Genomic DNA, 56,734 nt, shown 5'->3' with positions numbered 1-56,734 from the left:
TCACCTTGGGCACGGGACAGGCCATGTTGACGTCTATGAGGGCGAGACGCGGCCCCAGGCGCTCGGCCACCTCGAGGGCGGCCTCGCGGAACTGCTCGGGCTTCGACCCGAAAAGCTGCACAGCGACATCGGGCTCCCCCTCGGCGGGCAGGACGAGGTCCCAGGTCTTCTGGCCGCCGAAGTGTATGCCGGCGACCGAGACCATCTCGGTGTAGGCGAGGGAGGCCCCGCCCGCCCTCGCCATGAGGCGGTAGGCGCCGTCGGTGACGCCGGCCATGGGCGCCATGAGGAAGGGGTTCTGCGCCAGACGCACCCGCACGTCCGCCCGCGGCACGGGACGGGCGTCAGGAAGCCTGAGCCCGGCTGGCGTGGCGAGGCCCTCGAGGATCCGAAGCGTCCCCTGGCCCCTGGCCGCGGACGTCACTCGTCGTCCACCTTGAGCACGGCGAGGAACGCCTCCTGCGGCACCTCGACCGAGCCGATGGACTTCATGCGCTTCTTGCCCTCCTTCTGCTTCTCGAGGAGCTTGCGCTTGCGCGAGATGTCGCCGCCGTAGCACTTTGCCAGGACGTCCTTGCGCACGGCACGCACGGTGGAGCGGCTGATGATCTTGTTGCCGATGGCACCCTGGATGGGCACCTCGAACTGCTGCCGCGGGATTATCTCCTTCAGGCGGTCGCAGAGGCCACGCGCCAGGGCGTAGGCCTTGTCGCGGTGCACGATGAACGAGAGCGCATCCACCTCGTCGCCCGCGAGCAGGATGTCGAGCTTCACGAGCGGTGACTCGCGATAGTCCGCGAACTCGTAGTCAAGTGACGCATAGCCCTTGGTGCGGCTCTTGAGCTGGTCGAAGAAGTCCAGGATGAGCTCAGCGAGGGGGATGTCGAAGTGCATCTCGACGGACTTCTCGCTGAGGTAGACCATGTCCCTCGTGACCCCGCGGTGGTCTATGGCGAGCTGCATGACCGCTCCCATGTACTCGGGGGGCACGATGACCTTGGCGTTGAGGTAGGGCTCCTCGATGCGGTCTATGCGCGTGACGTCCGGCAGGTCCTGGGGGCTCGTGAGCTCGACCATCTCGCCGTCGGTCGTGAACACGTGGTAGTTGACGGAGGGTGAGGTAGCTATGAGGTCGAGCCCGAACTCGCGCTCCAGGCGCTCCTTCACAACCTCCATGTGCAGGAGTCCCAGGAAGCCCACCCGGAAGCCGAAGCCCAGGGCCACGCTGGTCTCGGGGGACCAGACGAGCGAGGGGTCGTTCACCTGGAGCTTCTCAAGGGCGTCGCGGAGGTTCTCGTACTGCTTGTTGTCTATGGGGAAGAGCCCCGTGTAGACCATGGGCTTCGCCTCGTGGTAGCCCGGGCAGGGCTCGGCGCAGGGCCTGGCCTCCTCGGTGATGGTGTCGCCGGTCTTGACCAGCCCGGGCTCCTTGAGGCCCGTCACCACGTAGCCCACCTCGCCCACCCCAAGCCGGTCGAGCGGGGTCTCGAGCGGGCGCTTGACGCCGACGCCGTCGCAGGTGAAGGAGTCGCCAAGGGCCATCATCTTGAGCTGCTGGCCCTTGCGCACCGACCCGTCGAAGACGCGCACGGTGGCGATGACACCGCGATACTCGTCGAAGTAGGAGTCCAGGATGAGCGCCTTGAGCGGGCCGTCCGGGTCGCCCTTGGGGGGAGAGACGAGGTACACGATGGCCTCGAGCAGCTCATGGATGCCCTCTCCGGTCTTGCCCGAGACGAGCACGCTGTCCTCCGCGGGAATGGCGAGTTCGTCCTCGATCTCGTCCTTGACCTCCTCGGGATGGGCCGAAGGGAGGTCGATCTTGTTGATCGCGGGGACGATGTCCAGGTTGGCGTTCATGGCGAGGCTTGCGTTCGAGACGGTCTGCGCCTCGACCCCCTGCGTGGCGTCCACCACGAGGACAGCCCCCTCGCAGGCGGCGAGCGAGCGCGAGACCTCATAGGTGAAGTCCACGTGACCAGGCGTGTCGATGAGGTTGAACTGGTAGGTCCCCCCGTCGTCCGCCTCGTACATGACGCGGACGGCATTGGACTTGATGGTGATCCCGCGCTCCCGCTCGATGTCCATGGAGTCGAGCATCTGGGAGGCGAGGTCCCTCTGCTCGACCGTGTGGGTGAACTCGAGGATGCGGTCCGAGATGGTCGACTTGCCGTGGTCGATGTGAGCGACGATCGAGAAGTTGCGGATATGTGAGGTATCGTTGGTAGTCATGCGGATGATATTATCCCAAAGGCTGGTGGAGTGCTATACTGCGCTGGTTGACCTCGCCGTGTCAGGTGTCGGATCCCCCACGTCCTTCACCTCATTAAGTTCAGAGGCCTCAGGGATAAGTACTGAAAGGAACCGCACGTGGCTAACATCAAGTCTCAGAAGAAGCGCATCATCACCGCCGAGAAGGCCCGCGTCCGCAACAAGGCGGTCCGCTCCGAGCTGAAGACCGCCGTCAAGAAGGTTCGCGCTGCCGTCGAGGAGGGTGACGCCACCGTCGCCCAGGACGCCGCCAACAAGGCCAGTCGTCTCCTCGACAAGGCTGCCTCCAAGGGCATCATCCACAAGAACCAGGCCGCCGACCGCAAGAGCGGCGTCCAGAAGCTGGTCAACACCCTGAAGTAGGCCGCTTCCCCTCAAATCGTCGTAACGTCAACGGGCCCGGAGCTGAGTTCCGGGCCCGTCTAATTTATGTCGGCGGACCAAACCTGCCGAGCTGCCCCCTCAAGACATGTCGGGCTCCATCCCGAAAGCGCGACCGGGTCGCGTGGGGGCCTAGGGACGCCCATGGACGACGGTCGCCCGCATGAGCTTTTCCCAGGCGGCCAGGTTCGCCTCGTAGTTCTCCTCGTCGAGCGCCACGCGCCTGGAGAAGCGGGAGAACTCCCTGGCAACCTGGCCAAACGGGAGGTGAAAGCGCCTCTCCATCCTTGGGGCGAGGTATCTTAGCTCGTCGCTCACCCTCCGCGCCCTGGAGTCGAAGTCGTCCCGCCCCGCAAGCCACATCAGCAGCGGCTTGTAGCGGATCCACCCGAGGCAGGCCTTGTAGAACCTCTCCACGACCCTCGGATCCGTGGCCTCGATGCGCCCCAGGCGCAGGGGGAGGTTCCCCTGCAGGAGGCCCGAATACCGCATGAAGCCGTCGTGGAAGGTGTAGACCGGCACGCGCGCGACCTTCTGGTCACCCAACGCTGCCGCAAAGAAGGCGTCCTCTCCCCTCGCCCCGCTCGGATTGAAGAACGGGACCGTGCGTGTGCGATCCGTCAGCCCGATGCCGAGGTTCGACCCAGAGATCGGGAGCCCGTCCGTCCTCCCGCGCTCGAGGGCCGTCACCCTTGGCTCCGCGAGCGCCCCGTCATCCGCGTAGGTCACCCCACCGTTCCTCATCACGGCCGACATGCCGTCCCAGTTGAGGATGTCGTTGCTGACGGCGTCGGCGAAGACTCTGAAGTCGTCCTCCGTGAAGTCGTCCGCGAAGCCCATGTGGGGTATGGGCGAGACGTAGCCGCAGTGGTACCCGTTGGTCACGTCAAACGTGCCGAGCGCCTTGACGTGCTCTCGGAAGACGTCTTGGCCGCACCAGTACGCGAGCCCATCCCGACTCGTCACGGCAAGGGGGTACTCGTCGTCATCCAGGAAGAGGAGCGCATCCATGCCCCTGCGTATGGCCTCGTACAGGACCACGTTCCTCTTGCCCGCATAGCCCCTGCCGAAGAGCTGCCGTGCCTCCCTCTCCTCCAAGGCCCCTCCGCCACAAAGGTCCTCGCACATGCCTCGCACTGACTCGAGCCCAATGAAGGAGACTGACCGGAACGTGTCCCTGATCTCGTCCTGGAGGTTGACGTAGTCGTCCACGCTCGTGTGGTTGTACTCCAGGTCGTAGGCGACGATCAGGTGAATGCCTACGGGGTGTTCCCTGATCAGGCCCCTCCAGTGGCAGGCAAAGGTCTTCAGAACGTTACGAAAGCTCTTCCGACCAGTCACGAAACCGATGGCGATGTCTCTCATCGGGTTAGTCCAACCTCCAGTCCTCGACGTGGCAACCAACAAGCGCGCGGCTACGCGGGATGTGCGCGTTGACTCCGGGGCGCGGCCGCCTCGCGAACCTCAATGGCAGCAGCCGCCCTCGTGGTCGTGCCCTCCGCAATCGCCCTCGTGGCTGCCGCAACCATGGCCGTGCTCGTGGTCGTGATGGTTGCAGGTGGCAGACTCGAGCTTCACGAGCCGTCCGGAAAGGTACGCGTCCACCGCCGCGTCCGCATCGCCCTCCTGCCCGGGGTACACCTCTATGCCCGCGCGGGCCAGGGCAGCCTGGGCCCCACCGCCGATGCCGCCACAGACGAGGAGGTCGACCCCTCCCTCGGAGAGCAGCCCCGCCAGAGCGCCGTGGCCCACGCCGTTGGACCCCAGCACCCGGGACGAGGTGACCTTGCCTCCCTCGACCTCGTACACCTTGAACTGCTCCGTCCTCCCGAAGTGCTGGAAGACCTTCCCGTCCTCATAGGTGACCGCAATCCTCATGGTTCGCTCTCCCTTCTCAAGCGCCCAGGACCCGTCCCGGGCGTCCATGCCGGGGCGGAGGCGGACGTTTCCGCCCCCCACCACCAGCTCCCCGCCATTCACGAGGAAGTCCGCGACCTTCTTCCGCGCCCGGTCATAGATGCTGGCGACGGTGGAGCGGGCCACGCCCATGCGCGACGCCGCCCCCTGCTGGTCCAGCCCCAAGAGGTCGATGAGCCGAATGGCCTCGAGCTCGTCGAGGGCCAGCTCGAGCACGCGCTCGTGCGCGACCCCGTCCGGTGCGAAGCGGAGGTACTCGGGCACCAGGCCCACCTCCCTGACCTTGGGTCGCCTTCCCAGCATGGGACCTCCTACTTAATGGCAAATGTCAGCAAGTAGTATAGGGCTTCTTGGGATGATATGTTGGAATATGTCAAAAGATTTAGAGAGGGCAGGTCAGCACGGGAGGCTCCCGTGACGCGAGGGAGCCGCGCCACAGACGTCCAGGATGAGGGAGCTGACGCAGCTGCGTGGGTCGGCGCCGCCCTTCAGGGCGGCATCCGCGCCCCCACAGAGCACAAGCGCGCGCTCCAGCTCCCCATCGCCAAACGAGCCGGCCCACCTCTGGTGGTTCTTGAGCTGCCAATCCTGCTTCGCGCGGGGCTTCGCTGGCCTCTTCGACCCCTTGCGCCTCACCGCGGGAGTCGCCGCGATCGAGTCATAGGCGAGGAGTTCGCCGCCCAGGCCCGCGATGGCGCCACGACGCATGAGCGAGCGGGCGCAGACGAGCTCCCGCAGGCGCGCGGCGAGGAGCGAGACGAGCCTGACCTCGGAGTTCGCGGGCATGAGCGCGTACACCGAGAGGGCCCTTCCGGCGTCCCTGTCGCAGACGGCGTCAAGGAAGTCCCAGGGCTTCACCTCCGCCGTCCGGGCGACGTGCTCCACCACGTCCGCGCGCGTGATGGAGCCGCTTGCCCGGCAGAGCTCGCTCAGGGTCTTGAGCTGGCCGTCTATCAGGGCAATCGACTCGCCAACGCGGTCGACGAGCTCGCGGGCGGCGGACTCGTCGATCGACATCCCCCGGCGCTGGGCGAGCCGGCGGACCTCCGCCGGGAGCTGCCAGGCCTTCTTTCCGCCGCAGTCGATCACGGCGTCCCTGCCCACCGCCGCCACGGCCTTGTAGAGGCGGGTGGTCCTTGCGAGGGCCTCGGCCACCAGGCAGAGGACGCAGCCGGGATTGGGGTTCTGGAGGTACCCGACGATCGCCTCCGAGCAGGGCTTGGCAAGCTTGTCCGCCCCGTGGATGATGACGAGGCGCTGGCCAGGGCCGACGGGCAGCGTGTTGAGGGAGGCGAGGAGCTCACCCGGCTCGCTCACGGCAGCCGACTCCCGCTCGTCGAGGTTGAAGGCCGCGAGTCCGTCGTCGAGGCGCGCGCGGAGCCTTTCGATGACGCGCCCGGCCTTGACGGAGTTGCTGCCCACCGCCAGATATGCGGGGAGAAGAGCCCCCGATGCCTTTCCTGCCAAGACGACCCCCTTCTGCATGTCAGACCACTATGACACATGGCGACCATGGTGGTCGCCCTCTTCCATGCGGACGCATGACCGGACGAGGGCCAATGCGACCAGGCCCGACCAAAGGAGGGGCTCGACCCCTCCCCAATCCGGAAGTCCCACGGCGGCAAGGGGAAGGGCGGAGAGTGCGCCCACCAGAGCGGAAAGCAGGTCGAAGCAGCATCGGGACACGTCCAGGGGGAGTCGGGCCCAGGGCAGCAGACCCTCGAGCAGGAGCCCGGGGAGACCTGTGGCGAGCCCGAGGGTGAAGGGGACGACCGCCAGGAGGTTTGAGAGGGGGGCGACCAGCGAGAGCGTCCCGAACGCAGAGCTGCACAGGGGCAGGGTCGAGACCTGGGCGACGAGGCTGGCCGACGCGAGGTCGAGGGTGACGGACGAGAGCTTGGAAAGCGGCCGGGGCAGGCGACGGCGCCCCATGCCCCATGGGGGCGCAAGACGTCCCAGGGCCCGGCGCAGGGCCTGGGACGTCGGCCAGGAAAGGAGGCAGAGCCCCGCAACTGAGACGAGCGAGAGCAGGAAGCCCAGGCTCCCGGAGAGCGAGGGGTCGAGGAGCGCCATCACCAACCCGACGAGGCAGAGGGACGACAGCGCATGTCCGCGCCTTCCCAGGAGCTCCGAGCCAGAGGCCGAGGCGGACATGAGAAGTGCCCTCACGGCGGACGGTGGCGCGCCACAGAGCAGCACGAGCGCCATCCCCAGGGAGAGGGAGGCCGCGAGACGGGGCGCAAGCGGCATGTCGAGGCGGAGGAGGAGCGTGCAGGCGATGGAGGTGGCGATGGCCAGATGGCTGCCGGAGACCGCCAGGAGGTGCGACAGCCCGCAGCGGGAGAGCCTCTCGCCCATGCCCCTCTCGCGCGCCAGCGCGGGACTGCCGAGGGCGACGCCCGCGATCCATGCCGCCGAGTCGGTGGGTTGGGCGAAAAGCCCCTCCAACCTGTCCGAGCGCCAGGCCCTGAGCCGACCCAAGGGGCCCGGCTGCCAGGACCTGGAGGAGATGGACACGATCCGCAGGCTCCCAACGGCCCCCTGCATCCTGGAGCTCGCGCCAAAGCCGTCCTGGTCGAGGGGCGACCAGCGCGTGCTGCAGCGAAGCAGCTCCCCCATCCAAACCCTCTGGGGCGAGCGCAGCCAGACGCGGCAGCTCCTGCCCGAAGGCAGCTTCACGCTCGCACGACAAGAGTGGCTCCCCCGCCTGCACACGGAGTCCGACTCCACGAGCAGGGTGCAGCTCGACCCCGCGACGCGACCGAGCTCCGCCTCGCAGAGCCCCATCCCCCGGGCAAGGAGGCCCGAGAGCGCCCAGGCGAGGGACGTGGACAGGGCCAGGGTGAGGATGACGCCTGCGACGGGCAGGCGCAGTCCGTCCCCAACAGTGGCCGACGAGGCGGCCAAGACGACCATCGCGCATGACGCGACGACGAGCGCAGTGACGTGGGAGGGAGGCGGGGGCGGCAGGCGGCCACCCAGCACGGCGCGCTCGACGAGGACGCACGCAACCAGCAGGTGGGCGCTCGTGGGAATCTGCGGGCGCGGCATCCCCTCCCCCGCCCGCGCCCTAGACGCAGGCATGGTCCCTGATCCTCTCGAGCTTCTTCTGCCCTATGCCCGACACGCGCGCGAGGTCGTCCACGCTCGCGAAGTCGCCATGAGCCTCTCGGTCCTCGACGATGGCCCTGGCTGTCGCGGAGCCCACGCCCGGAAGCGACTGAAGCGCGGCCACGTCCGCCGTGTTGAGGTTCACGAGCTGGCCCTCGGTGCGACCACCGGTCGGAATGACGGACGCGGTCCCGACCGACCCAGCGGCCTCGCCCTCGTGGGGAACGTGTATCTTCTCGCCATCCCTCACCTCGGCCGCGAGGTTGAGGCTCGTGCAGTCGGCGTCGTCGAGAAGCCCCCCGGCTGCCTCCACGGCATCGTTGGCGCGCGGGCTGCGCTTCCTCAGCTCGACGAGCCCCGGACGCGCGACGGCCCCGTCAACGTGCACCAGCACCGCAGCCGGTTCGGGCGCCTCCTGAACTGCGGCGCCTCCCTCGGCGGCCTCCTCCGGGTCTGCCCCAGGCACGCCCTCGGCCGCGACGTCAACCGTGGCGGCCTCTCCCTGGGACGCCCGCCCTCCCATACCCCAGGCGCCGACGCCTGCCGCGAGGAGACAGGCGAGCGCGCACGCCGCGATCGTACCTCGCGACGGCGCGAGCCCCAACCTCGCGATCGACCCGCCCTTCCTTCCGCCGCCAAATCCCCTTTGTGCCAAAGAGACCACCCCCGCCCCCATCTTGGAGGCGGGGGCGGGGCGAAGCGGCGGGAAATAAAACTGGGCTTGCAGCTGGCTGGCGGCATACTTGCAGGCAGCTGCAAGCATCTAGGGCGTCAGCTGGGGTTTCTATGCGTTCCGGTCAGGCTCGATCGGGGCCAGGCTCGAGTGCCTCGCCCTGAGGCCCCTGGGAGGCCTGTAGGACGGGCACTGGTCGAAGTCGACGTACTCGGCCTTCTCGACCAGCTCGTCGATCATGGCGTCGTGGTCGAAGGAGTCCCAGGCGGCATGAACCTCGTCCATGCGGGCGTGGGTCTCGGGACGGCGCGGCATGAAGAGGGTGCAGCAGTCGTCGGCGGACTGGCTGCTTATGTCGTAAGTCCCGATCTCCTCGGCGCGGCGCATTATCTCCTGCTTGTCGGAACCGATGAGGGGGCGCAGGACGGGCAGGCCCACCATCTCGTTGACCGCGGCGATGTTGTCGAGCGTCTGCGAGGCGACCTGGCCTAGGGACTCGCCCGTCACGAGCGCCTTGGCACCCTCGAGCCGCGCGATGCGCTCGGACACGGCGAACATGACGCGCCGGTAGGTGATGATGCGCAGGCCCTGGGGCACCGCGAGCGAGATCTCCCTCTGGCGCTCCCCGAAGGGCACGACGTACATCCTCCCCACCATGCCGGAGGGCTCGAGCGCATGGACGATGTCCTGGGAGAGCCATTCGCTGGTGTCCGCGGTCATGGGACGGCCCGAGAAGTGCACGGGGACGCAGACGGCGCCCCGGCGGCCCACCATCCAGGTCGCGACGGGAGAGTCGAAGCCGCTCGAGAGCAGGGTGACCACCTTGCCCGCCGTGCCGACGGGAAGCCCCCCCACGCCCGGCATGGAGGCCGCATAGACATAGACGCAGCCCTGCACCACGTAGACGTAGACGGTCACGTCGGGATGGTGCACGTCCACCCTCTTGTCGGGGAACTCGTCGCAGAGGACGGAGCCGACGAGACGGTTGAGCTCGAGCGTGTGGAGCTCATAGGTGGTCGACGAGCGGCGCGCGTGCACCTTGAAGCTCTGGAAGTCCCCCGCCTCATGCAGCGCCCTCACCGCCGCCGCGCTGAACTCGTCGCTGTCGAGCGCGCAGACGTAGGCGAGCGAGACGCGCGCCACGCCAGGAACGCGGGAGACGGCCCTCGCCACCTCCTCGTCGGCGTCGCGACCCTCGAGCGAGACCAGGATGTGGCCGGAGATGCGCCTGACGGAACCGACGGGCCAGTCCCTGAGGGCGCGGCGCAGGTTCCTCACGAGCTGGTTCTCGAAGGTCGAGCGGTTCTTCCCCTTGAGGCCGATCTCGTGGTAATGGACGAAGCAGACTCTTCTCGGCATGCGCTTAGAGGTTGTGCTCGACCTGGGCGTTGGAGCCCTTGATCTGGTTGTCGAACTCGTCCTTGACGAAGCTCAGGGTGCCGTCCTCGATCTCGGACATGGCGATGGAGACGGGGTCCTCCCCGGAGATGACGGGCGTGATGTCGTCGAACTCCTGGATGGCCGTCACGCGCAGGTGCTGGCCGCGCACCATGTTGTTGATGTCGCAGGCGCGCTTGGACGCGACGGCGCAGAGGAGGAAGGGGTTCTGCTCGGTCTGGTCGAGCAGGGTGTCGATCTCGGGCTTAGTCACTGCCATCTTGGGAGTTCCCTCCGTTTTTCTCGAATGAATCGATCGTGTCCGCGAGGCGGGCCGCCGCTGCCTCGAGCTCGTCGTTGACGACGCGCGCATCGTACTCGTGCGCGCGCGTCATCTCGAGCCTGGCGTTGGAGAGTCGCAGCCCTATGGAGGCCTCGTCCTCGGTGCCACGGGCGCGGAGCCTCTGCTCGAGGAGCTCCATGGAGGGGGGCTCGATGAAGACGAGCACGGCATCAGGATAGATGCGCCGCACGTTGAAGGCTCCCTGTGGGTCTATCTCGAGCACCACCGAGCTTCCGCGGGCGAGACGGTCGTCCACCTCGCTTCTCAGCGTCCCATAGCGATGCCCGTGGACGTTCGCCCACTCGAGGAAGGCGCCCTCCGCGACGAGGCGCGAGAACTCGTCCTCGCCGAGGAAGTGGTACGAGACGCCGTCCACCTCGCCGGGGCGTGGGTTCCTCGTGGTAGCCGAGACCGTCAGGCCCAGGTCGGGACGCTGCCTCAGCACCTGCGAGAGCAGCGTACCCTTCCCCGCTCCTGACGGTCCGGAAATGACGAAGAGTCGTGGGGTCCTAGGCACTACTTGGAGAGCACCTCGATGAGCTGCTCACGCTGGCGAGCACCCAAGCCCTTGACGCGACGGGTGGCGGAGATGCCCAGCTCGTCCATTATCTTGGTGGCCTTGGCCTTGCCGTAGCCGGGAAGGGACTCGATGAGGGCGGAGACCTTCAGGCGGCTGGCGATGGGATCCTCGGAGTTAAGAACCTCCTCGAGGGTGATGTCACCCCTCTTGATCTTGTCGCGGAGCTCAGCGCGCTCGTGGCGAGCGGCAGCGGCCTTCTCGAGTGCGGCCTTGCGCTGCTCGTCGGTAAGCTGAGGTAGTGCCATGGTTCCTCCAAACATCGGAAAAATACGTCGTGATCCATACGTCACGGCAAGTACGAGCCGTCGGCGCAAGCCCATAGTTTGCCAATTGACTAGGTATTTTACAAGTCTACAACTGCAGCTTTGTTCTTCAAGGCCATTCTTCTACACAAAATGGCCCCGAATCGACCGCAACCGAAGGGCGCCTAGCCCTCGCAGAGCTCGGAAACGATGGACTCGAAGGTGGCCACGGGGTCTCCCGCCTGCGTGACGGGACGGCCCACCACGAGCTTCGAGGCGCCGGCCGCAATCGCCGCGGCGGGCGTGGCGACGCGCCTCTGGTCGCCCAGCGCGGCGCCCGCCGGCCGCACGCCCGGGGTGACGATCAGGGCGTCGGGGCCGAGGAGGGCGCGCATCGACGCCGCCTCCTGGGGAGAGCAGACGATGCCGTCCGACCCCGCGCCGACGGCGAGCGAGGCGAGCCGGGAGACCTCGTCCGAAAGATCGCGGTCGATGCCGACCGAGCTCAGCGCCTCCTTGTCCATGCTGGTGAGGACCGAGATGGCGACGAGGCGGGTCCTGTCTCTCCCGCACTCCTCGGCGGCCCTCTCCACGCCCGCCCTGGCCTGGCTCACCATCTGCGCGGACCCCAGCGCGTGGATCGAGAGCATGTCGGCCCCACTGAGCGAGGCGGAGCGCGCGGCCCCGAAGACCTGGAAGGGGATGTCATGCAGCTTGAGGTCCAGGAAGACCCTGAGCCCCCTCTCCCCCATCTCGCGGACGATGGAGGGCCCCTCGGCATAGAAGAGCGTCATGCCCACCTTGACCCAGCGGGCCCTGCCCTCGAGCTGGCCGGCAAGCCGCAGGGCCTCCTTGCGGTCGCAGTCCAGTGCGACGATGACGCTCTCGCGCGCCTCTGACTCGCTTAGCATTCCACGGCTCCAATCAGGTCGTTGACGTCCGCGACCCCCTGGTCGCGGACCCAGTCGGTCAGCTCCGCCAGGATCCTGGGCGCAGAGCTTGGGTCGGTGAGGTTTGCGGTCCCCACGGCGACGCTCGTGGCACCCGCCAGGATGAGCTCCGCGGCATCCTCGCCCGTTCGCACGCCCCCGATGCCCACGAGGGGGAGGCCCACGGCCTTGTGGGCCTCCCACACCATGCGCACGGCTATGGGGTGTATGGCGGCGCCGGACATGCCTGCCGTGGGCCGCGAGAGGCGGCTCCTGCGGCTGCGGACGTCTATCGCCATCGCGGGGATCGTGTTGATGAGCGAGAGCGCGTCCGCGCCCTCCGCCTCGAGCGCGCGGGCGATCTCGGACACGTCATGGGGGGCCATCTTCACCACCAGGGGAAGCTTCGTGCGGTCGCGTACGGCCCTCATGACCTCGGCGGCGGCCTGTGGCGTGGCGCCCATGGCCGCACCCCCCTGGCTCACGTTGGGGCAGCTGATGTTTATCTCGAGCCCTGAGGCGAAGGGAGCCAGCTCGTCATAGAGCTCCACGGCGCGGGCGTACTCGCCGAGCGAGTGACCAGCGACCTGACAGATGACCTGGCAGCCGCGGTCGCGCAGGCCCTGGAGGTACTCCCCGGCCTGTTCGACGAAGGCGGGGATGCCCGGGTTCTGGAGCCCCACCGAGTTCAGGATGCCCGAGTCGACCTCCGCCAGGCGCGGCGCGGGGTTGCCGTCCCAGGGGACGGCGGAGCAGCCCTTCGTCGTTATGGCGCCGAGCAGTGACACGTCAAAGAATCCCTCGAACTGCCAGCCGTAGCCAAAGGTCCCCGAGGCGGTGTTGACGGGGTTCTTCATCCTGATCCCGCCAAGGTCGACGGCCATCCTGGGTTCGCTCACCATGCCAGCTCCTCCGCGTCGAAGACGGGCCCGTCGCTGCAGCAGGAGCGGTAGCCCCCTGCCGCCATGGTCACGTTGCAGCTGTTGCAGGCGCCGAACCCGCAGCCCATCATCCGCTCCGTCGAGACCTGGCAGGCGATGCCCGCCGAGCGCGCGAGCCTTGCCACGCCGGCCATCATGGGCTGTGGCCCGCAGCTCATGACGAGGCCGTAGTCCCTCTCCCCCAGAAGGCGGGACATGGCGTCGGTCGTGAAGCCCTTGATGCCCCGGCTCCCGTCGTCAGTGGTGACGAGCACCGTCCCGGCGCCAAGGGACGAGAGCCGCTCCTCTCCCCAGAGCCTGGAGGCGGTCTGCGCGCCCAGGACGGCGTCGAAGGGGACCCCTGCCCCGGCGAGCATGCCCGCGGCGGCGACTATGGGAGGGGCGCCCACGCCGCCCGCGACGAGGAGGACGCGGACGGGCACGGGCTCCGGCAGCCTCCAGCCATGGCCGCTTGGCCCCACGGCCGTCGAGCGCTGCCCGGGAGCCATGTGCGAAAGGCGCTCCGTCCCCTCGCCCACCACCGCATAGACCAGATCGACCGTCCCTGCGACGGCGTCGGCCGAAGCGAACGAGAGGGGGATCCTCAGGGGGTGGCTGGGGTCCCCCGGAACCTCGAGGTTCATGAACTGGCCGGGCCGAATGGAGCCCGCCAGGGCGGGCGCGCGCAGGACGAGCCGCCAGGTGGAGGTAGCGACCTCCTCGTTCGAGACGACCTCGAACTCGTGCAGCCCCACGCCAGAGCTAGGAATCAACTCGCTACTCCCCGCTACGAGGGGAGGCGCCCCGAGGGACGCCTCCTGTCCGACAGAGGCCCAGGCTAGGCGACGACGCCATCGACCAGGGTGCGGCGACCGTCCACGAAGACGTCCGTGGCGGCACCGACGAGGGTCTGCCCCAGGAAGGCGGAGTTCTTCGAGAGCCCCTGGAGGTAGTCCTCGTCCACCTTGACCTCGAGCTCGGGGTCGACCAGCGTGAGGTCCGCGCGCGACCCCGCCTCGACGCGGACGGGGCGCAGCCTGAGGATGCGGCGCGGGTTGACCGCCATGACCTCGACCAGGCGATCCCAGCTCATGCGGCCCGTGCGCACAAGGTGAGTAAGCATGAGGGGAAGCGAGGTCTCGAGCCCGACGGTGCCAAAGAAGGCTATCTCCCACTCGCAGTCCTTCTCGTGCTGGGCGTGGGGGGCATGGTCGGTCACGACGCAGTCGATCGACCCGTCCAGGATGCCCTCGACCAGCGCCTCCATGTCGGAGGGAAGGCGCAGGGGTGGGTTCATCTTGAGGTTGGTGTCGTAGGCGTCGGTGATGTCATCCTCGTTGAGGAAGAGGTGGTGCGGGGTCACCTCGCAGGTGACGGGCAGGCCCTCAGCCTTGGCGGCCTTGACAAGGTCGAGCCCCTTCTTCGTCGAGATGTGCGCGATGTGCAGCGGGCAGCCGGTGAGTCGGCAGAGCTCGATGTCGCGATAGATCTCCATCTCCTCGCCCAGCGCGGGCCAGCCGAACATGCCGAGCCTCGTGGAGGCCCTGCCCTCGTTGATGACGCCGTGTGCCGTGAGCGACTCGTCCTCGCAGTGCGCGATGGCCACGCGGTCGAACTGGGAGACGTAGTCCATGCAGGTGCGCATGATGCCGGCACTCTGGACTCCGTGCCCGTCGTCGGAGAAGGCGCAGGCGCCCTCCATCACCATGTCGCCGATCTCGGCCAGGGCCTCGCCCCTCTGTCCGCGGGTCAGGGCCCCGATGGGACGCACGTGGCAGAGCCCCGCGGCGTGCGCGCGGTCGATCTGGTAGCGCACGCCGGTGCCGGTGTCGATCACGGGGTCGGTGTTGGGCATCGTGGCGACGTCGGTGAAGCCGCCGTGCGTGGCCGCGCGGGCGCCGGTCTCGAGGGTCTCCTTGTACTCGAAGCCGGGGTCGCGGAAGTGGACGTGCATGTCCACCAGACCGGGAAGGAGGTACTTGCCGGAGCAGTCGATGACCTCGCAGCCCTCGGGGGCCTCGAGCGACTCCTTGACCGCGACGACCTCCTTGTCGTCCACGAGCACGTCACGGACGTCGTCCAGGCCAAGCTGAGGGTCGACGACGTGGGCAGCCTTAAGCAGAAACGGCATTGTTCTCTCCTCCCAGAAGCAGGTACATCTCGGCCATGCGGGTGAGGACACCGGCATTGACCTGGTCGAGGATCCTCGAGCGCGCGCAGTCGGCCACGTCGGCGTTGATCTCCATGCCGCGGTTCATGGGGCCGGGGTGGCAGATGATCGCATCGTCCTTCATGCGGCTCACGCGCTTCATGTCAAGGCCGTAGAGGCGGTTGTACTCGCGGCGGGAGGGAATCGCCGCGCCCTCCATGCGCTCCAGCTGCACGCGGAGCATGTAGACGACGTCCATGTCCTCGATGACCTCGTCGAGGCTCGCGGTCTGGGGGCAGCCAAACCAGTCGGGGTCGTCCACCTGGAAGGTCGGGGGGCCGACCAGCGTGACGTCGGCGCCCATGGTCTTGAGCGCGGGCGCCAGTGACCCGCAGACGCGGCTGTGCGCGAGGTCGCCCACGATGGCGACCTTCAGCCCGTCCAGGTGCCCGAAGTTCTTGCGGATGGTGTAGAGGTCGAGCATCGCCTGCGTCGGATGCTGGTGCTTCCCGTCGCCGGCGTTGATCACCACGGCGTCGGTGTTCTCGGTGATCTTCTGCGGGGTGCCCGCCAGCTTGGCGCGGCAGATGAACATGTCGACGTTCATGGCGTCGATGGTCTGGATGGTGTCCGCCAGGCTCTCTCCCTTGACGACCGACGAGGTGGAGCCCCCCATGCTCAGGCTGTCCGCCGAGAGGCGCTTCTCGGCCAGCTCGAAGGAGCTCTTGGTGCGGGTGGAGGGCTCGAGGAAGAGGTTGACGATGGTGCGGCCGCGCAGGGCGGGGACCTTCTTGATGGCGCGGTTGTTGACCGACTCGAAGGAGGCGGCCGTGTCGAGGATCTGCGTTATGTCATCGGCAGTGAGGCTGTACGTGTCGATGAGATGCTTGACCGAGAGCATTTACCTGGCACCTCCGGAGTTCTTCTCGCTGTTGACGTCCCAGATCTCGACGCTGTCGCGGCCGTCGAGGGCCTCCACGCAGACGCGCACGTCCTCCTCGTGGGAGGAGGGCACGTTCTTGCCCACGTAGTCGGCTCGGATGGGCAGCTCGCGGTGCCCGCGGTCGACCATGACCGCCAGCTGGACGGTCTTGGGGCGGCCGTAGTCCATGAGCGCGTTGAGGGCAGAGCGCACCGTGCGACCGGTGTAGAGGACGTCGTCCACGAGGACGATGTCCTTGCCGTCGACCGAGAAGGGGATGTTGGTGGCGTGCAGCACGGGCGCGATGTTGCGCATGACGTCGTCACGGTAGAAGCTGATGTCCAACGACCCGATCTGGGGACGCGAGCCCTCGATCCTCTCGATGGCCTCGGCGAGCCTGTTGGCCAGGGTCTCTCCGCGACGGATGATGCCGACCAGCGCGATGTGCTGGGCCCCCTCGTTGTGCTCGATTATCTCGTGGGCTATGCGGGTCACCGCCCGCTCCATCGCCTGGCCGTCCATGATGGTCGCCTTGGGTCTGGACTGTTCCATTGCTCTCCTCCCAGAACTAGAAAAAAATGCCCTGACCGTCTGTCGACGGTACAAGACACCTGGGATGAGGCTATGTAGGGACGCATCGGTCCCGCACCTTACCGGTATCTCGTACCGCGCTTAAAGGTCAAGGAGAACGATACACGAATTCCGTCGGCTGGCAAGGGCGATTCGCCACCCTTGCCAGACCTGCTCCTCGGGCGAAAAAAATCCAGAAATTCATGCTTGCAGGACCGTCTCTCTTGGCTATACTAGTCACCCGTGCACAGCGCACGACGAATTCCCCGGTGGCGCAGTGGTAGCGCAGCTGACTGTTAATCAGCGTGTCGCAGGTTCGAATCCTGCCCGGGGAGCCAGACGCATCAGGCCCGTGGGACTCGTTCCCGCGGGCCTTTTCCATGGGCGGGCCGCATGCCCGTCGCCTGGTGCTGTCTGGCGTTTGCATGAGGCCGCCATTGGTGTGATAGCATTAAAAGGATTAGTGCAAACATGGCATCTACCTGCATGTGGGCAGGCATTTCATACCCAGGAGGAACCTTGGAAGAAGCTCCGAGCACAGGCGTGCCCAAGGCCCAGAGGACATCCCGAGAGGACGCGTGGTATCCCGCCGGCGAGCGCAACGCCTCGATCCTGCGCCAGCTCGTGTCGAAGGACTTCAAGCTCAAGTATCGCCGCAGCGCCCTGGGCGTCGCATGGAGCGTCCTCAACCCGCTCATGATGATGGCGGTCATGGCGGTGGTGTTCTCCGCCCTGGCCGGCCGCTCCGCGGAGGGCATCCCGAGCTTCCCGCTCTACATCATCCTGGGCAACGTGACCTTCTCGCTCATGAGCGAGTCCACGAGCCAGGGCATGTCGTCGATCATAGGGGCTGCGTCGCTCCTCAAGAAGGTCAAGATCGACCGCTGGGTCTTCCCCATCGAGAAGGTCCTCTTCGCCGTCGTGAACTTCGTCTTCTCGCTCATCGCCGTCGCGCTCGTCATGGGCTTCGTGGGCATCTCCCCCACCGTCTACGTCCTGATGCTGCCCCTCCTTGTCCTCTACCTGGGGACCTTCTGCGCCGGCCTCTCGCTGCTCCTCTCCGCCGCCTCGGTCTTCTTCCGCGACGTGATGCACCTCTGGGGCGTCGTGCTCACCGCCTGGACCTATGCCACGCCGCTCTTCTACGCGGAGGAGATCCTTCCCGGCTGGCTCCGCTCCCTCGAGGTCTTCAACCCCATGTACCACTACGTGCGCTACATCAGGGAGCTCGTCCTCTACGGGCGCATGCCCTCCCTCAAGCTCAACCTCGCCTGCGCGGGCTGCGCCGTCGTCTCGCTCGCGGTCGGCGCGCTCGTCTTCCGCAAGAACGAGCGCAAGTTCATCCTCTACATCTAGGAGCAGCTCGTGTCCGAGACCAGCAGCAACGTTTCCGGCGCGACGCCAGCGAGCCCCGAGGGGTCCGGCTGGGGCGTGACCCTCAAGCTCTCGGCCGACACGGTCGACGACGCGACCCCCATCTTCGCGACAGCCCACGTGGAGGGAGCCGTGGAGTGGACGGACCTCGAGTTCCGCTATCGCTGGTCGCTCGACGTGGAGGAGGACGGGCCGCTCCACGGCAGCTCCGGCGTCTACGACGACCAGTCCCAATGGGGCTTCATCCCGCCGCAGACCGGCTCGTTCTGGCTCTGCGTCAGCGTGCGGCACAAGCACACGGGTGTCGTGATGGAGGCGTCGCGCTGGGTCACCGTCCAGGAGGACGAGAGCTTCAGGAGGCCTCCCCTGCCCTCGGCGGACGCGCCCAGCGTGGTCGAGGTCAAAGACGTCTCGATGATCTTCAACATCGCGTCCGAGCAGTTCAACTCACTCAAGGAGTACTTCCTCGCCCTCGCCCGACACGAGCTCAAGTTCAAGGAGTTCCGCGCGCTCGACCACATCGACTTCGAGGTCAAGCGCGGCGAGGCCTTCGGCCTCGTGGGGACCAACGGCTCCGGCAAGTCCACCATGCTCAAGATCATCGCGGGCGTGCTGGACGCCAGCGAGGGCAGCTGCAAGGTCACGGGCACCATCGCGCCCCTCATCGAGCTCGGCGCGGGCTTTGACATGGACCTCACGGCCAAGGAGAACATCTACCTCAACGGCGCACTCCTGGGGTATCGCAAGGAGTTCATCGACGCCCACTTCCAGGACATCGTCGAGTTCGCCGAGCTCCAGAACTTCATGGACATGCCGCTCAAGAACTACTCCAGCGGTATGGTGGCGCGCATCGCCTTCTCCATCGCGACCATCACCGAGCCCGACATCCTGATCGTCGACGAGACGCTCTCCGTGGGTGACTTCCTCTTCCAGAAGAAGTGCGAGCGCCGCATCAAGGAGCTCGTCCAGTCGGACGGCGTCACCGTCCTGCTCGTGAGCCACTCCATCGACCTGGTGGAACGCATCTGCGACCGCGTCTGCTGGATCGAGAAGGGCAAGATGCGGATGGTGGGCCCCACCGACGAGGTCTGCGACGCCTACAAGCGGCTGGCCGGCTAGGTGCTAGACGCGCGCACCAGGCGAGGGCGCGGACGTCCTCGCCTTCGAATTCCTTTGGAAGCGACCGGGCGACGCCTCGCCCAGAAACGGAAGAGAGCATGACAGACGTGGCCCCGACGTGGACGGCGCAGGACGGCATCGACGTCAGCGTCATCGTTCCCTGCTACAACACCGAGGCCTTCCTGGACCAGGCGCTGAGCTCGCTCGAGGCAAATGACCGCTGCTCGCTCGAGGTCATCGTCGTGAACGATGGCTCCACCGACGGCTCGCTGGCCATCATGCGCGAGCACGAGGCGCGCGACCCCCGCGTGCGCGTCATCGACAAGGAGAACTCGGGCTACGGCGCCAACATGAACCGCGGGATCTCCGAGGCGCGCGGGACCTACGTCGGCATCCTGGAGCCCGACGACTACCTGCGCCCCCACATGTTCGACGTCATGTTCGAGTGCGCCGAGCGCCACGGCCTGCCCGACATGGTCAAGACGCCCTACATACGTGTCTGGATGCCCACGACCCCGCAGGAGCACCTCTACATGTGCTCCTACTACGGTCGCATCAAGCCCGAGGACGAGCCCTTCACGCTCGCGGACTGCCCCCGCCTCATCCAGCACCACCCCTCGATCTGGTCCGCCATCTACCGGCGCGACTTCCTGACGCAGAACGACATACGCTTCATGGAGGTACCCGGCGCCGGCTGGGTGGACAATCCCTTCCTGATCCAGACCTGCGTCCTGGCCAAGTCCATCGTCTACATAAACGAGCCCTTCTACTGCTACCGAGAGGACCTTCCCGGCTCCTCGTCGGTGCTCAGGAAGGCGGGGCTCTCGTTCGAGCGCTGGAACGACATGGCCGACGTCATCGAGCGCTGCGGCGTCACCGACGAGGGCATCCTGAGGTCCTTCTATGTGATCGGCTTCCGCTACGCGGGTGCCGCCATCGACGAGTTCGGGCTCGAGGTCCCCGAGGTCAGGGAGTGGATCAGCCAGATGTTCAGGCGCATGGACCCCAAGGTCGTGGCATCGATAGTCACGCTCTCGGGCTCCTTCAAGCGCACCTACTTCAGGCTTTCCGGCTACGAGCCGGTCCCCTTCAGCGACCTCCCCTACCTCAGGAGCCTCGTGGGCGAGTTCTTCTACAGCTGGTGCACCAACGGACCTGCCTTCGCCCTCTCGCGCCTGGGCATCTTCGCCCGCAGGCGCGCGGCGGAGAAGGGCCTCGTCAAGCCAACGTCCACGCACTCCGCCTCGATCTAGGATGCGGGGAGAGGGACGCGCCGCCCAGGTCGCAAGACCATGTGAAGCGCAGGGCCCGCAGCCACATGGCTGCGGGCCCTGCGCTTCGCTGGCATGACCGTTCGACGGCCTACGTCGCAGAGGGGCCCCTCTCCCCCCTCAGGTCCCAGAGGTAGTAGCCCACGACGGAGACGGCCACTCCGCAGGTCACGAAGACGTCCGCGACGTTGAACACCGGGAAGTCCACGAAGCGCGTGGCGAGGAAGTCGGTCACCGAGCCCTGGAAGAGGCGGTCGATCATGTTGCCCACTCCCCCACCGGCGACGCAGCCGATGGCAACGGCAAGGGGCAGCGGGATGTCCTCCCTCCAAACCAGGGCCACGCAGCCGGCGAGGACCGCGATGGCTATGACCACCAGCAGCGGGCCCATGCCGCGCGCCATGCTGAAGGCGGCGCCCGTGTTCTCCACGTGCAGGAGGTCGAGCACGCCGGGAATCAGCGTCTCTCCCTCCCCCACCGGATAGAGGGCGCGCACCGCGGCCTTGACCGCCTGGTCGACCACCACGACGAGGCACACAGCAAGGAGGAAGGCCACGGAGCGCATTCCGCGACGGGACAGGGGCCTCGTGGCGTCCACGTCAGCCCTCCTACTCTGTCGCGCCGACGACGGAGGAGCAGCGCGCGCAGAGTCCATCCTCGCCCAGCTCGCGCCAGTTCCAGCAGCGGGGGCACTTCTCCCCGTTGGCGGGAAGGACCTCGCAGGAGAGCGCCTCTCCCTCGTGGACGCAGACCTCGGAGCACACGAAGGCCTCGGCGAGGTCGGGGGCGCCATCGCCTGCGAGGAGCGCGAAGGCGTCCTTGGTCAGGGTGAGCTCGGCGCGCGTGGCCTGGGTGGTCTTCTCGCTCACCACGCCGGAGGCGAGCGCCTCGTCATAGGCCTTGGTGAAGGCGCCGCGGGCGTCGACCATCGCCTGGTACGTGGCGAGGAGCGGCTCGTACTCTGACGCCTGCATCGGTGCCTGGAACCAGTCGAGGAGCGCGGCGTAGCGCTGGCCGTCGCGCAGGGACTCGGGCAAGAACGCCATGGCCTCGTCGGTGGTGTAGGCGAGGATGGGCTGGAAGTCGTGGACCAGCATGGAGAGGACGTACGACCAGACGGTCTGGGCGCTCCGGCGCTCGACGCTGCCGGGGGCGCCGCAGTAGCTGCGGTCCTTCGTCGCGTTGAGGTAGTCGTTGGAGAGCTCGGTGATGATGTAGTCGTACAGGGTGCGGTAGACCACGTTGAACCGGTAGCCCTCGTAGGCGCGCGAGACCTCGTCGTGCACCTGGCACATGCGGGCGAGGGCGAGGCGGTCGTACGGCAGGAGCCCCTCGACGGGCAGGCCGTCGGCCACGAGGTCGAACTGGCCCTCGAGCTCCCCCAGGAGGAAGCGGAGGGTGTTGCGGATCTTGCGGTAGGCGTCGCCCACGTGCTCGAGGATGCTGTCGTCGCAGGGGACGTCGGTCGAGGTGTCGACGGACGAGACCCAGAGGCGCAGGATGTCGGCGCCGCGGGTGTCGCACTCGGCGTTGGGGTCGATCACGTTGCCCAGGGACTTGGACATCTTGCGGCCCTTGCCGTCCAGGGTGAAGCCCTGGCTCACCACGGACTTGTAGGGGGCCACGCCATACGCGCCGACGGAGGTCATGAGCGAGCTCATGAACCAACCGCGGTGCTGGTCGGAGCCCTCGAGGTACATGTCCGCGGGGAACTGCAGGTTGTCGCGGTGACGGCAGACGGCGGTGTGGCTCACGCCGGAGTCCCACCAGACGTCCAGGATGTCCTTGTTGGCCTTGAGGTGGTGCCCTCCACACTTGGGGCAGACGCAGGCGTCGCCCAGGTAGCTGGCGGGGTCCTCGGTGAACCAGCAGTCGGAGCCCCGTTCGCGGAAGAGCTCGATCACGGCGTCGAGGGTCTGGTCGTTCATCACGGTCTCGCCGCAGTCCTGGCAGGTGTAGGCGGGGATGGGCACGCCCCAGTTGCGCTGGCGGCTGATGCACCAGTCCGGACGGCCCTCGACCATGGAGCCGATGCGCTTGACGGAGTGCGCGGGATAGAAGTCGACGTGCGAGAGCTCCTCGAGCGCCTGCCTCCTGAGGCCGGTCTTGTCCATGGAGACGAACCACTGGCTGGTGGCACGGAAGATGACCGGGTTCTTGCAGCGCCAGCAGTGGGGGTAGCTGTGGTTGATGTCCTCGTGGAGGATCAGCGCGCCGCGCTCGTCGAGCCACTCGATGATCTTGGGGTTGGCCTCGTTGACCTCCATGCCGCCCCAGGGGCCGCCGGTCCCCATGCCGTCTCCCACGTAGAAGCGGCCGTCGTCGTCGACGGGCATGACCACGGGCACGCCGAAGCGCATGCCGGCGTTGTAGTCGTCCACGCCGTGACCGGGGGCGCTGTGCACGATGCCAGTGCCGTCGTCCAGGGTGACGTAGTCGGCAAAGATGAACACGCCCTCCTCGCCCTGGTCGCCGAAGATCGGCTGCCTGTAGCGGTTGCCCTGGAGCTCGGTGCCCGTCGCGTGCCAGGGCTCGCCGTCGGCGTCGCGCACGAGCTCGACGCCCTCGTAGCCAAACTTGGCGCAGCACCTCTCCTGCAGGGCCTCTGCCATGAGCTCGACCCTGCCGTCGACCCGCACGGCGACGTAGCTCGCCTCGGGATGGAGGATGACGGCGTCGTCGGCAGGAAGCGTCCAGGGCGTCGTGGTCCAGATGTCGACGAAGAGCGAGTCGGCATAGGGCTCGAGGCCGGCTGGCGCGGTGGTCATCCGGAAGCGGACGAAGATGGCGGGCGAGACCTCGTCGGAGTACTCGATCTCCGCCTCGGCGAGCGCCGTGTGGCAGTGGGTGCACCAGTGCACGGGCTTGCGGCCGCGGTAGATGGCGCCCTTGTCGAAGATCGCCTTGAAGATCTCCACGTCGGTGGCGTCATAGTCGTTGACGTAGGTCAGGTAGGGGTTGTCCCACTCGGCGAGGACGCCCAGGCGCTTGAAGCCCTGGCGCTGGGTGTCGACCTGCTCGACGGCCATCTTGCGGCAGAGCTCGCGGATCTTCTCCGTGGGAAGCTGGTTGAACTTCTCGGTGCCCAGCATCTCCTCGACCTTGTGCTCGATGGGCTGGCCGTGGCAGTCCCAACCGGGCACGTAGGGGGTCTGGTAGCCCCGCATGGACCAGTAGCGGTTGATGATGTCCTTCGAAATCTTGTTCTGCGCGTGTCCCAGGTGGATGGGGCCGTTGGCGTAGGGAGGGCCGTCGTGGAGCACGAACTTGTCGTGGCCTTCGTTCTTCTTGAGCATCTGCCCGTAGACGTCGTTGGCCTCCCACTCGGCCAGGCGCTTCGGCTCGTTCTGGGCCAGGCCCGCCCTCATGGGGAACCCCGTCTTGGGGAGGTTCATCGTCTTCTTGTACTCGTTTGCCACGCTCGCGCCCTTCCTCTCGTGCCCTTCGCCCCCGCGCGCCGCGGGTGCGTCCCCTCCGGACGCATGAAAAAAGCGCCCGTCCCTCCTGCTGGGACGAAGCGCTCGCACGACACTTCGCTTGTAACCACCCAGCGAGCGGAAATCCGCCAAACTCGGCTGGCCTGTGACGGCGGCCACTCCGACGGCGCCTACTCGCGAGCGTGCGACCCGTTGCCGGTCGCGCCCGCTTTGGGGCCGCGGCTCCGGGGTGATGTTCTCCGGGACGTGGTCGCGACTTCTCAGCCTCGTCGCTCTCTGTTGGCCACGCTGCCCCGGGTACTCTTCCCCTTCACAGCTTTTGATGGGAGAGATGATAGCACGCAGGCGGTAGCAATGCGCGGGCGAACGGACCCTCCACGCCGGCGGTACGCAAGACGGCATGGCCATGTCGTGCCTCGTCTGGCAACCCTCCGCTACTCGCATGGTCAATCTTGCGATCGTGGACGCTTTTCTGACCGATTCGCACCCGCATCGTCCACGTCTGCAAGATGCGGCGAGCGAGAGGAGCCATGGCGTGCCTTGGCTGCACTATGACGTCGCGGTCTGCGAGGAGTATGTGCGGCGAGCGGCGCCAGGTGGTGCGCAAGCGGCAGGACAAGTGCAGCTAGGCAGACTTTTTTCAAACATGCGAGCATACGGCCCACAGATGGCGCCGTACGAGCGGGGGACGAGGTGTCGAAGAGCGCAACGAGACGGGTGGAACGGCTGCTGGATGAGGGAGAGTCACGTCGTGCCGCCGTGTGGGTGGGAGGGGCTGACTCGCGAAAGCTGCGGCGGATGTGCGCGAGTGGAAAGGTGACCAGCCCGCAACCTGGCTACTTCGCTCGCAAGGCGACCTGGGATGGCCTCGACGCCCTTGACCGCTGCAGGTGGACGATGCGCGGCATGTGCGCAAGGCATCCACGCTGGGTGTTCTGCGAGGCGTCTGCGGCAATCGCCCACGGGCTTTCGGTGTCATGGCGCGAGGCAGACGTCCTGCACCTGGCGACCTCCCTCACGGCACCCGTGGCGAGCAGGACGGGCCTACGCCGCCACCCCATACGGCCAGGACGCGTCATGGTTGTCGACGACATGCGCGTGACCTCGCCGGAAAGATGCGCCTTCGATTGCCTGAGGCGCATGGGGTTTCGCGACGGGCTCGCACTGGCAGACTCATATCTCAGAAAAACAGGCATGGACCGCGACGCCTTCATGGACCAGATCGTGGCCCACCACCATGGCGAGCGTGACATTGGTCGCGCGCTCTCAATCGCTCGGCACGCAGATGGCCGCGCCGAGAGCGGTGGGGAATCCATCGCCCGAGCAACCATGATCGAGCTCGGCTTCGAGCTTCCGGAGCTGCAGGCCGAGGTGCCGGACCCGTTCGCCCCCGGACGCGACTACCGGGTCGACTTCCTCTGGACGCTGCCGGATGGGAACAGGGTCGCCGGCGAGCTGGACGGGCGCGAGAAGTACGTGAACCCGCAAATGACGAAGGGCCGCAGTGCCATCGAGGTGCTTGCCGCAGAGCGCCTCCGCGAGTCGAGGCTGAGCGCCACTGGCGCGGCCGTCATGCGCTTCTCGTACGCAGACGTTCTCGACATCGCGTTCTTCAAGCAGCTCCTTGATCGCTTCGGAATCCCCCGTGACCACGACACCAACGCAGGTAGAGCGCACAGAAGGCGCTACAAGGAGCGCTGGCAAAGGACGTGCATCGGAACGTGGCTGCTGAACACGCGACGGATCTGGCCACCAAGGCGCCGCGCACGCGACGCACGACACTCCTGAGGTGACGGCGGACTCCGGCCGCGGCACCGGACAAGTGCGGGCGCAACGACGCGACAGGCAGAAGGAATCGCGCGCAGGCCAGAGGTTGTGGGCAGGACAGATAGATCTTGCAATCGTGGACATTCTTTCCAGCATTAAAGCGTCGTTTTGTCCATGGAGGCAAGATTGGGAGTGCGTGTTGCGACTTGGCGCTTGCATGCCAGACGGTATGAAGAGCGGGACCCGGTCCACGGGCGGACGCGCGGTTGACTCGGCGGTGGCACGCAAGGCTACCACGCACGGAAATCCACAGCTTGCGCATTGAAAGAGACGCCGCCGTCCCCAACGATGGGCACATGGCACAAGAGTTCCGCGGCCTCGTCCCAGCTGGCGCGGCCGCGACGGGGAGAAGGGCGGGACACCTTGGCAGGCGAGGCTCTGGAACCGACGGGCACGACGGCGGACGAGGCTCACGGAGGCCCTGACGACCTCCGCTACCTCAGGCTCCTCTCGCAGAACTTCCCCACCATGCGCTCGGCCTTCACCGAGATCATCAACCTCGAGGCCATCCTCAACCTGCCCAAGGGCACCGAGCACTTCATGAGCGACGTCCACGGCGAGGACGAAGCCTTCGAGCACATCCTCAACAACTGCTCCGGCGTCATCCGCGAGCAGGTGGACCGCATCTTCGCGACCGAGCTCGGGAGCGGCCAGCGCGCCGACCTCTGCACCCTCATCTACTATCCCAAGCAGAAGCTCGCCCGCGTGCGCGCGGCGGGCGCCAACACCGACGAGTGGTATGCGGCGACGCTCTTCCGCCTGGTGCGCCTTGCCCGCTACCTCTCGGGCTTCTACACCCGCTCCAAGGTGCGCAAGGCGATGCCCGTCGAGTACGCCTACATCATCGACGAGCTGCTGCACGCCTCCGGCCAGGGAGAGACGAGCCGCCACGAGTATCACGAGCAGATCATCTCGTCGATCGTGGGCACAGGTTCCACCGATGACTTCCTCGTGTCGCTGAGCTCGCTCATCAAGCGACTCGCCGTCGACCACCTGCACGTGGTAGGCGACCTCTTCGACCGGGGCGCGCACGCCGACAAGATCATCGAGCGCCTGATGGCCTACCATTCGCTCGACATCCAGTGGGGCAACCACGACATCTGCTGGATGGGCGCGGCGGCCGGCTCCGAGGCCTGCGTGGCCGCCGTCGTCCGCGCCAACGTGCGCTATCGCACCCTCGAGGTGCTCGAGAGCGCCTATGGCATCAGCCTGCGCCAGCTCGCCCTCTTCGCCGAGAAGACCTATGTGGACTATGACGTCATCTCCCCCATGGAGAAGGCCATCAGCGTGATCCTCTTCAAGCTCGAGGGCCAGCTCATCCAGAGGCACCCCGACTTCGGCATGCAGAACCGCCTGCTCCTGGACAAGATCGACGTGGTGGACGGCACGGTGGCCATCGGCGGACAGGAGCACGAGCTCAGGACCTGCGACTTCCCCACCATCAACACGGCCCACCCCTACGAGCTCGACCCCGAGGAGGCCGAGGTCGTGCGCGGCCTGGTCAAGTCCTTCCGCGCGAGCGACCGCCTGCGTCGCCACGTCGCCTTCCTCTACGAGCACGGCAGCCTCTACCTCGTGCGCAACGGCAACCTGCTCTTCCATGGCTGCCTGCCGCTCGACGAGGACGGGCGCCCCAGCACCGTCACGGGCGAGGGCGTCAAGTACGCGGGCCGCGGGTACATGGACTTCTGCGACCGCATCGCGCGCCGCGCGTGGACGCGGGGGGACCAGCCCGCGCTGGACTGGATGTGGTACCTCTGGTGCGGCCGGCACTCCCCGCTCTCGGGCCGCGTCGTCAAGACCTTCGAGCGCACCTTCGTGGCCGACCGCGCGACGTGGGAGGAGCCGGAGGACCCCTACTACCGTCTGACCAACTCCCCTGAGGTCTGCGAGCGCGTGCTCGCGGAGTTCGGACTCACCGGGAGGCACTCGCACATCATCAACGGCCACACCCCCGTGAGGGCGCGCGCGGGCGAGAGCCCCTGCCGCGCCGAGGGGAGGCTCCTCGTGATAGACGGCGGCTTCTGCCATGCCTACCACAAGAAGACCGGCATCGCGGGCTACACGCTCATCTTCGGCGCGGGCGGCATGCGCATCAAGGCGCACGAGCCCTTCCAGGGCGTGGACGCGGCACTCGACCAGAACGCGGACATAGAGAGCGACGTCACCGTCATCGAGCAGGCCGACCGTCCCCTCAAGATCGACGACACCGACACCGGGCGCAGCATTCGCGCGCAGATCCAGGACCTCTCTCGCCTCCTCGACGCCTACCGCTCCGGCCGCATGGGCGAGGGCAAGCGCCCCTAGGGCGAAGGCGAGAGGGCCCGCATCCCGGCACGAATGCGCCTCGCATGCGACCTGCTTCCGCGGCAGGGGGAAGGCGCCTCTCCCCCGCCCCACTTCCTGTGGAGCGGGAGTGAAGCGCCCCAACTTGGGTATCTAAAGCAGAACCGCCCCCTCGCGAGGGGACGGGGGAATCACGGCTCGAACACCAGCACGCGCCCAGAGGCACGGCAGAAGGAGAAATGCCAGATGGAGATGGACAACAGGAAGAAGCGACAGTCGATGATCCTCTACATGGTCATCGCCATCGCCCTGGCCATCGCTGTTCGGACGACGCTCTACCCCAGCATCGTGAGCAGCCAGGTGACCAGCGTCAGCTACAGCCAGTTCCTCGGGATGGTGGACTCGGACGAGGTGAGGCAGCTCCAGCTCGACACCTCGAACGGCAAGATCCGCTTCACCACCGGGGAGGGCGACAGCGAGAAGATATACGAGACCACGCAGTTCCCCGGCGACTCGACGCTGGTTGACAAGCTTCGACAGCACAACGTCGACATATCGGCAAACATCCCCGACCAGAGCTCCAGCGTGTGGTTCTACCTGCTGCTCTCGTATGGCCTCCCTCTGCTCTTCATCTTCGGCGGCGGCTGGCTGCTCAACCGCAGGCTCAAGAAGTCCATGGGCGAGGACGGACCCTCGATGAACTTCGGCGGTGGCTTTGGCCTGGGAGGCGCAGGGCTCGGGCGCTCCGGCGCCAAGGAGGTCAAGGGGGAGGAGACCGGCATAACCTTCCAGGACGTCGCCGGCCAGGACGAGGCCAAGGAGTCCTTGGAGGAGATAGTGAGCTTCCTCGAGAGCCCCGAGAAGTACAACCAGATCGGCGCGCGCTGCCCCAGGGGCGCCCTGCTCGTGGGCCCTCCTGGCACCGGCAAGACCCTGCTCGCCAAGGCCGTCGCCGGCGAGGCCAAGGTGCCCTTCTTCTCCATCAGCGGCTCCGAGTTCGTCGAGATGTTCGTCGGCCGCGGCGCCGCCAAGGTACGTGACCTCTTCAAGCAGGCCAAGGAGAAGGCGCCCTGCATCATCTTCATCGACGAGATCGACACCGTGGGCAAGAGGCGTGACGCGGGCCTGAGCACCAACGACGAGCGCGAGCAGACCCTGAACCAGCTCCTGGCCGAGATGGACGGCTTCGACAACCACAAGGGCATCGTGGTGCTCGCCGCCACCAACCGTCCCGACTCCCTCGACCCGGCGCTCCTGCGCCCCGGCCGCTTCGACCGCCGCATCCCCGTCGAGCTCCCCGACCTCGCGGGCCGCGAGTCCATCCTCAAGCTCCACGCCAACGACGTGAAGATGGAGGGCGGCGTCGACTTCGGCGCCGTGGCGCGCCAGACCCCCGGCGCCTCGGGGGCCGACCTCGCCAACATGATCAACGAGGCGGCGCTGCGCGCGGTGCGCATGGGACGCAAGAAGGTCACCCAGACCGACATCGAGGAGTCCGTGGACACCGTCATCGCCGGCGAGAAGAAGAAGTCGACGGTCCTCTCGGAGCACGAGAAGGAGGTCGTCGCCTACCACGAGACCGGCCATGCCATCGTCGCCGCCGTGCAGGACGGCAAGGCCCCCGTCTCGAAGATCACCATCGTGCCCCGCACCTCGGGCGCCCTGGGCTTCACCATGCAGGCGGAGGAGGACGAGCACTACCTCACCACCCGCGAGGAGTACAAGCAGCGCATCGCCGTGCTCTGCGGCGGGCGCGCGGCGGAGGAGCTAATCTTCGGCCACATGACCTCAGGTGCCGCGAACGACATCGAGAAGGCCACCAAGATCGCCCGGGCGATGGTGACCCAGCTGGGTATGTCGGACAAGTTCGGCATGACCGCCCTGGGCGAGACGACCAACCGCTACCTGGGTGGCGGCTCCCAGCTCACCTGCTCGGAGGGCACCGCCCGCGAGGTGGACGAGGAGGTGCGCGCGCTCGTGGAGGAGGGCCACCAGACCGCCCTCAGGACCCTGCGCGAGAATCGCTTCAAGCTGCACGAGATTTCGCACTACCTGCAGAAGAAGGAGACCATCACCGGCGAGGAGTTCATGAACATCCTCAACCGCGACGACGGCTTCGCGCCCAAGTACCAGCAGGACTAGCGCAACGCTCCAATCCCAGGCCCCGCCCTCTCCGATCGGCAAGCGAAGAGCATCAAGCCCACGCTTTCCTATTCGGAGAGGGCGGGGCCCTTTCTGTCGGCACGCTCCTCCAGGTCCGGCGCGAGGGCGGCGTGCGGATGGAGGAGCGTGGGGAGGGGACGAGCCTAGCGCCTCGCGCAGAGCTCCCAGAAGGCGACGGCGCTGCTGGCAGCCACGTTGAGGGAGTCCACGCCCGCGGACATCGGGATGATGGCGCAGTCGTCGCAGGCGGCGAGCGCCTCGCGGCTGAGCCCCCAGCCCTCGCTGCCAAAGGCTAGCGCGAGGCGCGAGTGCTCCTTGAGCGACGTGTCGTCGAGCCGCAGGGCGCCCTCCACGAGCGCCATGCCCGTGACGTGGAAGCCCTCGGAGCGGAGCACGTCGAAGGCGTCTCCGGGCCAGTCGCCCTCGGCGACGGCCCAGGGAAGCTTGAACACCGTTCCCATGGACACCCTGATGGCGCGTCGGTTGAGCGGGTCGGCACAGCTGGGCGAGAGGAGCATCGCGTCGACCCCCAAGGCAGCCGCGGAGCGGAAGAGGGCGCCGACGTTGGTGATGTCGACCAGGCTCTCGAGCACGGCGACGCGACACGCCCCGCAGAGCGCCTCGGCGGCGGAGAGGGGCCGGGGCCTGCGGGCGACCGCGAGATATCCCCTCGACTTGCTGATGCCCGTCACGTCCTGGAGCAGCTCCCGGTCGCAGCAGTAGATGGGCAGTCCGGCTTCCTCGAGCTGCGGGACGCGCCCGAGCAGGGTGCCCAGGTGCCTCTCGTCCACGAGGACGGACTCGAGCTCCAGGCCCTCTCCCACGGCCAGCTCGATGACGTTGAGAGACTCGAGGACGCACCTTGCCTCCAACTCGTCGCGAAGGCTCCTGAGCTGGCGGTCGGTGAGTCGTAGGTAGGGGTCGAGGCGCGAGTCGCCCTCCGTCGCCATGCGAAGAATTGCCATCGTTGCGCCCTCCATTGGTAGAATGCCCTAGCCGAAGGGTACTATTACTCCCTACCCATGCAGCAGGAAATGACGACGTACCAAGGGATGAGGCCATGAGCCTGCAAGAGGACCCCAAGACGACACCCTTCGTGCCCGACCCGGCGCTGAGCTCCCTCAGCCGCTCGAGGATCGGCTCGCACTTCTCCCCCGCCGACGGGCCGACGCGCCAGGACGAGACCCCCGGCAGGGGTGGCTCCGGCCGCGCCCCCAAGGTCGCGGCCGCCGTGGTGGCTGGTCTCGCCGCGGTCTACCTGGGCGGCGTCGCAGTCTGGTCCAACGTCTTCATGCCCAACACCTCGGTCAACGGCGTCGACGTCTCGCTCGAGACGCCGGCCTCCGTGGCCCGACAGCAGACCGTCGCCACCAGCAGCTACGCGCTCGCCGTGTCGGGCGAGGGACTCGACCTCAAGGTCTCGGCGTCGGACGTGGACCTCAGCTGCGACGTCGACGCCTTCGCCCGCGACGCGCTCGCGCAGACCAACGCCTGGGCCTGGCCCGTCGCCGCGATCAGGGGCAGCAAGGTGGACGTGCGGCCCCAGGCCTCCTTCGACGCGTCCAAGCTCGACGGGCTGGTGGGAAAGGCCGTGGACGCCGTCAACGCCCATGCCACCCAGCCCGTGAACGCCTCGGTCGGCTATGACCCGACGAGCTCCGGCTTCGTGGTGAGCCCCGAGAAGGCGGGAACGGCCCTCGACGCCGCGAGCGTGACCAAGGCCGTCGGCTCCGCGCTTAAGGAGGGCGCTACATCGCTTGCGCTCGACGAGTCGGCGCTCGCGCAGCCCAGCATCCTCTCGGGCGACGGGCGGCTCGCAGAGGCCGTCAAGACTGCCAACTCCTACCTCGCCGCGACTCAGACCCTCACGGTCGACGGCAATGCCGTCGCAACGGTCGACGCCGGCAGGATCGCCGAGTGGGTCCACGTCCAGGACGACCTCTCCGTCACCCTGGACGATGAGGCTATCAAGGCCTGGACCACGGGCGAGCTCTCGCGCCAGCTCGACACGGTGGGCACCACGCGCACGTACACGCGTCCCGACGGGGTCACCATCAAGGTGAGTGGCGGACGCTACGGCTGGAACCTCAACGGCACCGAGCTCGCGGAAACCCTCGCACAGAACGTGAGGGCCGGCAGCGCCACCTCCGTCGAGCTCCCCTGGTCGAGCACCGCCGCGCAGTACGGGAAGCGTGGCGCCGCCGACTGGGGGGACCGCTACATCGACGTCGACCTCACGAACCAGCACGCCCGCATGTATGACGGCGGTAGCCTCGTCTGGGAGTCGGACTTCGTCTCCGGCAACACGAGCCAGGACCACGGCACCCCGGAGGGCGTCTATTCCGTCAACTCCCACATGGGGACCAACCAGACCCTCAAGGGCATCGACGAGGACCACGACGGGGAGCCGGACTACGTCAGCCACGTGAGCTACTGGGTGCCCTTCATCGACAACCTCTACGCCTTCCACGACGCGAGCTGGCGCTCGCGGTTCGGCGGGAGCATCTACCAGACCGACGGCAGCCACGGCTGCATCAACCTCCCCAGCGCGAAGGCAGAGGAGTTGTACGACCTGGCCAAGGTCGGAGACGTCGTGGTGGTGCATTACTAGTCGCCTGGCGAGAGGGGCGCTGGTACCTCTCGCACAGCTAACCTAGACGAGCAAAAGGCCGCACCCCGGAACCCAACGGTCCGAAGCGCGGCCCTCCTTGACCGGGTTGTCTGCGGCGAATGGCGCTAGAACTTCCGACCGCCCTTGCCACCGTACATCTTCTGGAGCGCCGAGAGGTCCATGCCTCCCACGCCGCCGCCCATGCCCATGTTACGCATCATCCCGCGCATCTGGCGCATGGACTTCTTGGAGCCCATGCCGGCAGCCCCCGTCATCTGCCGCATCTTGCCCATCATCTTGTTCATCTCGCCCCATTGCTTGAGGACCTGGTTGACCTCCTGGACGCTGCGGCCCGACCCTGCGGCGATGCGCTTGCGGCGCTGGCCGTTGATCTTCTTGGGCTTGAGGCGCTCCTCCTTGCTCATGGAACGGATGATCGACTCGATGCGCACGATCTGCTCGTCGCCCATCTGGCCGCCCGCCTGCTGCAGCATGCGCTCTCCTCCGGGCAGCATGCCGATCATCTTCTTGAGACCGCCCATCTTGCGGATCTGCTGCAGCTGCGAGAGGTAGTCGTCCATGGTGAAGCCCTCGCGGAGCATGCGCTCGGCGTCCTCGACCTGCTGCTGGTCGGCGACCTGCTGGGCCTGCTCGATGATGCCCACGACGTCGCCCATGCCCAGGATGCGCTTGGCCATGCGGTCGGGGTGGAAGACCTCGAGGGAGTCGGGCTTCTCCCCCATCGAGACGAACTTGATGGGCTTGCCGGTGACCTCGCGGACCGAGAGCGCGCCGCCGCCACGGGCGTCGCCGTCGAGCTTGGACATGATCACGCCGTCGAAGTCGACGCGCTCGGCGAAGGTCGAGACGACGTTGACCACGTCCTGGCCGGCCATGGCGTCGACCACCATGAGGATCTGGTCGGGCTTGACGGCCGCCTTGATGTCGACGGCCTCCTGCATCATCTCCTCGTCGATCTGCAGGCGGCCGGCCGTGTCCACGATCACGATGTCGTTGAGGTGGTCGACGGCCTGCCGGATGGCTCCCGAGGCCACCTGGACGGCATCCTTGCCATCGCCGCGCCAGACGCCGACGCCGATCTCTCCCGCCAGGGTCGCCAGCTGGTCGGCGGCGGCCGGCCGGTGGGTGTCGCAGGCAGCGAGCAGGGGGCTGTGACCCTGCCTCTTGAGCAGGTAGGCGAGCTTCGCCGCGGCCGTTGTCTTGCCCGAGCCCTGCAGGCCCACGAGCATGATCACGTTGGGCGTGCGGTTCTGCGCCAGGACGAGCTTGGACTCGGTCGAGCCCAGGAGCTGCGTGAGCTGGTCGAGGACGATGCGCACCACGTTCTGCGAGGGCGTGAGGGACTCCATGACCTCGGAGGTCAGACACTTCTCCTTGCACGCCGCCACAAAGCCCTTGACGACGCGGTAGTTGACGTCCGCCTCGAGCAGGGCCATGCGGATCTCTCGCATGGCGACGTTGATGTCGTCCTCCGTGAGGCGGCCCTTGCCGCGCAGCTTGTCGAAGGTTCCCTGGAGGCGGTCGGAAAGGCTGTTGAACATCGTCTACTCCCCCTCTCCCTCGCCCACGAGCGCGCGCGAGAACTCGAGCGCGTCGAAGCTCTGGAGGTCGTCGATTCCCTCGCCCACGCCTATGCGCAGGATGGGGAGGGCAAGGTCATGCGATATGGCGACGGCGATGCCGCCCTTGGCGGTGCCGTCGAGCTTGGTCACCACGAGGCCGTCGAGCTCGAGGGCCTCGTTGAACTCCTTGGCCTGGGCGAGGCCGTTCTGCCCGGTGGTGGCGTCTATGACGAGCACGACCGAGACGGGCATGCCCGCGCGCCTGCGCGTCACCTTGACCACCTTCTGGAGCTCGCGCATGAGCTCGGGGGAGGTGTGCAGGCGGCCTGCGGTGTCGATGAGCACGAGGTCGCAGCCCTCGCGCTCGGCCCTCTCGATCACGTCATAGCAGACGCTCGCCGGGTCGGCGCCGCGCTCCCGCGTGACGACCTCGACCCCCGCGCGCTCGCCCCAGACCTGGAGCTGCTCGATCGCGGCGGCACGGAAGGTGTCGGCGCCTCCCACGAGGCAGGAGCGCCCCTCCGAGCGGGCGACGCCGGCGAGCTTGCCCACCGTGGTGGTCTTCCCCGCCCCGTTGATGCCCACGAAGAGGACGCAGGACGGGAGGTCCCGGAAGGGGTCGCGCTCGGCATGCGCGAACTCCCCCGCTATGCGCTGGGCGAGGGCCTCCTTCAGCTGTCGGGAGGTCCTGAGGCCCTCGCGCGCGGCCTGTTCGCGCAGGTCGTCGGTGACCTGCATGGCCACCTCCGCCCCCATGTCACCCATCACGAGGCGATCCTCGAGCTCCTCCCAGAACTCCTCGTCCACCTCGCCGCCCATGTAGAAGATCTCGGATATCGCCTCGCGCGAGCGGGTGAGACCCTCGCGCAGCCTGTCGCGAAGACCCATCAGGCCTCCACCACCTTTCCGCTGGCACGGTCGAGGCGCTGGCTCACCACATGGCTCACGCCGTCGGCCTGCATTGACACGCCGTAGAGGACGTCCGCCTGCTCCATCGTCCTGCGCTGGTGCGAGATGACGATGAGCTGGGTGGAGTCCTTGAGCCGCTCGATGGCGTCGAGCAACTTGGAGAGGTTGGAGTCGTCGAGGGCGGCCTCAACCTCGTCGAACACGTAGAAGGGCACCGTCCTGGTCTTGTAGACGGCAAAGAGGAGGGCGAGCGCGGTGAGGGACTTCTCGCCGCCGCTCATGAGCGTCATCTTCTGGATGCGCTTGCCGCGCGGCTGGGCCACGATCTCTATGCCCGTCTCGTCCAGGTGGTCGGGGTCGCACATCTCGAGGTGGGCGTGGCCGCCCGGGAAGAGCAGGGAGAAGATCTCGGAGAAGTTCGCGTTCACCTGGTCGAAGACCACCAGGAACTGGCGGCGCATCTTGCGCTCGATCGCCGCGGTGATCTTCTGCAGGGACTTGCGGGCGCTCTCGAGGTCCTCGACCTGCTCGCCGATGTAGTCCGCGCGCTCCTTGAGCCTCTCGTACTCGTCCATGGCGACCTCGTTGACGGGGCCGATGTGGGCGAGGTCACCCTTGAGCCGGGCGACGTCGCGCTCCATCTGGGCGCGGTCGTCGGGCTCGGGGAGCCGGAGGGCGTCGTCGAGGCCCCAGCCGCTACCCTCTATGGACTGGATGGCGTTCTGGACCTGCACCTCGATCTTGCCTGACTCGACCTTCACCTCGCCCGAGGACTCCCGTGCGGCGTCGAGCTCGCGGCTCGCCTGTGCCACCGCCTCGCGTGCGTCCGAGATGGTCTTCTTGAGGGAGTCGGAATCCGCCTCGGCAAGCGACGCGCGGTCCTTGAGGCGAGCCGCCCAGGCGAGTGCCCGCTCGCGGACGGCCTCGTAGCGCCCGTGCAGGGGCTCCACCCTCAGCTGGAGGACGTCAAGTGCGCGGGCGCTGCGCTCCATGGTCCCCCGCCTCCGGTCGAGGTCGGCGAGCTGGCGCGAGAGCTCCTCCTCGCGCACGGCGAGGTGGTTGCGCCGCTCGGAGACGGTCGCCAGCTTGAGGCGGGCGTCAGACAGCCTGCCCTCGGCGTCGGACTCCTCGCGCGAGGCGCGCTGCCGCTGGGCGGAGACCTCCTCGAGCTCCTCGCCGAGGCTGGCGGCCCGGGCCGTCGCCTCGTCGGCCGCGGCCCTGTGGCGCTCGACCTCCTCGCGGGCCCGGCTCGCCCTCTGGGCGGCGGCCTCGCGGCCCTTGGTCACCTGCGCGCGCTCGGACTCGGCCTGTCGCAGCTGCGCCTCCAGGCGTCCGAGCTCGCCCGTGACGGACGAGAGCTCACCCGCGAGGCGCGCGACCTCGCCCTTTGCCCTGGCGCTCGCCTCGCGTGCCTCCTGGAGCCGCAGCTCGCTGTCCTGGGCGGCCTGGCTGGCCTTCCCCAGCGTCCCCTCGAGCCGGGGCAGGTCGCCCCGGAGCTGCCTGATGCGGCGCTTGCGCTCGAGGGCGCCCTGCTCGGCCGTGGAGGCGTTGCCCACTACCACGCGTCCGTCGGGAAGCGCCATCGCCCCCTCCGCCGTCACGTAGCAGGCCTCGGGATGGCTGGCATGCGCCTCGATGGCGGACGCGACGTCGTCCACGAGCCGCACGTCTCCCAGGAGCCCCGCCACGAGCGCCTCCGCGCCGGCCAGGGGCACGAGCTCGGCGAGGAGCGAGCGGCCGGGAAGGCCGTCGCCGGGGAGCTCCCGCCCGCGACCCTCGAGCGAGAGCAGGGACGCCCGCCCCTTCGCCTTGCTGGAGGCGGCCTCGCGGGCGAGGGCGACGAGCTCCTCCCCCGTGCTCACGACGAGGCCTCCCAGGTCGTCCCCCAGAAGGGACTCGACGAGGCCCTCGAGCTCGGAGGGGGCCTCGACCAGGTCTGCCACGCGGTACCTGATGGTGGAAGACAGCCTTCCGGCCGAGAGGGAGCCGACGAGGGCGCTCGAGTTCTGCGCCTGGCGGTCCACGGACTCGAGGGCGGAGAGGCGGGCGCGCGCGTCCGAGAGCGCGTGGCGGGCGTCGTTCTCCGCCTTGCGGGCGTCTCGTTGCTCGTCCTTGCAGCCATTGATGCGCGTTGCGAGCGCGGCGTCCTCCTCGCGGGCGGAGGCGAGCGCGCCCTCGAGCTCCTCCCTGCGGCCCCTGCGCTCGGAGAGGGACTCTGTGGCGGTGGCGACCCCATCCTCGATCTGGGCGAGGCGGCTCTCGAACATCTGGTCCTCCACCTGCGCGTTCGAGATCTGGTCGCTCAGCTTCGCGTAGGCGAGCGTCTCCTGGTCCGCCTCGCGCTGGGCGGCCCTCTGGTCCGCGGTCAGCTGGGCCTGCCTGGACCCGAGGGAGCGACGGAGCTCCTTCGCCTCCTTTGCTGCGGGGCCGAGCTCCGCCACCTTGCCGCGCAGGTCGTCCGCGAGGGCGCGGGCCTCGAGGAGCTCCCCCGTGACGCGCTCCAGCTCGGCCGCCGCATCAACGCGCTGGCGCTCCAGGGCGGAGAGGCCACGGCGCGTCTCGGAGAGGCGCGAGACCATGTTGCGGCCCTTCTCCTCCAAGAGGCGCATGTCAGAGTCCATACGGCCCAGGAGGTCCTGCATGCGCCGGCGCTGCTCGCCCAGGTCCCCCACGAAGATGCCCTTCTGCTCCAGGAGGGACTGGTATCGTTCGAGCTCCGCGTTCCTCTCGTCCAGGCGGTACTGAGCAAGCTCGACCGCGGCGTCGGCCTCGCGCCCGCGGTCGGCGAGGGCCTGGTAGCGCTGCTGGAGCTGGCGGAGGTCGTCCACGGCGAGCGTGGTCGTGAGGGTGGAGAGCTCGCCCGTGATGCTGCGGTGCCTCTGCGCCTTGTCGACCTGTCGCTCGAGGGGCTTGAGCTGGCGGCCAATCTCGCGCTGTATGTCCTTGGCACGGGTCAGGTTGTCCTGCATCGCCTGGAGCTTGCGCTCCGAGCGGTCCTTGCGGCGGCGATGCTTGCTGATGCCCGCCGCCTCCTCGACCAGCTCGCGCCGCTCCTCGGGCCGGCTCGCCAGGATCGAGTCGAGCTTGCCCTGGCTGATGATGGAGTGGGTGTCCTTGCCCAGGCCGGAGTCGTGCAGGATGTCCGTGATGTCGCGCAGGCGCGAGGGCGCGCCGTTGATGAGGTACTCGGACTCGCCCGAGCGGTACATGCGTCGCGTGACGGCGACCTCGGAGAAGTCGATCGGAAGGGTGTGGTCCACGTTGTCGAGGACGAGCGTCACCTCGGCGAGGCCCACCGCGGCCCTGCCCGAGGAGCCCGAGAAGATGACGTCCTCCATGGCCTGGCCGCGGAGCATCTTGGCGCTCTGCTCGCCCAGGACCCAGAGGATGGCGTCGGATATGTTTGACTTGCCGCTGCCGTTGGGGCCCACCACGACGGTGAGGCCGGGGTCGAAGACCATGTTGGTGCGGTCCGCGAAGGACTTGAACCCCTTGAGCGTGAGCGACTTCAGATACACGTCGAAAGAATCCCTTCCAGGCGCAGGGCCGCTAGTTCTTCTCGCCGCCCGAGGCGGGCAGCTGCCCCATGCGCTGGAGGGCATCCAGCGCCGCGGCCGACTCGGACTCCTTCTTGGAGCTTCCCTCTCCCCTGCCCATGCGCACGCCGTCCACGAGGACGACCGAGGTGAAGGTGGGGCTGTGCGCGGGACCGCGCTCTCCGGCGAGCTTGTACTCGGGGGCGCAGCGGAGGTCGCGCTGGGTCACCTCCTGGAGCCTCGACTTGGGCGAGAGGGGCCTCTCCGCAAGCTCCGGCGACATGTGCGGAGCCAGCGTGCGGGAGACGAACTCGTGCGTCGCGTCGTAGCCGGCGTCGAGGTAGAGGGCCCCGACTATGGACTCGTAGACGTTCTCGAGGGCGGAGTGCAGCCCCCGGGCGCCGGTCCCGCGCTCGGACTCGCCGAAGACGATGACCTCCCCTATGCCGAGCTCGTCGGCGACGGCGCTCAGCATCTTGCCCGACACGAGCGAGATCTTGAGGCGCGTGAGCTCACCCTCGTCCATACGGGGGAAGCGCTCGAAGAGGTCGGTGGCGACGATGGCGCCGAGTATGGAGTCACCCAGGAACTCGAGCCGCTCGTACGAGGCCGACACGGGCTTGTTCTCCACCGCGGAGGGATGCGTGATCGCCGAGGTGGCGAGGTTCTGGTCAGCGAAGTGGTGGCCCACTATCTCCTCGAGGCGGGCCACCTGCTTGTGGGACTTCAAGTGAGCGTGCCTCCCTAGGCGCCCAGGGCGCTGGCGATGGCGTCGACGGCGTCGCCCAGGGTCTGGATCTTCTGCAGGGAGTCGTCGTCGAGGGTGGAGCCGAACTCGTCCTCGAAGGCGGTGACGAGCTCGAGCAGGTCGAAGGAATCCGCCCCCAGGCTCTTGAACTCGGTTGACTCGTCCAGGCCCGCGGCGTCCGCCTCGAGCTCGTCCGCCGTGAGGGAGACGACCTTCGCCAGTATGTCGGAACGCTCCATGGATCCTCCTCGACCAAGGTGGCGCCATCGCCACCGGCTGCATTCTCCGTCGATTGTACCCTGCTACTGGCCCTGCTGGACCAGGCGGGCGACATTGTCCACAAGCCCTGCCCGCACGGCCCGCGCGCAGGCCAGGGTGCCGTTCATCACGGCGTCGGCGGAGGTGGCGCCGTGGCCGATGAGCACCGGCGCCTTGACCCCCAGCAGGACCGCGCCGCCCTTCTCGTCTCCCGAGAGGCTCGCCGCCACGGCCTTCAGCGCGGGCTTGAGCAGGAGCGCCCCAAGCTTGGAGCGGCCCGAGCTCGCCACCGAGCGCTTGACCTCCGAGAGTATGAACTTGGCGGTGCCCTCGAGGCTCTTGAGTGCCACGTTGCCGGTGAAGCCGTCGGTGACGATCACGTCGTAGCGGCCGGCGAGCACGTCGGTGCCCTCGCAGTTGCCACGGAACCAGTCCGGGCCGGCCTCGGCGAGGGCCTTGTGCGCCGCCAGGACCGCCTCGGACCCCTTGGTGTCCTCGGAGCCGTTGGAGAGGAGCGCGACCGTGGGCTCCGCCACGCCCAGCGCGACGCGCGCGTAGGCGCGCCCCATCTGGGCGAACTGCACCAGCATGTCGGGGCGCGCGTCGGCGTTGGCGCCCATGTCGGTGAGGACGGTCTCGCGTCCCGTCATGCCTGGAAGCGAGCTGGCGATGGACGGCCGCTTGATGCCCTTGACGCGTCCGATGTGGAGCGTCGCCGCGGCGAAGATGGCGCCGGTGGACCCGGCGGAGAAGAAGCCGTCCGCCCCCCCTGCCCTCACGCTGGCGCAGCCCCGCACGATGCTCGAGTCCCTCTTGGCGCGCACCGCGTCCGCGGGATGCTCGTCCATGCCTATGACCTCGGTCGAGACGAGCGCGCGCACCCGCTCGTGGGACGCGGCGAAGGGAACCACCACGTCCTCGTCGCCCACGACGAGGACGCTCAGGTCCCCGTCGGCCTCAAGCGCCTTCCCTATGCCCTCGAGGACGACCCTGGGCTCCTCGTCTCCCCCCATGGCGTCAACGCAGATGGTGGTCATGTCCTGCCTCCCCCGTGCCGCTGCGCGGCGTGTACGTCTAAAGAGGGAGGCCGACCCCGGTTGGGGCCGGCCTCCCCAGGCCTCGTCTGTCAGGAGGGCTACTCGGTGACGACGACCTCGCGGTCCTTATAGTAGCCACAGTTGGGGCACACGTGATGCGGAAGCTTAGGAGCGCCGCACTGGGGGCAAACGGAGCGTGCCGGAGCGGCGAGCTTGCTGTTGGCCGAACGACGAGTGTGCGTGGCGCCACGGCCCTTTTTCTGCTTGGGAACTGCCATCTTGAACCTCTCTTAGACTCACATCATGCCCGCGCGGTTGCCCGGAGCGGTCTGACCTGCAAACACACAAGGACAAATATAGCACCAGACGCCCCCTTGTGAAGGAGAGCGCACCATTTCCACGGCAAATTGCCTCTAGGCGCCACGGTGCGTCCGACATGGTAGCAAAAGCCGGAGTGCATTGGGGATGACCGCGCCCCACCCAACACCCACCAGGGATGGCAGGCTATGCCCTGAGCGTCGCCCTCAGCCGGCTGGGACGCAGAAGGAGGTCAAGCGCCTCGCAGGGTCCGGGCACCAGCACGTCCGCATGCCCGAGCAGGGCAGCGCACACGCCCTCCTCCCCCACCACGGCGATTCGGAGCGCGGCGAGGTCGAACATCCCGATGTCGTTGTAGTCGTTGTAGCCGTTGCCGACGCAGCAGACCCCACCGCCGAGGGAGCGCACGATCTCCTCCTTGCTGAGACCGGCGGAATCCGAGGGGAAGGTCAGGAGCCTGAGCGGCAGGCCCTCGCAGGCAGCGGCGGCGCTCCCGTAGGTGTCGGCCGTCAGCACGATGACGTCGACGAGATCGCTGAGGAGCGCGATGCGCTCGGCCACGCCCCCGACGAGCCTGCCATCTGCGGCGATGGTGCCGTTGAAGTCGAGCACGAGGTGGTCAATCCCGAGCTCTTCCCTTCCCGGTATGTCGATGCGGATCACGTCGGGCCTCCCGATCCTGGACGGGGAACAAGAAGCTGCCCGGCCAGCTCAGCCGACCGGGCAAGGCGACGAGCGTGGCACGGCCCCCGCCTACGAAAGGTCGAGGCCCTTGAGCACGGAGAAGGGATTCGACTCCATGCGAGAGGCCTCCAGCAGGGCGGCATGACCGCAGTTCTCGTGGTTGAGGTTCGTCCCGCAGACAGGGCAGAGCCCCGCGCAGTCCTCGCGGCAGAGGACGACGTAAGGGGTCTCCATGAGCAGGGCGGAGTTGATCGCCTCGCCCAGGTCGATGCTGTGGTCGGGCAGGACGAGCGAGTAGTCGACCTCGTCTTCGTCATCGCCCTCGGGGAGGGTGCCGGGGTCCTTGAAGAGGTAGTACTCGTCCACCTCGCCGTCCACGTCGAACTCGGCGGGGTCGAGGCAGCGGTCGCAGGTGCCCACCACGTGCGCGCGCACCATGCCCGTGGCGAGGATTCCCTCGCCCACGTTGGTGAGGACGAGGTCGTAGTCCATGCCCTCGGGGAGCGAGAACTCGTGCTCGCCCAGGCTGTAGCCCTCCTGGTCGACGTGGCCCGAGAGGGAAAGGGTGTCCCCCGCCTCGGCCAGGCGCTCGTCCAGGATTTGCTTGATCTCTGCCATGGCGCTACCAGGCGACGTCGTTGGTCTGGTTGCGCGGGCCGGAGTTCTCGTCCAGCGTCTGGCGGACGCGCGTGACGGAGTTGGTGAGGGACTTGAGGTTGTCCTCGAGGTGGGCCAGGACGGTGTCGGCGTACTCCTCCGCGTTGTAGCGGGTGTCGCGCTCGTACTGGGCCGCCTTGTCGCGGATGTCGTCGGCCTGCTGCTGGGCGAGGCGCACGACCTCCTGGTCGCCCGCGAGGATCATCGCCTGCTGCTGGGCGTCGGCGATGATGGAGTCGGCCTGCAGCTGGGCGCGCTCCAGGGTCTCCGCCTCCTCCTTGACGATGCGGCGGGCGTCAGAGAACTCCTGCGGGAAGACGCGGCGGATCTCGTCCAGTATCTCGTAGACCTCGTTGGCGTCGACGATCTTCTTGTTGGCGCCCGCGGCGAAGGGCGTCTTGCCCTCGCTCACGATCTGCTCGAGTTCGCCGACCAGGCTCTCGATCTCCTCACCCGGCTGCATACGGGCTCCTTTCGTCATGCTGGCGACCTGACGTGCGCCCCTCGGTTTGGATTCAGGCCGCATCGCTCACATGTTAGCAGATTGGATGAGCTGCCCGTTTGCCGGAAGGCCATTTGCGGGCAGCGTGAAGGCATGGGCGGACGACATGCGGTGGCCGCGCGCCTCTCGCCTAGGTCCTGTAGTGGAGCCTCAGGCGCTCCGCCACCCCCGGGGGCACGAGGAAGCTCACGTCCGAGCCCAGAGAGGCAAGTTCGCGCACGATGGAGGAGGAGACGTAGCCGTACTGAGGGTTGGACATGACGAAGACCGACTCGACGTCGGGCGCCATGTGGCTGTTGAGGTCGGCCTGCTGGAGCTCGTACTCGAAGTCAGTCATGGCCCTGAGGCCCTTGACCACGCCGCCGGCACCGACCTCCCGGCAGAAGGACATGAGGAGCCCCGAGAAGGGCCTGACCTCCACGCCGTGTATGCCCACCTCGCGCAGGGACGAGCGCAGCATGTCCACGCGCTCGTCGAGCGAGAACGCAGGACCCGTGCCGCGCTTGTTGACAGAGGCGGCTACGGCGACCGTCACCTGGGGGAAGAGCCTGCACGTGCGCTGGATCACGTCGAGGTGCCCGTAGGTCACCGGGTCGAAGGTGCCGGGCACCACCACGTGCTGGATCCTGTCGTCTGCCATCCTAGGCCTCCTGCGTCTGGAAGAGGGTCACCGTGGTGATTCCGTAGGACTTGCTGCGAACTAGGCGAGCGCCCGGGAGCGCAAGCTCGTCGGCGTCCGTCGAGCGCTCGTAGAGCACGAGGCAGCCCGGGACAAGCAGGCCCCCGGAGCCCAAATCGACCACCATGTCCGAGACCGTGGAGGCGGGCAGGGCATAGGGTGGGTCAAGCACCACGATGGAGAAGGGCGAGCCCCAGATGCCGCCGCGACGGGCCAGCTTGAGCGCGTCGCCGCAGACCACGCGCGCGACAGAGTCCGCGCGGTCGCCTGCGAGCGACTGGACGTTGCGACGCACGCGCGCGGCGCTGGGCCGGTCACGCTCCACGAAGCAGCAGGACTGCGCCCCGCGCGAGAGGAGCTCGAGCCCGATGGCCCCCGACCCCGCGAAGGCGTCGAGCACCCTCTGGCCCGCGAGCTCCAGCCCGCAGGCCGACATCAGCATCGACGCCATGGACTCCCGGGTCCGGTCGGTCGTCGGTCGCGTCACGTCCCGGCCGTCAGGAGCCTCGATGGAGCGGCCCCTCCAGTCCCCTCCCACTATGCGAATGCGGCTCATGCCCGCTCCATCTCCTCGAAGTAGCTTGGGAATCGGTCCCTGACCTCGAGGGCGAGGGACCTGTCGTCGTCGCCCGAGAGCGAGGGGTCCGCATCCAGGAGGGCGAGGGCGTCCTCGTGGGCCCACTCTGCGAGGGTGGCGTCGGTCGCGAGGTCGGCGACGCGCAACGACACGTTGCTGCCATGCTGCCGGTATCCCAGCACCTCTCCCTCGTGCCTGAGCTCGAGGTCGAGCTCGGCGAGCTCGAAGCCGTCGTCCGTCGACTCCAGGGCGGCGAGGCGCTTGCGGGCGGGCGTGCCCCTCTTGGCAGCGCAGGACAGCCAGACGGAACCCGCCACGGAACCCCTGCCCACGCGCCCACGGAGCTGGTGGAGGGTTGCCAGGCCAAAGCGGTCGGCGTCCAGAACGAGCATCGCCGTGGCATTGGGGACGTCGACGCCCACCTCGATGACCGTGGTGGAGACCAGGACGTCGATCCCCCCGTCAGCGAACTCCTCCATGACGCGGTCCTTCTCCGCCGCGGGAAGGCGTCCCGTGAGCAGGCCCACCCTGAGCCCGGGTAGCACGCGCCTCTGGAGCTCCTGTTGGGTCGACGTGGCCGAATGGAGCCTCTTGGCGTTGGAGCGCACGGACTCCGGGACGTCCTCGAGCTCGCCGCCCTCGTCGGAGTCGTCCACGAGCGGGCAGACCACGTATGCCTGGTGTCCCGCCTCGCAGGCCTCGCGCAGGCCTGCGTATGCGAGGTCCATGCTCTCGGGCGGGATGACCCTTGTGGTCACGCCCGCCCCGGGCACCGGCCTGTGACGGATGCGCGATATCGAGAGGTCGCCATAGAGCGAGAGGGCCAGCGTGCGAGGTATGGGCGTCGCCGTCATGGCCAGGAGGTCTGCGCCCGGGCCCTTGCGCCTGAGGGCGGCGCGCTGGTCCACGCCAAAGCGGTGCTGCTCGTCGATGACGGCGAGCGAGAGGCGGCGGAACTCGAGGTCGTCCGAGAGGAGCGCGGTCGTGCCGAAGAGCGCGCAGGGCTCGCCCGACGAGAGGAGCGCGGCGGCACGCGCCCGCTCGTCTGCCGGGGTGGCGCCCGTGACCAGGGCCCAGGGCACGCCCGCCGCGTCGAGCAGCGGGCCGAGCTTGCGGGCGTACTGGCGCGCGAGCACGGAAGTCGGCGCCATGACGGCGGACTGGTTGCCGGAGTCTGCCGCCGCGGCGAGGGCGAGCGCCGCCACGGCGGTCTTTCCCGTGCCCACGTCTCCCAGGAGGATGCGGTTCATGACCTCGCCGGCCGCCATGTCGTCGAGTATCTGGCGGGCGGCCATGCGCTGCTCGTCGCTGAGCTCGAAGGGAAGGGAGGCCACGAGCCGCGAGAGCCTCGGTCCGTCCGTGACGTGCCTGAAGGGAGTGACGCCCCCAAGCTCCATCTGCCGTCTGGAGTGGAGGGCGAGCTGCAGGCAGAGGAGCTCGTCGTAGGCGAGGCGCTCCCTGGCCGCGGCGGCCTCGGCGAGGCTGAGGGGGAAGTGGACGGCCCTCAATGCACGACCCAGGCCCATGAAGGATCGCCCGAGCCGGAATCGGACGGGGAGGAAGTCCGCCACGTCGCCCGAGCTGGCGAGCGCGGACGAGACGATCCTGCGCATCCAGGAGGTGGAGACGCCCTCCCCCACCGGATGCACGGGAAGGATGCGGGCATAGGACGAGACGTCCCCCTGGCCCTCGATGACCTCGAAGAAGGGGGAGCGCATCTGCTTGAATCCGTAGGCGAAGCCCACCTTGCCCGAGAGGGCCACCTGCATGCCAGGCTTGAGCTGGTCCGCCACCCAAGGCGCGCGGAAGAAGCTGACCCGCATGACGCCGGTCTGGTCGAGCACGTAGACCTCGACCACCTGCATGCGCGGCCGAGGGCGTTTGAGCGTAACGCGGTCCACCGTGGCGATGACCGTGGCGTCATCCCCCACGTCCGCGAGGGCTATGTTGGTCAGCCTGCTGAAGTCGAGGTAGCGGTGGGGCAGGTGTAGGAGGACGTCGCGGACGCGGACGAGGCCCAGGCGAGCCAGGGCCTCATGGCGCGCGCCCGAGACGAACCTCAGGCGCGACGCGTCGTCCGTGAGCGAACAGGTCCTCGAGAGGCGCTCGCCCACCTCTGCACAGGTGGGAACGCTTGCTCTTCCTGCCAAGGCTTACTCTATCGAGAAGACCACCGGGTAGAGGGGCTGCTCGCCGCGGTGCGCGTCGACCTCGAGGTCAGGCTGGGCCTCCTCGATGGCGGCCACGAGCTCTTCGAAGGCCTGGTCGCCGAGGTCGGAGCCCGCGAGGATGGTGAGGGTGTCCCCCTCCTCCTCTTCCTGCATGCGGGCGATGACGTCGAGGGTGACCTGTCGCACGTCGCTGCCCACGACCTCGATGGCGCCCCCCTCGATGCCCATGACGTCGCCCGCGTGGATGGGGGTGCCGTCCGCCGCGGCGGAGTCGCGCACTGCGGTGGTCACCTCGCCGTCACGGATGGTGCCGATGGCCTCTTCCATCTGCTCGACGTTGGCCTCGAGTCCCTCTTCGGCGTCCGCCGCGAACATGGCGGCAAAGGCCTGGAGGACGGTCTTGGTGGGGACAACCGCCGCCTCGACGTCCGTGCAGGCGCTGGCGGCGGCCTCGGCGGCCATGCGGATGTTGCCGTTGTTGGGAAGCACGATGACGCTCGTGGCGTTGCAGGCCTCGATGGCCTCGAGGATGTCTGCCGTGGAGGGGTTCATGGTCTGCCCGCCGGACACGATGACGTCGACGCCCAGCGAGCGCAGGATCTCGGCCTGGCCGGACCCTGCGGCGACGGCCACGAAGCCCAGGTCCTTCTTGGGGGCGGCGTGGCGCGGCGAGGACTCCTTGTCCTCGCGGATGCCCTCGGTGCGCTCCTGTGCCTCGAGGTCCATGTTGTGGACGAACACGTTGAAAATCTGGCCGCGGTGCAGCATGTGGCGCAGGACGCGGTCGGGCCTGTTGGTGTGCACGTGGATCTTGTAGTCGGGGTTGGTGCCCACGAGGAGCTCGCAGTCGCCCATGGAGCTCAGGTACTTGAGGTTGGCCTCCTCGTCGAAGTCCTGGCTGTCGGCATGGAAGAGGAACTCGGTGCAGTAGCGGAACTCGGATCCCTCCCAGTCGTCGTTGATCTCTATGTCGACGACGTTGGCGACCTGCGCCTTGGCGCTCGTGGGGGTAACGCTGGTGTCGAAGTCCGAGACCTCGCCCGCCTTGCCCTCGTAGGCGTTGACGAAGGCCTCGATGAAGGTCGCGAGGCCGAAGGCGCCAGAGTCGACGACGCCGTTCTCCTTGAGGACGGGCAGGAGGTCGGGGGTGCGGGCGACGGACTCGTAGGCCTCCACCACGATGGCGTCGAGGGCCTCCTGGGGCGTGGCCTTGGCCCTCTCCATCTGGTCCGCCCTGGCCGAGACGTCCTTGAGCACGGTGAGGATGGTGCCCTCGACGGGCTTGCGCACGGCCTTGAAGGCCACCTTGACGCCGTTGCGCAGCGCCGAGGCGATGTCCGCCGTGGTGGCGTCCGGGCCCTTGGCGCCGGTGAGGCCCTCGGCCACGCCGCGCAGGATCTGGCTGGTGATGACGCCCGAGTTGCCACGGGCGCCCATGAGCGAGCCATGGGTGATGGCCTTGGCGATGTCGTTCACCGAGGCGTTGGCGGGGAGCGACTCGACCTCCTTCACCACCGTGCCCAGGGTGAGGGACATGTTGGTGCCCGTGTCGCCGTCAGGGACCGGGAAGACGTTGAGCTTGTTGATCTCGTCCGCCTTGTCGGCGACGACCTTGGCGGCGACGGGGAAGCAGCTGCGAATGGTGTTGGCAATCATGATCTGGAGAACCTCGGTTCCTCTCGTATCGTGGGGCACGCCTAGCGGGCGGTGCGCATCCCCTCGACGTGGACGCGTACCTCGACGTTGTCAAGCTCGGCAATCTGCCTGAGGATGAACTTGACGGCGCTCACGAGGTTTTCTGACACGGACGCCATGTTCACGCCCTGCTCAACGACCACGTGGAGGTCCACCTTGACGGTCTCCCCCTCTGCGGAGACGCCGACGCCCTTGCGCAGGCGGTAGGTCGGAAGGAGGTGGGCAGGGCCCTCCTGCTCGTCGGTGACCGCCATGCCCACCACGCCGTAGCACTCGAGGGCGGCATAGCCCGCGAGGTCGGCGATGCAGTCGTTGGACACCTTCAGGGTTCCGGGGACGACCATTGCCATAGCTTCTCCTCTCGCTTGGTCGATGTTCGACCGGCGCATTCATTCATAGAAGTCTAGCACGCGAGGCATGCGGCGCAGGAGGACAACCCGTACGCCCGGCCCACAGCCCGACGCCGCTGCCGTGGAAAGTCCACGCGAACGCCACCGCGGCCCGTCTCCCGTCTGCTAGTATCTTTCGTCGGTGACACGGGGCGGACTCCCCCGGAATGCTCTGCCACCAAAGGTCTTGTGGTCTGGCTACAAAACGCACACAAGCTGTCGCGCTTTGTTCTTGCATGCCGCTGGTCCTGTGCTATATTTGGACAGCTTTTGGTAATTGCTGGCGCCTTGCGCCACCCTATGGAGGTCGTAAACATGTCGAAGGTATGTGATATCTGCGGTAAGCACGCCGTTGCTGGTCGCTCCATCAGCCACTCCCACCGCACCGTCGCCCGCAAGTTCAAGCCCAACATCCAGCGCGTCACCGTCGTCGTCGACGGGCGTCCGCAGAAGAAGAACGTCTGCACCCGCTGCCTGAAGAAGGGCAACCTGGCTCGCTCCGTCGCCCAGGCGTAGCGCGGCGCGCGACATACCGGCGATTCCTCGGAGGCCCCTCGGGGCCTCCTTTCTTGTGCGTCACAGGCGGCTGCCCGCGGGGCGTCGCGCACCCCTCCCCACGGCCGCCGCGGACCTAGCTGACGAGAAAGACGGCCAGCACCCCCTCGTGGCAGGTCACGCTCGCGTCAGGCACGCACACGACGTTGGACACCCCCTCGTCCCCAAGCAGGGGAAGCGCGCGATGGTCGAGCTCCCACCTGAGCCCCCGCTCGCTCAGCACGCAGCCCGGGGAGAGGGCGATGGCAGAGAGCGTGCGCCCCTGCGCCTCAGGGCCCAGCTCCCAGCTGGGCCGGCCCGTCGGCGAGAGGACGCGGCACTCGAAGCCGTCCTCCACGAGGCGAGGCCGCGCGTCGGCGGCGGAGGCGAGCTGGCCGACGACGGCCAGGGCGTGGTCGCTCCTGCCCCCCGACGCGCAGCAGAGCGTGAGCTCAAGCGCCTCCCGCCTGCGAGCCGCCTCGTTGCGGGCACAGGCTATGGCGATGGCGAGGTCGGTCGAGTACTTCTGCGAGGGGAAAGCGATCCTGGTCTGCGCCACCCCCTCCGCCCAGGCCCGGGCCGAGCCCCCCACGGAGTCGAAGTCGCCGCAGAAGGCGTCGGGCACGACGCCGGCGGCACGGAGGGCCTCGGCACCCCTGTCCGCCGCGACCACGTAGTCGGCATCCCGTGCGAGACGTGCCACGAGGCCGGGCGAGCTCGGTTCGGGGGAGCCGTCCACCACGAGCGCCCTGAGGGTGCCCCGCGTGCGCGGGGGCACGGGCTCGAGGTCGCGGATCAACGCCAGCGAGACGTCCACGTACCCATGCGAGAAGATCGTGGATGCGTCCTCGCAGAGCGCACGGTCGCGCCCGCCCCCCTCGCTGTAGACGCAGACCGTGGGGAAGCCCGCCCGGCGCGCGGAGCCCAGCCCGAGGGGGTCGTCCTCAAAGACCCAGGTGGCACTGACGTCGCAGCCCAGGCGCTGCGCCGCCTCGAGGTACACGTCGGGATGGCCCTTGCCCTTGCCGCACCCCTCTGCGGAGACGACGAGCTCGAAGAGCCCGAGCAACCCTTGGACCTCGAGCGCCTCGCGCACGAGGTCGGCGCTCGTGGAGCTCGCCACGGCGAGGTGGATGCCCGCATCATGCAGCTCGAGCAGGAGCTCGCGCGCGCCCTCGACGGGCCGCACGCGCTGCCGATACCCCTCGAGCGCCCTGCGTCGCAGGTCGCGAAGGATGCATTCCGGCTCCTCCCGCATTCCGTAGCGCTCGTGCAGAAGGCGACACATCTGGACCAGGGGCACCGACTCGACCTGCGCGTAGACTTGCCCTGGGTCTGGCGCTCCCCCGTCCTCGAGGAGCTCGAGGACGGCCTCTCTCCACATGGGCGCGGAGTCGAGGATGGTCCCGTCCAGGTCGAAGATCGCCCCGTCTATGCGCATGGCGTCAGCCCTCCCAGCCGCTGGTTGCAGGATTCATGGTAGCAGCCGCTCGGCGGCGGCCCCGGCGCAAGAGCCGGCCACACTTGGGTACAGTAGTCCACGTGGCCGTGAGGCCGCTTTTTGTGCACGCACTCTTCCGGAGGATTCACATGGCTCGCTATGACTACAAGTGCCCCTCGTGCGGGACCCGCTTCGAGGTGGAGCATCCCATGAGCGCCCACCCCAGCGTCAGCTGCCCCAAGTGCGGCAGCAAGGCCCAGAAGGTCTTCTCCAGCTCGGAAATCGTCTTCTCGGGATCCGGCTTCTACAACACCGACCAGAGGGGCAAGAAGTAGCGCGCCTGGTCGCCGCCCGACTCCCACGGAGAATCGGAGTCGCGGTCGCGTCACCATAGCAAGAGCGGGGAGGAGGCCCGTCTGGCAGCTGTCCGGACGGGCCTCCTCTCGTGCGTCCGTCAACCGAAGCCGCTATCCCAACCTGCACAGGCGCGCCATGAAGTGACCGTCACAGAGCGGGGAGCCGAGCCGATTCGCGCGCGAGGTCCTCAGGAAGCCCTCGGGGGTGAGCATGGAGCGCGCCAGGGCGAGCTGCTCGGGGGCGAGGACGCCCGTGGCGGGTGCGTCCAGCGGACCAGCGAAGCTGAATTCTCGCCCGACGTCCGAGGCGAGAAACGCCGCGACGACGTCCTCATCCTCCTGTCTCAGCTCCGAGCAGGTCGAATAGACCAGACATCCCCCGACCTCGACGCGACGGGCCACGGCCCCGAGGAGTTCGAGCTGGAGCTTCGGGAGCTCGCGCAGGGCCGCCTCCTCCCCCAGCGACCAGGCGACCTCGGGATGGCGGCGCAGGGTGCCGCTGCCCGAGCAGGGGGCATCCAGGAAGGCAAGGCGGAACTCTCCCCTGAGCCCTTCGGGAAGCGACTCGTCGGCTCCCGAGAGGGTCCTGCCGTCCAGGGCGTGGCAGCTCGCACGCCCGGCAAGCCCCACGGACCCCAGGCGTCGTGCGGACGAGGCGCTCTTGTGCGGGTCGCTCTCCACGCAGGCCATGCGAAGGTCCACGTCGAGCGCCCTGGCGGCGGACTGCAGGAGCAGGCTCTTGGTGCCCCTGCCCTGGCCGACCTCGAGGAGCCTTCCTCCCCGGGGGCAGACGAGCCAGGCGACGACCTGCGCCGCGAGGTCGGCGGGAAGGACGTCGGACGTGCGCACCAGACCGGAGCCAGCGAGGGCTGACGGGCGGCCGAGCCTGAAGGCGGCCGGCCACGGGAGCGGCTCCGGGGCGAGTCCTGCCGCCTCGAGGGCCAGGCGAGAGGGGCCCTCGCCCTGCACTACGAGGTTGCCGGCCACGCAGGGCGTGGAGGGCTCGAGGGAGCCGAGCGCGACGGCGGCGGCGCGGGAGGCGCCGAGGGAGGAGACGAGCTCGCGGGAGAGCCAGCCGGGAAGGCAGCAACCGAGCGAGATGTCGCCTGCCAGGGAATCGGGGGTGGAGACCTCGTCGACAGGCCGTCCTCCGGGGGCCGCGGCCGCGTGGAGGCGGTCGCGCGCCTCGGCCAGGCGGGGCCGGTCCTCCTCCGCGATGCGGCGCAGGACGGCATTGGCGAGGCCGGCGGCGCGGGGGCTCGCCTCGCGGGCCAGCTCGACCCCCTGGCTCACGGCCGCCTGCGCGGGGGCGGAGAGGAAGAGGAGCTCGAAGGCAGCGACTCTCAGGGCGTCACGCAGCCGGGGCTCGAGCCTCATGCCACGACGGAGATGCCCGTCGATGACCCCGTCAAGGCCGCCGGAGCAGCGTGTCACGCCCAGCACCAGGCGGGTGGCGAGGGACCGGTCGCGGGGCTCGAGGGCGTCAAGCCCCTCCGAGGCCCTCATGAGGTCGCGTGCGCGGGCAGAGCGACGCCGGCATTCGCCCAGCAGGCGCAGGGCCGCCCTCCTGGCGGCGGTCGCCCTCGCCATGCCTATGCGCGCTCCCAGCCAAGGTCCCTCTTCTGGAGTCCCGCCGCCCAGGCAGAGACGTCCATCTCGCGCTTGCCGTCGGGCTTGACCCGCAGGAGCTCGATGGCCCCGTCGGAGCAGCCCAGGAACACGCGGCCCTTGCGAACCAGCACGCCGCCCTGGGATAGCGCCTCGCCAGAGACGCGCGCGTCGAGCACGCGGACCCCCTTGCCCTGGAGCGCCATGCGGGCCGGCGCGGCGTCGAGGGACGCCTGGACGCGCCTGCGGTTTGCCAGACGGCCGTCCGCAGGGTCGAGGAGCATCTCTCGCTTGTCGATCTTGCGGGCATAGCTCACCTGCGACTCGTCCTGGTCGACCCAGCGGGCCGTCCCGTCCTCCATCTGCGCGAGGGCCAGGAGCAGCTCGTCTGCCCCCAGCTCGGCAAGCTCGGACATGACCGTCGCGCAGGGCTTCTCGCCCACCTCGACCGACGCCTGCCTGCAGTAGGCGCCGGCATCGAGCTCGTGGACAATGCGCATGATGGATATGCCCGCGCGCTCGTCGCCCTCGAGCACCGCCCTCTGGATGGGCGCGGCGCCGCGCCAGCGGGGCAGGAGCGAGCCGTGCACGTTGACGCAGCCCATTCGCGCGATGCCCAGGAGCTCGTCGGGCAGGATGCAGCCGAAGGCCGCGACGGCCACGGCGTCCAGGTCGAGGTCGCGTAGGCGATCGAGGAGCTCCGGCGTCACGCGCCTCGCCTCGATCACCTCGAGCCCGAGCTCGAGGGCCGCCGACTTCACCGCGGAGGGCACGAGGGCCCTCCCGCGGCCGCGCACGGCATCGGGCCGCGTCACGACGAGCGCGACCTCATGGACGGCGGCGAGCTTCCTGAGGGAGGGCACGGCGAAGTCTGGCGTGCCCATGAATGCCAGGCGCATCTGCGGCTCCCCTTCCGACTAGTCTACGGAGACGTCGCCGGGACGGGCGCCCGCGGCCGTGGCCTCCTGATAGGCCCTCATGGCGGCGATGCGCTGGCCGGCGCTCAGGTGGTCGACCATGGTCACGCCGTGGATGTGGTCGATCTCGTGCTGGAGGCAGACGGCCATGAGGTTGTCGCGGGCTTCGTACTGCATGAGGTCCCCGTCCAGGCTGAGGGCCTGGACCACCACGTGGCTGGGTCGCCTGACGGGAACCGTGATGCCGGGGAACGACAGGCAGCCCTCGCCCGTCTCGCGCTCCTCGCCGTCGGCGACGACAATCTTGGGGTTGATGAGCACGTAGGGGTTCTTACCGCTGGGGCCGGAGTAGTCGACGTCTATGACGACCATCTGGACGAGCTCGCCGACCTGGGGGGCCGCCAGGCCGCAGCCGTCGGCGGCGTACATGTCGTCCAGCATGCGGCGCGCGAGCCTCTTGATGCGCTCGTCGATGGCCTCGATGGGCGCGCACTCTGTCTTGAGCCGCCCGTCGGGGGCGCGGACGATGTCTTCCAGTGCACTCATTGCATGGCTCCTTGCTATGTGAGGGGCGCCGGGGGCGCCACGCTTTGTCCAGGCTATGTTACTACCCCAGCGACATGCCTCCCAAACCGCCGTCGCATGGGCCAGGGACCCTACATCAGGTCGTACGCGTCCACGTCGATGGCGACGCTCACGCCGCGGGGGACGTCCAGCCCCCGCACGCAGGACTGCAGGAGCTCCCCTGGCTCGGAGCCCAGGGGGGCCTTCACGAGCAGGTGCCGGCGGGTGCGGTCCTTCACGCGGGCCTTGAGGCAGTCGGTGGGACCCAGCACCTCCCATCCCCGCCTCCCCTCCACCCTCTGGCGGACGGCGTGGGCCAGGGAGGCAATCGCCCCCGTCACGGCGGGGGCGCTTCTCCCCCAGACGACGACGTTGGCCAGCCGCGAGTAGGGCGGGTAGTTGCCCTCCTCGCGGTCCCTGAGCTCGGGCTCGAGGAAGAGGGACCTGTCGTGGTCCGCCACGGCCCGGATGGCGGGATGGCTCGCCCAGTAGGTCTGGATGATGACCTCCCCCGGGACCTCCCCCCTGCCGGCGCGCCCGCTCACCTGCTCGAGCAGGTCGTAGGTACGCTCGCCCGCACGGAAGTCGGGCAGCTTGAGCGTGGTGTCCGCGTTGATGACGCCGACCAGCGTGACCTCGGGGAAGTCCAGCCCCTTCGCGATCATCTGGGTGCCCACGAGCACTGCGCACTCCACGGCGTCGAACTCCTCGAGCAGCCGCTGGTGGTCCCCCTTCCCGCGCGTGGTGTCCGCGTCCATGCGAATCACCTGGGCCCGCCCGCCCAGGAGCAGCGAGAGCTCGTCCTCGACGCGCTGGGTGCCCACCCCGAAGGCCGCCAGGTAGCGGCTGCCGCAGTTGGGGCAGGTCGTGGCCGGGTTGGGCCAGGCGACGACCGGCCAGCTCCTGCCGCAGCTGTGGCACATCAGCGAGTGCGTGCGCTCGTGGTAGGTGAGCGAGGTGGAGCAGTGCGGGCACTCGGGCACGCAGCCGCAGTCGCGGCACATGAGGAAGTTGGCGAAGCCTCGGCGGTTGAGGAGGAGGACGGCCTTCTCCCCTCGCTGGACCACGCCCTCCAGGGCGTCCCTCAGGGGTGCCGAGAAGATCGACTTGTTGCCCCCGGCGAACTGCTGCGTCATGTCCACCACGCGGACGCGGGGAAGCACAGCCGAGCCCGGACGCTCCGGCATCGGGACGCGCGTCCACGACACCCCGGCGTGCGAGCCCTGGCGGCAGCGCAGGAGGCTCTCGAGCGAGGGGGTGGCCGACCCCAGGACGAGCGGGCAGCCGCGCAGGCGGGCGAGGCGGGCCGCGACCTCGCGGGCATGGTAGCGGGGGGCCGACTCCTGCTTGTAGGACAGCTCGTGCTCCTCGTCGATGATCACGAGCCCCAGGTCCGACACGGGCGCGAAGAGCGCGGAACGGGCGCCCACCACGACGTGCACGCTGCCCTGGCGCACCAGGTCCCATTGGTCGAAGCGCTCCCCGGCAGAGAGCCTCGAGTGCAGGATCGCGACGTCATCGCCGAAGCGCGAGCGGAAGCGGCCCACGGTCTGGGCGGTAAGCGAGATCTCGGGCACGAGGACGATGGCGCCCCTCCCCTGCCCCACGCAGCGCTCGATGGCGGCGAGGTAGACCTCGGTCTTGCCGGAGCCCGTCACGCCGTCCACCAGGACGACGTCGCCGGCGCCGGCCTCGGTGGCACGGGCGATCTCTGCGAGGGCGTCCCGCTGGCCCTGGGTCAGGCGCTCGGGCCGGCGGGCGACGGCGCTCGAGAGCGTGGTTCCCGTCGTCCCGCGCACGCGGCGCCTCTCCTCTATCTGGACGACGCCATGGCGGGCGAGGGCCTGCGCCGCGGCGACGCTCCCCGGCATCGTGGCCGAGAGCTCCGCCAGACGAAGCGGGCCGGAGGCGAGGGCCTCCATGACCTGGCGCTGGCGCGAGGCGTTGGCGCGGGGGCGCCAGCCCTCGGCCTTGGGGGTGAGGGACGCCCAGCGCTCGTCGACGGGCCCGCTCTTCTCGCATACGAGCTCCCAGGGGTCGTCCGAGCCCCTGCGACGCACGCGGACCGTCTGGCCGGGGGCGAGGAAGGGACGGACGGCGTCGCAGAGGGTGCAGCCGTACTCGTGTGCCATCCAGGCGGCAAGTCGGGCCGAGACCTCGTCGAAGGCGGAGTCTGCCAGCACGCGCGCGACGCCGAGGAGCTTGTGCGCGGCGACGCCCGCGGGAGGCTCGTCCGACACCGACATGACGTAGCCCACCACGTCGCGATGTGAGAAGGGCACGAGGACGGTGGCGCCCACCGCGCAGGACGTCGAGAGCTCGGGAGGGATGACGTAGCTGTAGCAGCCGTCTATCGCGCGCGTGGGGATGTCCAGCGCGACCGAGGCGTAGGCGTATGGCATGTCGTCCCTCCCTCCCGTTGCCGTGTCGTTGTTGCCTTGCAGGCGAGGCCTGCGTTGGAAGTCGATTGTAGCCGCAACGCGGATGGGGGCGGGGGCCTGGCGGCGGGCGCGAAGGGTGGCGCTGAAGACAGCGCGGTGACAGCGCAGAAGGCGGCGCCGAAGACAGCATTCTGTGAGATTTGCTGTCTTTCTCGCCCCTCAACAGGCCAAACGCCAAAATCGACAGCATTCTGCACAGAATGCTGTCTTCGCGAGAGGCGCTGGCGTCATCCATGGGCAGGCGGAGGGTCGAAAAAGCAGGCCAACGGCAAATGCGTCGCTGGCCTGCTGCTCTTGTGGTGGGCCCAGCAGGATTCGAACCTGCAACCCAGGGATTATGAGTCCCCTGCGCTAACCGTTGCGCCATGGGCCCCTATGAAAAAGGCGGCGACCGAAGCCGCCGCCACGTTTCTCGTGGTGGGCGATGCTGGATTCGAACCAGCGACCCCTTCCGTGTGAAGGAAGTGCTCTACCCCTGAGCCAATCGCCCTTAGCGCGTTAGCATCTTATCAGATGCCCCGACGGATGTCAGCAAAAATTTGTCAGAGTCCGTCCCCTCCCCAAACGGGCAGCGCGTCTGCGACCGTGACGGACGCCCCCGCCGAATAGTGCTGCCCAGGAGCTACCCCCCCCCCCCCCCCCCCCCCCCCCCCCCCC

50 protein-coding genes and 3 tRNA genes (1 of these 53 cut by a window edge) are annotated in these 56,734 nt (G+C 68.2%); 11 read left to right on the top strand and 42 right to left on the bottom strand.

All coding sequences use genetic code 11. The annotated features are described in order from the left end of the window. A protein-coding gene (locus tag HMPREF1868_RS05140) for a tRNA dihydrouridine synthase (protein ID WP_062531023.1) crosses the window boundary here: on the bottom strand, positions 1 to 424 show its 5' end (the start). It extends 674 nt beyond the left edge of the window; the window shows 424 of its 1,098 coding nt (coding positions 1-424); its start codon is at positions 422 to 424; its stop codon lies beyond the left edge, outside the window. Continuing rightward, entirely contained in the window at positions 421 to 2,232 is a 1,812-nt protein-coding gene (lepA, locus tag HMPREF1868_RS05135) for a translation elongation factor 4 (RefSeq protein ID WP_062531021.1), read from the bottom strand. The genes HMPREF1868_RS05140 and lepA overlap by 4 nt, the downstream gene beginning before the upstream one ends. Positions 2,233 to 2,370: 138 nt before the next feature. Here lepA and rpsT point away from each other — a divergent pair, with 138 nt between their 5' ends. Continuing rightward, positions 2,371 to 2,634: a 30S ribosomal protein S20 gene (gene rpsT, locus HMPREF1868_RS05130; RefSeq protein WP_062531019.1), complete on the top strand. Its 264-nt coding sequence runs from the start codon at positions 2,371 to 2,373 to the stop codon at positions 2,632 to 2,634. A 150-nt stretch (positions 2,635 to 2,784) separates the two neighbouring features. On the opposite strand, the gene HMPREF1868_RS05125 is transcribed toward rpsT, so the two are convergent. From HMPREF1868_RS05125 to pyrR, 15 genes are all read right to left on the bottom strand, one after another. After that, a complete protein-coding gene (locus HMPREF1868_RS05125; protein ID WP_062531018.1) occupies positions 2,785 to 4,017 on the bottom strand; it encodes a hypothetical protein in 1,233 nt (410 codons plus the stop codon). 99 nt (positions 4,018 to 4,116) lie between these two features. Further along, complete coding sequence (locus HMPREF1868_RS05120) at positions 4,117 to 4,872, bottom strand: NifB/NifX family molybdenum-iron cluster-binding protein (RefSeq protein ID WP_062531016.1); 756 nt, start codon at positions 4,870 to 4,872, stop codon at positions 4,117 to 4,119. A 93-nt stretch (positions 4,873 to 4,965) separates the two neighbouring features. Next, entirely contained in the window at positions 4,966 to 6,036 is a 1,071-nt protein-coding gene (holA, locus tag HMPREF1868_RS05115; RefSeq protein WP_062531014.1) for a DNA polymerase III subunit delta, read from the bottom strand. Positions 6,037 to 6,063: 27 nt separating this feature from the next. Next, a complete protein-coding gene (locus tag HMPREF1868_RS05110) occupies positions 6,064 to 7,653 on the bottom strand; it encodes a ComEC/Rec2 family competence protein (protein WP_156439424.1) in 1,590 nt (529 codons plus the stop codon). After that, complete coding sequence (locus HMPREF1868_RS05105) at positions 7,640 to 8,335, bottom strand: ComEA family DNA-binding protein (protein WP_197414952.1); 696 nt, start codon at positions 8,333 to 8,335, stop codon at positions 7,640 to 7,642. The genes HMPREF1868_RS05110 and HMPREF1868_RS05105 overlap by 14 nt, the downstream gene beginning before the upstream one ends. A 129-nt stretch (positions 8,336 to 8,464) precedes the next feature. Next, a complete protein-coding gene (gene thiI / locus HMPREF1868_RS05100; protein WP_062531008.1) occupies positions 8,465 to 9,712 on the bottom strand; it encodes a tRNA uracil 4-sulfurtransferase ThiI in 1,248 nt (415 codons plus the stop codon). A gap of 4 nt (positions 9,713 to 9,716) precedes the next feature. Further along, a complete protein-coding gene (locus tag HMPREF1868_RS05095) occupies positions 9,717 to 10,010 on the bottom strand; it encodes a DNA-directed RNA polymerase subunit omega (protein WP_009279292.1) in 294 nt (97 codons plus the stop codon). Continuing rightward, positions 9,997 to 10,590: a guanylate kinase gene (gmk, locus tag HMPREF1868_RS05090; RefSeq protein WP_009279293.1), complete on the bottom strand. Its 594-nt coding sequence runs from the start codon at positions 10,588 to 10,590 to the stop codon at positions 9,997 to 9,999. The genes HMPREF1868_RS05095 and gmk overlap by 14 nt, the downstream gene beginning before the upstream one ends. Then, positions 10,590 to 10,898: an integration host factor, actinobacterial type gene (gene mihF / locus HMPREF1868_RS05085; protein WP_009279294.1), complete on the bottom strand. Its 309-nt coding sequence runs from the start codon at positions 10,896 to 10,898 to the stop codon at positions 10,590 to 10,592. The genes gmk and mihF overlap by 1 nt, the downstream gene beginning before the upstream one ends. Positions 10,899 to 11,080: 182 nt before the next feature. Further along, positions 11,081 to 11,806, bottom strand: coding sequence for an orotidine-5'-phosphate decarboxylase (gene pyrF / locus HMPREF1868_RS05080; RefSeq protein WP_062531007.1), 726 nt, complete (start codon positions 11,804 to 11,806; stop codon positions 11,081 to 11,083). Continuing rightward, a complete protein-coding gene (locus tag HMPREF1868_RS05075) occupies positions 11,800 to 12,726 on the bottom strand; it encodes a dihydroorotate dehydrogenase (protein ID WP_062531005.1) in 927 nt (308 codons plus the stop codon). Before HMPREF1868_RS05075 ends, pyrF begins: the two co-directional genes overlap by 7 nt. Then, on the bottom strand, positions 12,720 to 13,517 hold the full coding sequence (locus HMPREF1868_RS05070; protein WP_009279297.1) for a dihydroorotate dehydrogenase electron transfer subunit: 798 nt from the start codon (positions 13,515 to 13,517) through the stop codon (positions 12,720 to 12,722). Before HMPREF1868_RS05070 ends, HMPREF1868_RS05075 begins: the two co-directional genes overlap by 7 nt. Positions 13,518 to 13,582: 65 nt before the next feature. Continuing rightward, positions 13,583 to 14,875 carry a dihydroorotase gene (locus tag HMPREF1868_RS05065; RefSeq protein WP_009279298.1) on the bottom strand — a complete coding sequence of 431 codons (1,293 nt, stop codon included), beginning with the start codon at positions 14,873 to 14,875 and terminating at the stop codon, positions 13,583 to 13,585. Continuing rightward, positions 14,859 to 15,794, bottom strand: a complete 936-nt coding sequence (locus HMPREF1868_RS05060) for an aspartate carbamoyltransferase catalytic subunit (protein ID WP_009279299.1) — start codon at positions 15,792 to 15,794, stop codon at positions 14,859 to 14,861. Before HMPREF1868_RS05060 ends, HMPREF1868_RS05065 begins: the two co-directional genes overlap by 17 nt. Beyond that, positions 15,795 to 16,367, bottom strand: a complete 573-nt coding sequence (pyrR, locus tag HMPREF1868_RS05055; protein ID WP_009279300.1) for a bifunctional pyr operon transcriptional regulator/uracil phosphoribosyltransferase PyrR — start codon at positions 16,365 to 16,367, stop codon at positions 15,795 to 15,797. It abuts the gene before it with no gap. A 281-nt stretch (positions 16,368 to 16,648) separates the two neighbouring features. Between pyrR and HMPREF1868_RS05050 the strand changes: the two genes are divergently transcribed. The 4 genes from HMPREF1868_RS05050 (at position 16,649) to HMPREF1868_RS05035 (ending at position 20,131) form a co-directional block, all read left to right on the top strand. After that, positions 16,649 to 16,723 (top strand) — tRNA-Asn (locus tag HMPREF1868_RS05050). Positions 16,724 to 16,904: 181 nt separating this feature from the next. After that, positions 16,905 to 17,741 (top strand): ABC transporter permease, encoded by an 837-nt coding sequence (locus HMPREF1868_RS05045; protein ID WP_009279301.1) that lies wholly within the window; start codon positions 16,905 to 16,907, stop codon positions 17,739 to 17,741. Between the two features lie 9 nt (positions 17,742 to 17,750). Beyond that, positions 17,751 to 18,878: an ABC transporter ATP-binding protein gene (locus tag HMPREF1868_RS09580; RefSeq protein WP_082719543.1), complete on the top strand. Its 1,128-nt coding sequence runs from the start codon at positions 17,751 to 17,753 to the stop codon at positions 18,876 to 18,878. Between the two features lie 98 nt (positions 18,879 to 18,976). After that, positions 18,977 to 20,131, top strand: coding sequence for a glycosyltransferase family 2 protein (locus HMPREF1868_RS05035; RefSeq protein WP_062531003.1), 1,155 nt, complete (start codon positions 18,977 to 18,979; stop codon positions 20,129 to 20,131). A 109-nt stretch (positions 20,132 to 20,240) separates the two neighbouring features. On the opposite strand, the gene lspA is transcribed toward HMPREF1868_RS05035, so the two are convergent. Both lspA and ileS read right to left on the bottom strand, forming a co-directional pair. Next, entirely contained in the window at positions 20,241 to 20,747 is a 507-nt protein-coding gene (gene lspA / locus HMPREF1868_RS05030) for a signal peptidase II (protein WP_062531002.1), read from the bottom strand. 10 nt (positions 20,748 to 20,757) lie between these two features. Continuing rightward, positions 20,758 to 23,568, bottom strand: coding sequence for an isoleucine--tRNA ligase (ileS, locus tag HMPREF1868_RS05025; protein ID WP_062531000.1), 2,811 nt, complete (start codon positions 23,566 to 23,568; stop codon positions 20,758 to 20,760). Positions 23,569 to 24,384: 816 nt separating this feature from the next. On the opposite strand from ileS, the gene HMPREF1868_RS05020 reads away from it, so the two are divergent. The 3 genes from HMPREF1868_RS05020 to ftsH all read left to right on the top strand — a co-directional run bounded on the left by HMPREF1868_RS05020 (position 24,385) and on the right by ftsH (position 29,841). Beyond that, a complete protein-coding gene (locus tag HMPREF1868_RS05020; RefSeq protein ID WP_062530998.1) occupies positions 24,385 to 25,374 on the top strand; it encodes an acyl-CoA synthetase family protein in 990 nt (329 codons plus the stop codon). A 402-nt stretch (positions 25,375 to 25,776) separates the two neighbouring features. Beyond that, positions 25,777 to 27,720 carry a fructose-1,6-bisphosphatase gene (locus HMPREF1868_RS05015; RefSeq protein ID WP_082719542.1) on the top strand — a complete coding sequence of 648 codons (1,944 nt, stop codon included), beginning with the start codon at positions 25,777 to 25,779 and terminating at the stop codon, positions 27,718 to 27,720. Positions 27,721 to 27,945: 225 nt separating this feature from the next. Continuing rightward, positions 27,946 to 29,841 (top strand): ATP-dependent zinc metalloprotease FtsH, encoded by a 1,896-nt coding sequence (gene ftsH, locus HMPREF1868_RS05010; protein WP_062530996.1) that lies wholly within the window; start codon positions 27,946 to 27,948, stop codon positions 29,839 to 29,841. A gap of 164 nt (positions 29,842 to 30,005) precedes the next feature. Here the strand turns inward: ftsH and HMPREF1868_RS05005 are convergent, their stop codons facing one another. Beyond that, positions 30,006 to 30,827, bottom strand: coding sequence for a TrmH family RNA methyltransferase (locus HMPREF1868_RS05005; RefSeq protein ID WP_062530994.1), 822 nt, complete (start codon positions 30,825 to 30,827; stop codon positions 30,006 to 30,008). Between the two features lie 95 nt (positions 30,828 to 30,922). On the opposite strand from HMPREF1868_RS05005, the gene HMPREF1868_RS05000 reads away from it, so the two are divergent. After that, entirely contained in the window at positions 30,923 to 32,473 is a 1,551-nt protein-coding gene (locus HMPREF1868_RS05000; RefSeq protein ID WP_062530992.1) for a L,D-transpeptidase family protein, read from the top strand. A gap of 125 nt (positions 32,474 to 32,598) precedes the next feature. Here HMPREF1868_RS05000 and ffh read toward each other — a convergent pair whose 3' ends face one another. From ffh to HMPREF1868_RS04930, 15 genes are all read right to left on the bottom strand, one after another. Then, positions 32,599 to 34,035 (bottom strand): signal recognition particle protein, encoded by a 1,437-nt coding sequence (ffh, locus tag HMPREF1868_RS04995; RefSeq protein ID WP_062530990.1) that lies wholly within the window; start codon positions 34,033 to 34,035, stop codon positions 32,599 to 32,601. Between the two features lie 3 nt (positions 34,036 to 34,038). Further along, a complete protein-coding gene (ftsY, locus tag HMPREF1868_RS04990) occupies positions 34,039 to 34,944 on the bottom strand; it encodes a signal recognition particle-docking protein FtsY (protein WP_009279312.1) in 906 nt (301 codons plus the stop codon). Next, the gene (gene smc, locus HMPREF1868_RS04985) at positions 34,944 to 38,483 is read right to left on the bottom strand and encodes a chromosome segregation protein SMC (protein WP_062530988.1); all 3,540 of its coding nucleotides are present in this window, start codon (positions 38,481 to 38,483) and stop codon (positions 34,944 to 34,946) included. Before smc ends, ftsY begins: the two co-directional genes overlap by 1 nt. A 31-nt stretch (positions 38,484 to 38,514) precedes the next feature. Continuing rightward, positions 38,515 to 39,231 (bottom strand): ribonuclease III, encoded by a 717-nt coding sequence (gene rnc / locus HMPREF1868_RS04980; RefSeq protein WP_009279314.1) that lies wholly within the window; start codon positions 39,229 to 39,231, stop codon positions 38,515 to 38,517. 14 nt (positions 39,232 to 39,245) lie between these two features. Beyond that, entirely contained in the window at positions 39,246 to 39,488 is a 243-nt protein-coding gene (locus HMPREF1868_RS04975) for an acyl carrier protein (RefSeq protein WP_062530986.1), read from the bottom strand. Between the two features lie 63 nt (positions 39,489 to 39,551). Further along, on the bottom strand, positions 39,552 to 40,544 hold the full coding sequence (gene plsX / locus HMPREF1868_RS04970) for a phosphate acyltransferase PlsX (protein WP_062530985.1): 993 nt from the start codon (positions 40,542 to 40,544) through the stop codon (positions 39,552 to 39,554). A 98-nt stretch (positions 40,545 to 40,642) separates the two neighbouring features. Next, a complete protein-coding gene (gene rpmF, locus HMPREF1868_RS09575; RefSeq protein ID WP_009279317.1) occupies positions 40,643 to 40,822 on the bottom strand; it encodes a 50S ribosomal protein L32 in 180 nt (59 codons plus the stop codon). Between the two features lie 226 nt (positions 40,823 to 41,048). Beyond that, positions 41,049 to 41,525, bottom strand: a complete 477-nt coding sequence (locus HMPREF1868_RS04965; RefSeq protein ID WP_062530983.1) for an HAD family hydrolase — start codon at positions 41,523 to 41,525, stop codon at positions 41,049 to 41,051. 90 nt (positions 41,526 to 41,615) lie between these two features. Continuing rightward, the gene (locus HMPREF1868_RS04960) at positions 41,616 to 42,164 is read right to left on the bottom strand and encodes a YceD family protein (RefSeq protein WP_062530981.1); all 549 of its coding nucleotides are present in this window, start codon (positions 42,162 to 42,164) and stop codon (positions 41,616 to 41,618) included. A 4-nt stretch (positions 42,165 to 42,168) separates the two neighbouring features. Continuing rightward, the gene (locus HMPREF1868_RS04955) at positions 42,169 to 42,666 is read right to left on the bottom strand and encodes a hypothetical protein (RefSeq protein ID WP_009279320.1); all 498 of its coding nucleotides are present in this window, start codon (positions 42,664 to 42,666) and stop codon (positions 42,169 to 42,171) included. 169 nt (positions 42,667 to 42,835) lie between these two features. Then, complete coding sequence (gene coaD, locus HMPREF1868_RS04950) at positions 42,836 to 43,345, bottom strand: pantetheine-phosphate adenylyltransferase (RefSeq protein ID WP_009279321.1); 510 nt, start codon at positions 43,343 to 43,345, stop codon at positions 42,836 to 42,838. Between the two features lies 1 nt (position 43,346). Then, positions 43,347 to 43,940 carry an RsmD family RNA methyltransferase gene (locus HMPREF1868_RS04945; protein WP_062530978.1) on the bottom strand — a complete coding sequence of 198 codons (594 nt, stop codon included), beginning with the start codon at positions 43,938 to 43,940 and terminating at the stop codon, positions 43,347 to 43,349. Then, positions 43,937 to 46,111, bottom strand: coding sequence for an ATP-dependent DNA helicase RecG (locus HMPREF1868_RS04940; RefSeq protein WP_062530976.1), 2,175 nt, complete (start codon positions 46,109 to 46,111; stop codon positions 43,937 to 43,939). The genes HMPREF1868_RS04945 and HMPREF1868_RS04940 overlap by 4 nt, the downstream gene beginning before the upstream one ends. A gap of 3 nt (positions 46,112 to 46,114) precedes the next feature. Beyond that, a complete protein-coding gene (locus HMPREF1868_RS04935) occupies positions 46,115 to 47,788 on the bottom strand; it encodes a DAK2 domain-containing protein (protein WP_062530975.1) in 1,674 nt (557 codons plus the stop codon). Between the two features lie 41 nt (positions 47,789 to 47,829). Beyond that, positions 47,830 to 48,177 carry an Asp23/Gls24 family envelope stress response protein gene (locus HMPREF1868_RS04930; protein ID WP_062530973.1) on the bottom strand — a complete coding sequence of 116 codons (348 nt, stop codon included), beginning with the start codon at positions 48,175 to 48,177 and terminating at the stop codon, positions 47,830 to 47,832. A 354-nt stretch (positions 48,178 to 48,531) separates the two neighbouring features. Between HMPREF1868_RS04930 and rpmB the strand changes: the two genes are divergently transcribed. Next, positions 48,532 to 48,732: a 50S ribosomal protein L28 gene (gene rpmB, locus HMPREF1868_RS04925; RefSeq protein ID WP_009279326.1), complete on the top strand. Its 201-nt coding sequence runs from the start codon at positions 48,532 to 48,534 to the stop codon at positions 48,730 to 48,732. Positions 48,733 to 48,847: 115 nt separating this feature from the next. Here rpmB and HMPREF1868_RS04920 read toward each other — a convergent pair whose 3' ends face one another. Then, on the bottom strand, positions 48,848 to 50,191 hold the full coding sequence (locus HMPREF1868_RS04920; protein WP_062530971.1) for a thiamine diphosphokinase: 1,344 nt from the start codon (positions 50,189 to 50,191) through the stop codon (positions 48,848 to 48,850). A 149-nt stretch (positions 50,192 to 50,340) separates the two neighbouring features. Between HMPREF1868_RS04920 and HMPREF1868_RS04915 the strand changes: the two genes are divergently transcribed. Next, on the top strand, positions 50,341 to 50,526 hold the full coding sequence (locus HMPREF1868_RS04915; RefSeq protein ID WP_062530969.1) for an FmdB family zinc ribbon protein: 186 nt from the start codon (positions 50,341 to 50,343) through the stop codon (positions 50,524 to 50,526). A gap of 132 nt (positions 50,527 to 50,658) precedes the next feature. Here HMPREF1868_RS04915 and HMPREF1868_RS04910 read toward each other — a convergent pair whose 3' ends face one another. The 6 genes from HMPREF1868_RS04910 to HMPREF1868_RS04885 all read right to left on the bottom strand — a co-directional run bounded on the left by HMPREF1868_RS04910 (position 50,659) and on the right by HMPREF1868_RS04885 (position 56,567). Continuing rightward, positions 50,659 to 52,137: a transcription antitermination factor NusB gene (locus HMPREF1868_RS04910; RefSeq protein WP_062530967.1), complete on the bottom strand. Its 1,479-nt coding sequence runs from the start codon at positions 52,135 to 52,137 to the stop codon at positions 50,659 to 50,661. Between the two features lie 2 nt (positions 52,138 to 52,139). Then, the gene (fmt, locus tag HMPREF1868_RS04905) at positions 52,140 to 53,054 is read right to left on the bottom strand and encodes a methionyl-tRNA formyltransferase (RefSeq protein ID WP_009279330.1); all 915 of its coding nucleotides are present in this window, start codon (positions 53,052 to 53,054) and stop codon (positions 52,140 to 52,142) included. A gap of 18 nt (positions 53,055 to 53,072) precedes the next feature. Beyond that, complete coding sequence (def, locus tag HMPREF1868_RS04900) at positions 53,073 to 53,618, bottom strand: peptide deformylase (RefSeq protein WP_062530965.1); 546 nt, start codon at positions 53,616 to 53,618, stop codon at positions 53,073 to 53,075. A 110-nt stretch (positions 53,619 to 53,728) separates the two neighbouring features. Further along, complete coding sequence (gene priA, locus HMPREF1868_RS04895) at positions 53,729 to 56,038, bottom strand: replication restart helicase PriA (protein WP_062530963.1); 2,310 nt, start codon at positions 56,036 to 56,038, stop codon at positions 53,729 to 53,731. 336 nt (positions 56,039 to 56,374) lie between these two features. Continuing rightward, positions 56,375 to 56,450 (bottom strand) — tRNA-Ile (locus HMPREF1868_RS04890). A gap of 42 nt (positions 56,451 to 56,492) precedes the next feature. Further along, positions 56,493 to 56,567: transfer RNA gene (locus tag HMPREF1868_RS04885), tRNA-Val, on the bottom strand. Positions 56,568 to 56,734 lie beyond the last annotated feature (167 nt).

It is taken from the genome of Olsenella sp. DNF00959, assembly GCF_001553055.1.
Taxonomy (GTDB): Bacteria; Actinomycetota; Coriobacteriia; order Coriobacteriales; family Atopobiaceae; genus Olsenella_I; species Olsenella_I phocaeensis.
This window is presented reverse-complemented; position numbering and strand designations above follow the sequence as displayed.

Bases quoted from the DNA above. Each gene is read 5' to 3' on its own strand.
- rpmF (WP_009279317.1), bottom strand. From the start codon at position 40,822: ATGGCAGTTCCCAAGCAGAAAAAGGGCCGTGGCGCCACGCACACTCGT.
- rpmB (WP_009279326.1), top strand. From the start codon at position 48,532: ATGTCGAAGGTATGTGATATCTGCGGTAAGCACGCCGTTGCTGGTCGC.
- lepA (WP_062531021.1), bottom strand. From the start codon at position 2,232: ATGACTACCAACGATACCTCACATATCCGCAACTTCTCGATCGTCGCT.
- HMPREF1868_RS05065 (WP_009279298.1), bottom strand. From the start codon at position 14,875: ATGCCGTTTCTGCTTAAGGCTGCCCACGTCGTCGACCCTCAGCTTGGC.
- HMPREF1868_RS05000 (WP_062530992.1), top strand. From the start codon at position 30,923: ATGAGCCTGCAAGAGGACCCCAAGACGACACCCTTCGTGCCCGACCCG.
- HMPREF1868_RS04960 (WP_062530981.1), bottom strand. From the start codon at position 42,164: ATGGCAGAGATCAAGCAAATCCTGGACGAGCGCCTGGCCGAGGCGGGG.
- HMPREF1868_RS05020 (WP_062530998.1), top strand. From the start codon at position 24,385: ATGTGCGCGAGTGGAAAGGTGACCAGCCCGCAACCTGGCTACTTCGCT.
- ftsH (WP_062530996.1), top strand. From the start codon at position 27,946: ATGGAGATGGACAACAGGAAGAAGCGACAGTCGATGATCCTCTACATG.
- HMPREF1868_RS05060 (WP_009279299.1), bottom strand. From the start codon at position 15,794: ATGCTCTCGGTCAAGCATCTCATCGACACGTACAGCCTCACTGCCGAT.
- HMPREF1868_RS05120 (WP_062531016.1), bottom strand. From the start codon at position 4,872: ATGCTGGGAAGGCGACCCAAGGTCAGGGAGGTGGGCCTGGTGCCCGAG.
- HMPREF1868_RS05035 (WP_062531003.1), top strand. From the start codon at position 18,977: ATGACAGACGTGGCCCCGACGTGGACGGCGCAGGACGGCATCGACGTC.
- coaD (WP_009279321.1), bottom strand. From the start codon at position 43,345: ATGGCAGACGACAGGATCCAGCACGTGGTGGTGCCCGGCACCTTCGAC.
- HMPREF1868_RS05095 (WP_009279292.1), bottom strand. From the start codon at position 10,010: ATGGCAGTGACTAAGCCCGAGATCGACACCCTGCTCGACCAGACCGAG.
- mihF (WP_009279294.1), bottom strand. From the start codon at position 10,898: ATGGCACTACCTCAGCTTACCGACGAGCAGCGCAAGGCCGCACTCGAG.
- def (WP_062530965.1), bottom strand. From the start codon at position 53,618: ATGAGTGCACTGGAAGACATCGTCCGCGCCCCCGACGGGCGGCTCAAG.
- HMPREF1868_RS04910 (WP_062530967.1), bottom strand. From the start codon at position 52,137: ATGGCGAGGGCGACCGCCGCCAGGAGGGCGGCCCTGCGCCTGCTGGGC.
- HMPREF1868_RS04930 (WP_062530973.1), bottom strand. From the start codon at position 48,177: ATGGCAATGGTCGTCCCCGGAACCCTGAAGGTGTCCAACGACTGCATC.
- thiI (WP_062531008.1), bottom strand. From the start codon at position 9,712: ATGCCGAGAAGAGTCTGCTTCGTCCATTACCACGAGATCGGCCTCAAG.
- HMPREF1868_RS04920 (WP_062530971.1), bottom strand. From the start codon at position 50,191: ATGCGCATAGACGGGGCGATCTTCGACCTGGACGGGACCATCCTCGAC.
- HMPREF1868_RS05005 (WP_062530994.1), bottom strand. From the start codon at position 30,827: ATGGCAATTCTTCGCATGGCGACGGAGGGCGACTCGCGCCTCGACCCC.
- HMPREF1868_RS04945 (WP_062530978.1), bottom strand. From the start codon at position 43,940: ATGAGCCGCATTCGCATAGTGGGAGGGGACTGGAGGGGCCGCTCCATC.
- priA (WP_062530963.1), bottom strand. From the start codon at position 56,038: ATGCCATACGCCTACGCCTCGGTCGCGCTGGACATCCCCACGCGCGCG.
- ffh (WP_062530990.1), bottom strand. From the start codon at position 34,035: ATGTTCAACAGCCTTTCCGACCGCCTCCAGGGAACCTTCGACAAGCTG.
- HMPREF1868_RS05110 (WP_156439424.1), bottom strand. From the start codon at position 7,653: ATGCCTGCGTCTAGGGCGCGGGCGGGGGAGGGGATGCCGCGCCCGCAG.
- HMPREF1868_RS05125 (WP_062531018.1), bottom strand. From the start codon at position 4,017: ATGAGAGACATCGCCATCGGTTTCGTGACTGGTCGGAAGAGCTTTCGT.
- pyrF (WP_062531007.1), bottom strand. From the start codon at position 11,806: ATGCTAAGCGAGTCAGAGGCGCGCGAGAGCGTCATCGTCGCACTGGAC.
- HMPREF1868_RS05075 (WP_062531005.1), bottom strand. From the start codon at position 12,726: ATGGTGAGCGAACCCAGGATGGCCGTCGACCTTGGCGGGATCAGGATG.
- pyrR (WP_009279300.1), bottom strand. From the start codon at position 16,367: ATGGAACAGTCCAGACCCAAGGCGACCATCATGGACGGCCAGGCGATG.
- fmt (WP_009279330.1), bottom strand. From the start codon at position 53,054: ATGCGCCTGGCATTCATGGGCACGCCAGACTTCGCCGTGCCCTCCCTC.
- plsX (WP_062530985.1), bottom strand. From the start codon at position 40,544: ATGACCACCATCTGCGTTGACGCCATGGGGGGAGACGAGGAGCCCAGG.
- HMPREF1868_RS04975 (WP_062530986.1), bottom strand. From the start codon at position 39,488: ATGGAGCGTTCCGACATACTGGCGAAGGTCGTCTCCCTCACGGCGGAC.
- HMPREF1868_RS04915 (WP_062530969.1), top strand. From the start codon at position 50,341: ATGGCTCGCTATGACTACAAGTGCCCCTCGTGCGGGACCCGCTTCGAG.
- HMPREF1868_RS04935 (WP_062530975.1), bottom strand. From the start codon at position 47,788: ATGATTGCCAACACCATTCGCAGCTGCTTCCCCGTCGCCGCCAAGGTC.
- HMPREF1868_RS04955 (WP_009279320.1), bottom strand. From the start codon at position 42,666: ATGCAGCCGGGTGAGGAGATCGAGAGCCTGGTCGGCGAACTCGAGCAG.
- ftsY (WP_009279312.1), bottom strand. From the start codon at position 34,944: ATGGGTCTTCGCGACAGGCTGCGCGAGGGTCTCACCCGCTCGCGCGAG.